At 41.5% G+C, this 57671-nt stretch carries 62 protein-coding genes and 1 pseudogene (1 of these 63 running past the window's edge); 24 read left to right on the top strand and 39 right to left on the bottom strand.

The window, feature by feature from the left end:
* From parC to nudF, 7 genes are all read right to left on the bottom strand, one after another.
* On the bottom strand, positions 1–172 hold the 5' portion of the coding sequence (gene parC, locus HNW13_RS20185; protein WP_192114202.1) for a DNA topoisomerase IV subunit A. It extends 2132 nt beyond the left edge of the window; the window shows 172 of its 2304 coding nt (coding positions 1–172); it begins with the start codon at positions 170–172; its stop codon lies beyond the left edge, outside the window.
* Positions 165–1265: a PQQ-dependent sugar dehydrogenase gene (locus tag HNW13_RS20180; RefSeq protein WP_242445087.1), complete on the bottom strand. Its 1101-nt coding sequence runs from the start codon at positions 1263–1265 to the stop codon at positions 165–167. The genes parC and HNW13_RS20180 overlap by 8 nt, the downstream gene beginning before the upstream one ends.
* A gap of 108 nt (positions 1266–1373) precedes the next feature.
* Entirely contained in the window at positions 1374–3260 is a 1887-nt protein-coding gene (gene parE / locus HNW13_RS20175; RefSeq protein WP_101085223.1) for a DNA topoisomerase IV subunit B, read from the bottom strand.
* 70 nt (positions 3261–3330) lie between these two features.
* Positions 3331–3903 (bottom strand): YqiA/YcfP family alpha/beta fold hydrolase, encoded by a 573-nt coding sequence (locus tag HNW13_RS20170; protein WP_162023876.1) that lies wholly within the window; start codon positions 3901–3903, stop codon positions 3331–3333.
* Positions 3904–3967: 64 nt separating this feature from the next.
* Positions 3968–4807, bottom strand: a complete 840-nt coding sequence (gene cpdA / locus HNW13_RS20165) for a 3',5'-cyclic-AMP phosphodiesterase (protein ID WP_101085221.1) — start codon at positions 4805–4807, stop codon at positions 3968–3970.
* 35 nt (positions 4808–4842) lie between these two features.
* Positions 4843–5280, bottom strand: coding sequence for a DUF1249 domain-containing protein (locus HNW13_RS20160; protein ID WP_162023877.1), 438 nt, complete (start codon positions 5278–5280; stop codon positions 4843–4845).
* A 39-nt stretch (positions 5281–5319) separates the two neighbouring features.
* The gene (gene nudF, locus HNW13_RS20155; RefSeq protein ID WP_101085219.1) at positions 5320–5946 is read right to left on the bottom strand and encodes an ADP-ribose diphosphatase; all 627 of its coding nucleotides are present in this window, start codon (positions 5944–5946) and stop codon (positions 5320–5322) included.
* A gap of 424 nt (positions 5947–6370) precedes the next feature.
* Here nudF and tolC point away from each other — a divergent pair, with 424 nt between their 5' ends.
* Positions 6371–7666: an outer membrane channel protein TolC gene (gene tolC, locus HNW13_RS20150; RefSeq protein WP_162023878.1), complete on the top strand. Its 1296-nt coding sequence runs from the start codon at positions 6371–6373 to the stop codon at positions 7664–7666.
* Positions 7667–7770: 104 nt separating this feature from the next.
* On the opposite strand, the gene HNW13_RS20145 is transcribed toward tolC, so the two are convergent.
* The 3 genes from HNW13_RS20145 to HNW13_RS20135 are packed head-to-tail and all read right to left on the bottom strand — an operon-like array spanning position 7771 to position 9980.
* Positions 7771–8505, bottom strand: a complete 735-nt coding sequence (locus tag HNW13_RS20145) for a TIGR04219 family outer membrane beta-barrel protein (protein ID WP_101085217.1) — start codon at positions 8503–8505, stop codon at positions 7771–7773.
* Positions 8506–8507: 2 nt separating this feature from the next.
* Positions 8508–9479 (bottom strand): DUF2333 family protein, encoded by a 972-nt coding sequence (locus tag HNW13_RS20140; RefSeq protein ID WP_101085216.1) that lies wholly within the window; start codon positions 9477–9479, stop codon positions 8508–8510.
* Positions 9480–9491: 12 nt separating this feature from the next.
* Positions 9492–9980, bottom strand: a complete 489-nt coding sequence (locus HNW13_RS20135; protein WP_182743155.1) for a copper chaperone PCu(A)C — start codon at positions 9978–9980, stop codon at positions 9492–9494.
* 35 nt (positions 9981–10015) lie between these two features.
* Between HNW13_RS20135 and HNW13_RS20130 the strand changes: the two genes are divergently transcribed.
* Positions 10016–10753, top strand: coding sequence for an enoyl-CoA hydratase-related protein (locus HNW13_RS20130; protein ID WP_182743153.1), 738 nt, complete (start codon positions 10016–10018; stop codon positions 10751–10753).
* A 72-nt stretch (positions 10754–10825) separates the two neighbouring features.
* Here HNW13_RS20130 and HNW13_RS20125 read toward each other — a convergent pair whose 3' ends face one another.
* The 4 genes from HNW13_RS20125 to HNW13_RS20110 all read right to left on the bottom strand — a co-directional run bounded on the left by HNW13_RS20125 (position 10826) and on the right by HNW13_RS20110 (position 14271).
* A complete protein-coding gene (locus HNW13_RS20125; protein WP_011638776.1) occupies positions 10826–11026 on the bottom strand; it encodes a PspC domain-containing protein in 201 nt (66 codons plus the stop codon).
* Between the two features lie 181 nt (positions 11027–11207).
* Positions 11208–11513: a hypothetical protein gene (locus tag HNW13_RS20120; protein ID WP_059744650.1), complete on the bottom strand. Its 306-nt coding sequence runs from the start codon at positions 11511–11513 to the stop codon at positions 11208–11210.
* A 733-nt stretch (positions 11514–12246) separates the two neighbouring features.
* The gene (gene dusA / locus HNW13_RS20115; RefSeq protein ID WP_192114201.1) at positions 12247–13296 is read right to left on the bottom strand and encodes a tRNA dihydrouridine(20/20a) synthase DusA; all 1050 of its coding nucleotides are present in this window, start codon (positions 13294–13296) and stop codon (positions 12247–12249) included.
* Between the two features lie 465 nt (positions 13297–13761).
* Complete coding sequence (locus HNW13_RS20110; protein ID WP_192114200.1) at positions 13762–14271, bottom strand: hypothetical protein; 510 nt, start codon at positions 14269–14271, stop codon at positions 13762–13764.
* A 49-nt stretch (positions 14272–14320) separates the two neighbouring features.
* On the opposite strand from HNW13_RS20110, the gene HNW13_RS20105 reads away from it, so the two are divergent.
* Positions 14321–14482, top strand: a complete 162-nt coding sequence (locus tag HNW13_RS20105) for a hypothetical protein (RefSeq protein ID WP_208062948.1) — start codon at positions 14321–14323, stop codon at positions 14480–14482.
* A 29-nt stretch (positions 14483–14511) separates the two neighbouring features.
* On the opposite strand, the gene HNW13_RS20100 is transcribed toward HNW13_RS20105, so the two are convergent.
* The gene (locus HNW13_RS20100) at positions 14512–14907 is read right to left on the bottom strand and encodes a cupin domain-containing protein (RefSeq protein WP_182743147.1); all 396 of its coding nucleotides are present in this window, start codon (positions 14905–14907) and stop codon (positions 14512–14514) included.
* 195 nt (positions 14908–15102) lie between these two features.
* Positions 15103–15264: a hypothetical protein gene (locus HNW13_RS20095; RefSeq protein ID WP_192114199.1), complete on the bottom strand. Its 162-nt coding sequence runs from the start codon at positions 15262–15264 to the stop codon at positions 15103–15105.
* A gap of 341 nt (positions 15265–15605) precedes the next feature.
* On the opposite strand from HNW13_RS20095, the gene HNW13_RS20090 reads away from it, so the two are divergent.
* On the top strand, positions 15606–16073 hold the full coding sequence (locus tag HNW13_RS20090; RefSeq protein WP_101085209.1) for a chemotaxis protein CheX: 468 nt from the start codon (positions 15606–15608) through the stop codon (positions 16071–16073).
* A gap of 7 nt (positions 16074–16080) precedes the next feature.
* Here the strand turns inward: HNW13_RS20090 and HNW13_RS20085 are convergent, their stop codons facing one another.
* The 3 genes from HNW13_RS20085 to dnaB all read right to left on the bottom strand — a co-directional run bounded on the left by HNW13_RS20085 (position 16081) and on the right by dnaB (position 18965).
* Positions 16081–16311 (bottom strand): hypothetical protein, encoded by a 231-nt coding sequence (locus tag HNW13_RS20085; RefSeq protein ID WP_192114198.1) that lies wholly within the window; start codon positions 16309–16311, stop codon positions 16081–16083.
* Positions 16295–17413, bottom strand: a complete 1119-nt coding sequence (gene alr / locus HNW13_RS20080) for an alanine racemase (protein WP_101085207.1) — start codon at positions 17411–17413, stop codon at positions 16295–16297. Before alr ends, HNW13_RS20085 begins: the two co-directional genes overlap by 17 nt.
* Before the next feature lie 145 nt (positions 17414–17558).
* Positions 17559–18965: a replicative DNA helicase gene (dnaB, locus tag HNW13_RS20075; protein ID WP_101085206.1), complete on the bottom strand. Its 1407-nt coding sequence runs from the start codon at positions 18963–18965 to the stop codon at positions 17559–17561.
* A 130-nt stretch (positions 18966–19095) separates the two neighbouring features.
* Here dnaB and HNW13_RS20070 point away from each other — a divergent pair.
* A pseudogene (locus HNW13_RS20070) lies at positions 19096–21279 on the top strand (S46 family peptidase); the annotation flags it as partial.
* Between the two features lie 847 nt (positions 21280–22126).
* On the opposite strand, the gene rplI reads toward HNW13_RS20070, so the two are convergent.
* Genes rplI through rpsF form a run of 4 tightly spaced genes read right to left on the bottom strand, consistent with a single transcriptional unit; the run spans position 22127 to position 23566 of the window.
* On the bottom strand, positions 22127–22579 hold the full coding sequence (rplI, locus tag HNW13_RS20065; protein ID WP_101085204.1) for a 50S ribosomal protein L9: 453 nt from the start codon (positions 22577–22579) through the stop codon (positions 22127–22129).
* Positions 22580–22624: 45 nt separating this feature from the next.
* Complete coding sequence (rpsR, locus tag HNW13_RS20060) at positions 22625–22852, bottom strand: 30S ribosomal protein S18 (protein ID WP_101085203.1); 228 nt, start codon at positions 22850–22852, stop codon at positions 22625–22627.
* 12 nt (positions 22853–22864) lie between these two features.
* Positions 22865–23152 carry a primosomal replication protein N gene (priB, locus tag HNW13_RS20055; RefSeq protein WP_011638788.1) on the bottom strand — a complete coding sequence of 96 codons (288 nt, stop codon included), beginning with the start codon at positions 23150–23152 and terminating at the stop codon, positions 22865–22867.
* A gap of 21 nt (positions 23153–23173) precedes the next feature.
* Entirely contained in the window at positions 23174–23566 is a 393-nt protein-coding gene (gene rpsF / locus HNW13_RS20050) for a 30S ribosomal protein S6 (protein ID WP_011638789.1), read from the bottom strand.
* A 216-nt stretch (positions 23567–23782) separates the two neighbouring features.
* Between rpsF and HNW13_RS20045 the strand changes: the two genes are divergently transcribed.
* The gene (locus tag HNW13_RS20045; protein WP_174839655.1) at positions 23783–24535 is read left to right on the top strand and encodes a DUF481 domain-containing protein; all 753 of its coding nucleotides are present in this window, start codon (positions 23783–23785) and stop codon (positions 24533–24535) included.
* Between the two features lie 81 nt (positions 24536–24616).
* Positions 24617–26041, top strand: a complete 1425-nt coding sequence (locus HNW13_RS20040; RefSeq protein WP_192114196.1) for an MFS transporter — start codon at positions 24617–24619, stop codon at positions 26039–26041.
* 216 nt (positions 26042–26257) lie between these two features.
* Here HNW13_RS20040 and rlmB read toward each other — a convergent pair whose 3' ends face one another.
* From rlmB to zapE, 8 genes are all read right to left on the bottom strand, one after another.
* Positions 26258–26998, bottom strand: a complete 741-nt coding sequence (rlmB, locus tag HNW13_RS20035; RefSeq protein WP_011638792.1) for a 23S rRNA (guanosine(2251)-2'-O)-methyltransferase RlmB — start codon at positions 26996–26998, stop codon at positions 26258–26260.
* 4 nt (positions 26999–27002) lie between these two features.
* Positions 27003–29522 carry a ribonuclease R gene (rnr, locus tag HNW13_RS20030; RefSeq protein ID WP_192114195.1) on the bottom strand — a complete coding sequence of 840 codons (2520 nt, stop codon included), beginning with the start codon at positions 29520–29522 and terminating at the stop codon, positions 27003–27005.
* 37 nt (positions 29523–29559) lie between these two features.
* Positions 29560–30201, bottom strand: a complete 642-nt coding sequence (locus HNW13_RS20025) for an SEL1-like repeat protein (RefSeq protein WP_101085198.1) — start codon at positions 30199–30201, stop codon at positions 29560–29562.
* A gap of 98 nt (positions 30202–30299) precedes the next feature.
* Positions 30300–31595, bottom strand: a complete 1296-nt coding sequence (locus HNW13_RS20020) for an adenylosuccinate synthase (protein ID WP_101085197.1) — start codon at positions 31593–31595, stop codon at positions 30300–30302.
* A gap of 69 nt (positions 31596–31664) precedes the next feature.
* The gene (locus HNW13_RS20015; RefSeq protein WP_011638796.1) at positions 31665–31853 is read right to left on the bottom strand and encodes a DUF2065 domain-containing protein; all 189 of its coding nucleotides are present in this window, start codon (positions 31851–31853) and stop codon (positions 31665–31667) included.
* Between the two features lie 392 nt (positions 31854–32245).
* The gene (gene rpsI / locus HNW13_RS20010; RefSeq protein ID WP_011494965.1) at positions 32246–32638 is read right to left on the bottom strand and encodes a 30S ribosomal protein S9; all 393 of its coding nucleotides are present in this window, start codon (positions 32636–32638) and stop codon (positions 32246–32248) included.
* Between the two features lie 17 nt (positions 32639–32655).
* Positions 32656–33084 carry a 50S ribosomal protein L13 gene (rplM, locus tag HNW13_RS20005; RefSeq protein WP_011638797.1) on the bottom strand — a complete coding sequence of 143 codons (429 nt, stop codon included), beginning with the start codon at positions 33082–33084 and terminating at the stop codon, positions 32656–32658.
* Between the two features lie 263 nt (positions 33085–33347).
* Positions 33348–34460, bottom strand: coding sequence for a cell division protein ZapE (zapE, locus tag HNW13_RS20000; protein WP_162023888.1), 1113 nt, complete (start codon positions 34458–34460; stop codon positions 33348–33350).
* Between the two features lie 322 nt (positions 34461–34782).
* On the opposite strand from zapE, the gene degQ reads away from it, so the two are divergent.
* Together degQ and degS are read left to right on the top strand one after the other, a co-directional pair.
* Positions 34783–36132, top strand: coding sequence for a Do family serine endopeptidase DegQ (gene degQ / locus HNW13_RS19995; protein ID WP_162023889.1), 1350 nt, complete (start codon positions 34783–34785; stop codon positions 36130–36132).
* Between the two features lie 156 nt (positions 36133–36288).
* Positions 36289–37368: an outer membrane-stress sensor serine endopeptidase DegS gene (gene degS / locus HNW13_RS19990; protein ID WP_182743140.1), complete on the top strand. Its 1080-nt coding sequence runs from the start codon at positions 36289–36291 to the stop codon at positions 37366–37368.
* Positions 37369–37495: 127 nt separating this feature from the next.
* Here degS and murA read toward each other — a convergent pair whose 3' ends face one another.
* The 7 genes from murA to HNW13_RS19955 are packed head-to-tail and all read right to left on the bottom strand — an operon-like array spanning position 37496 to position 42137.
* Positions 37496–38755: a UDP-N-acetylglucosamine 1-carboxyvinyltransferase gene (murA, locus tag HNW13_RS19985; RefSeq protein WP_192114194.1), complete on the bottom strand. Its 1260-nt coding sequence runs from the start codon at positions 38753–38755 to the stop codon at positions 37496–37498.
* Positions 38756–38770: 15 nt separating this feature from the next.
* Complete coding sequence (locus HNW13_RS19980) at positions 38771–39022, bottom strand: BolA family protein (protein WP_011638802.1); 252 nt, start codon at positions 39020–39022, stop codon at positions 38771–38773.
* Positions 39023–39026: 4 nt separating this feature from the next.
* Complete coding sequence (locus tag HNW13_RS19975; RefSeq protein WP_192114193.1) at positions 39027–39350, bottom strand: STAS domain-containing protein; 324 nt, start codon at positions 39348–39350, stop codon at positions 39027–39029.
* Positions 39347–40015: an ABC transporter substrate-binding protein gene (locus HNW13_RS19970; protein WP_194956034.1), complete on the bottom strand. Its 669-nt coding sequence runs from the start codon at positions 40013–40015 to the stop codon at positions 39347–39349. Before HNW13_RS19970 ends, HNW13_RS19975 begins: the two co-directional genes overlap by 4 nt.
* A gap of 10 nt (positions 40016–40025) precedes the next feature.
* Positions 40026–40499 carry an outer membrane lipid asymmetry maintenance protein MlaD gene (mlaD, locus tag HNW13_RS19965; protein ID WP_101085191.1) on the bottom strand — a complete coding sequence of 158 codons (474 nt, stop codon included), beginning with the start codon at positions 40497–40499 and terminating at the stop codon, positions 40026–40028.
* 41 nt (positions 40500–40540) lie between these two features.
* The gene (gene mlaE / locus HNW13_RS19960) at positions 40541–41326 is read right to left on the bottom strand and encodes a lipid asymmetry maintenance ABC transporter permease subunit MlaE (RefSeq protein ID WP_101085190.1); all 786 of its coding nucleotides are present in this window, start codon (positions 41324–41326) and stop codon (positions 40541–40543) included.
* Positions 41313–42137: an ATP-binding cassette domain-containing protein gene (locus tag HNW13_RS19955; RefSeq protein ID WP_192114192.1), complete on the bottom strand. Its 825-nt coding sequence runs from the start codon at positions 42135–42137 to the stop codon at positions 41313–41315. Before HNW13_RS19955 ends, mlaE begins: the two co-directional genes overlap by 14 nt.
* Before the next feature lie 188 nt (positions 42138–42325).
* On the opposite strand from HNW13_RS19955, the gene HNW13_RS19950 reads away from it, so the two are divergent.
* The 14 genes from HNW13_RS19950 to HNW13_RS19885 all read left to right on the top strand — a co-directional run bounded on the left by HNW13_RS19950 (position 42326) and on the right by HNW13_RS19885 (position 53094).
* The gene (locus HNW13_RS19950; protein WP_182743139.1) at positions 42326–43288 is read left to right on the top strand and encodes a calcium/sodium antiporter; all 963 of its coding nucleotides are present in this window, start codon (positions 42326–42328) and stop codon (positions 43286–43288) included.
* A 44-nt stretch (positions 43289–43332) separates the two neighbouring features.
* Complete coding sequence (locus HNW13_RS19945; protein ID WP_101085187.1) at positions 43333–44310, top strand: KpsF/GutQ family sugar-phosphate isomerase; 978 nt, start codon at positions 43333–43335, stop codon at positions 44308–44310.
* Positions 44311–44312: 2 nt separating this feature from the next.
* Entirely contained in the window at positions 44313–44879 is a 567-nt protein-coding gene (gene kdsC / locus HNW13_RS19940; protein ID WP_162023893.1) for a 3-deoxy-manno-octulosonate-8-phosphatase KdsC, read from the top strand.
* Positions 44876–45436 carry an LPS export ABC transporter periplasmic protein LptC gene (lptC, locus tag HNW13_RS19935; protein WP_101085185.1) on the top strand — a complete coding sequence of 187 codons (561 nt, stop codon included), beginning with the start codon at positions 44876–44878 and terminating at the stop codon, positions 45434–45436. The genes kdsC and lptC overlap by 4 nt, the downstream gene beginning before the upstream one ends.
* On the top strand, positions 45423–46004 hold the full coding sequence (gene lptA / locus HNW13_RS19930; protein ID WP_101085184.1) for a lipopolysaccharide transport periplasmic protein LptA: 582 nt from the start codon (positions 45423–45425) through the stop codon (positions 46002–46004). The genes lptC and lptA overlap by 14 nt, the downstream gene beginning before the upstream one ends.
* Positions 46001–46732 (top strand): LPS export ABC transporter ATP-binding protein, encoded by a 732-nt coding sequence (gene lptB / locus HNW13_RS19925; protein WP_011638813.1) that lies wholly within the window; start codon positions 46001–46003, stop codon positions 46730–46732. Before lptA ends, lptB begins: the two co-directional genes overlap by 4 nt.
* A 142-nt stretch (positions 46733–46874) precedes the next feature.
* Positions 46875–48359 (top strand): RNA polymerase factor sigma-54, encoded by a 1485-nt coding sequence (locus HNW13_RS19920; protein ID WP_192114191.1) that lies wholly within the window; start codon positions 46875–46877, stop codon positions 48357–48359.
* 25 nt (positions 48360–48384) lie between these two features.
* Positions 48385–48672 carry a ribosome hibernation promoting factor gene (hpf, locus tag HNW13_RS19915; RefSeq protein WP_101085183.1) on the top strand — a complete coding sequence of 96 codons (288 nt, stop codon included), beginning with the start codon at positions 48385–48387 and terminating at the stop codon, positions 48670–48672.
* A 2-nt stretch (positions 48673–48674) separates the two neighbouring features.
* Positions 48675–49118, top strand: coding sequence for a PTS IIA-like nitrogen regulatory protein PtsN (ptsN, locus tag HNW13_RS19910; protein WP_011638816.1), 444 nt, complete (start codon positions 48675–48677; stop codon positions 49116–49118).
* Positions 49115–49978: an RNase adapter RapZ gene (gene rapZ, locus HNW13_RS19905; RefSeq protein WP_101085182.1), complete on the top strand. Its 864-nt coding sequence runs from the start codon at positions 49115–49117 to the stop codon at positions 49976–49978. Before ptsN ends, rapZ begins: the two co-directional genes overlap by 4 nt.
* 20 nt (positions 49979–49998) lie before the next feature.
* A complete protein-coding gene (locus HNW13_RS19900) occupies positions 49999–50274 on the top strand; it encodes an HPr family phosphocarrier protein (protein WP_192114190.1) in 276 nt (91 codons plus the stop codon).
* 511 nt (positions 50275–50785) lie between these two features.
* Positions 50786–52150: a magnesium transporter gene (mgtE, locus tag HNW13_RS19895; RefSeq protein WP_182743134.1), complete on the top strand. Its 1365-nt coding sequence runs from the start codon at positions 50786–50788 to the stop codon at positions 52148–52150.
* Positions 52151–52670: 520 nt separating this feature from the next.
* Positions 52671–52823 (top strand): hypothetical protein, encoded by a 153-nt coding sequence (locus tag HNW13_RS19890; RefSeq protein WP_157822764.1) that lies wholly within the window; start codon positions 52671–52673, stop codon positions 52821–52823.
* A 19-nt stretch (positions 52824–52842) separates the two neighbouring features.
* The gene (locus HNW13_RS19885) at positions 52843–53094 is read left to right on the top strand and encodes a transposase (protein ID WP_101085179.1); all 252 of its coding nucleotides are present in this window, start codon (positions 52843–52845) and stop codon (positions 53092–53094) included.
* A 1419-nt stretch (positions 53095–54513) separates the two neighbouring features.
* Here HNW13_RS19885 and HNW13_RS19880 read toward each other — a convergent pair.
* Complete coding sequence (locus tag HNW13_RS19880; protein WP_192114189.1) at positions 54514–57003, bottom strand: EAL domain-containing protein; 2490 nt, start codon at positions 57001–57003, stop codon at positions 54514–54516.
* Between the two features lie 419 nt (positions 57004–57422).
* On the opposite strand from HNW13_RS19880, the gene HNW13_RS19875 reads away from it, so the two are divergent.
* The coding region (locus HNW13_RS19875; protein ID WP_208062947.1) for a hypothetical protein at positions 57423–57671 on the top strand (249 nt) is incomplete at its 3' end.

Here is a 57671-nt window from a genome sequence, read left to right as displayed (position 1 = left end):
CGCTCATTGCATAGATAATGCGGCGTTGGACAGGTTTTAGGCCATCACCAATGTGCGGTAGGGCGCGATCCATAATCACGTACATGGAATAATTTAAATAAGCCCCTTCGGTAAAGCGCCTCAGCGGCATTTGCTCTACACCATCAAGGCTTAATTCAATCGCATCACTCATTATTCGTTTCCTGTGATTGTTCGGGTGCATTATAAAACAAGCGGTAAATATTACCTTTTAGATCATCTGAAATATACATTGCACCATCAGGCGCATTAATCACATCAAATGGACGTGCTACCGGAAATTCTCCATCCAGAAAACTCACCACGGTTTCACGTTTAATAATTTTGTTATCTTCCATTTCAAGCATCACAATTTGATAACCGACTTTACTTGAACGGTTCCACGAACCGTTTTCAGCCACAAAAATCTGTTTGCGATAACGTTCAGGAAATTGCTCGCCTCGGTAAAAGCTTAATCCCGTTGCAGCAACATGGGCTGGTAATTCAAATTCGGGCAGGGTGATGTTTAAATTTTCCGGTTTATCATAGGCGGGTTCAATAACATCTTTACCGTGCAAATAAGGAAAGCCAAAATGGCTGCCTTTAACGTCTAAACGGTTTATCTCATCAGCGGGAATATTATCGCCCATCCAATCTCGGCCTAAATCAGCAAACCATAACTTGTTAGTATCGGGTGACCAATCAAAGCCAATAACACTGCGAAGCCCAGAAGCTACTTGCTCACTAGCACCGGTATCGACATTAATCGCTAATATACTGCCAAATGGCGAAGCAGCCTCGCACACATTACAAGGCGATCCGATGGCAATGTATAAACGTCCGTCGGGTCCAAAATGCATCGAACGCGAATACTTTTTGTCTAAGCTTGGTAAATTTGAATACACTTCACGCGCACGGCTAGGGCGACGCAAGCGAGACTCAATCTCTTCAAAACGGATAATGCGATCGTCTTCAGTGACGTATAATGAACCATCATGAAAGGCTAACGCTTCAGGATAATCGAGGCCTCTGGCAATAAGATAACGTTTATCAACTTGGCCATTTTGATCGCTATCAACTAGCGCATAAACAGTGCCACTTTTTTGAGAGCCTACAAAAAGAGTGCCCTCATCGCCTACAGTTAATTGCTTAATATCACCTAAATCGGAAGCATATAAACTTAATCCAAAACCTTTGGTAACGGTAATCATCACCGATTGCGCAGCAGAGGCTAAAATAGGCGTCAGGGCTAAAAACATAACCCCCATGAAGGCGAATTTACCGCCCAAATTTACGTAAGATCGTAATCTAATATATTGCATGCTAATTATCTTTTGCCTTATGTTATACATTATTATTGGCACTAAGAAACACGGCTAAAGTAACGCTAGGTCACCTTTGGTTTCTAACCAACTTTTACGATCCGGTGCACGCTTTTTGGCAAGTAACATATCCATTAATGCCACGGTCTCATCGGCATCATCAATGGTTAATTGCACTAAGCGTCTAGTATTGGGATCCATAGTGGTTTCACGTAGCTGCAACGGGTTCATTTCACCCAGACCTTTAAAACGAGTCACTTGCACTTTACCTTTTTTATTTTCTGCCGCTATACGGTCTAAAATACCGGTTTTTTCCGCTTCATCCAAAGCGTAAAAAACCTCTTTACCGATATCAATACGAAATAACGGTGGCATTGCAATATACACATGACCATTGTTAACTAATACACGATAATGCTTTAAAAACAACGCACACAACAATGTCGCAATATGCAGCCCATCAGAATCCGCATCGGCTAAGATACAAATTTTACCATAACGTAATTCTGAAATATCATCACTGTCAGGATCGCAACCAATCGCAATCGAAATATTATGTACCTCTTGCGACGCTAACACTTGTCCGGAATCAACTTCCCAGGTATTTAAAATCTTACCTCTTAGCGGCATAATCGCTTGAAACTCGCGGTCTCGTGCTTGTTTGGCGCTACCACCAGCAGAATCACCCTCTACTAAAAACAACTCTCCTCGCATTGGGTCTTGGCCGCTACAATCGGTTAACTTGCCCGGTAACGCAGGTCCAGAAGTGACTTTTTTACGCGCGACTTTTTTGGCTGCCTTTAAGCGCCGCAATGCATTGCCAATACACAATTCTGCCAACTGCTCTGCTAACTCAGTATTAGAATTTAACCACAACGAAAAGGCATCACGAGCAATACCAGAAACAAATGCAGAGCTTTGACGGCTCGATAATTTTTCTTTGGTTTGCCCAGCAAATTGTGGGTCTTGCATTTTTATCGATAAAATAAACGCCGCACGGTCCCAAATGTCTTCGGGCGACAACTTAATTCCCCGAGGAACAAGATTGCGAAATTCACAAAACTCACGCATAGACTCAAGCAAACCTTGTCTAAACCCATTCACATGAGTACCACCTAATGGTGTCGGAATTAAGTTAACGTAGCTTTCACTTAAACTTTCGCCACCTTCTGGTAACCATGTAATAGCCCACTCAGCAGCTTCTAATTTGCCTTTAAAGCTGCCGACAAAAGGCTCTTCAGGTAATAAAACCGAGTCTTTTATCGCTTCTTTGAGGTAATCAGTTAAGCCACTTTCATAAAACCATTCATGCACATCACCATTTTGTTTATTGGTGAATTTAATCCGCAAACCAGGGCACAATACCGCTTTAGCTCGCAGAATATAAATTAATTTACTGACCGAGAAATTAGGTGAATCAAAATAACTTACATCGGGCCAAAAATGCACTCGGGTCCCGGTATTGCGACGTCCACAAGTACCCGTCACCACCAACTCTTCGACCTTAAAACCATTCTCAAAGGCCATTTCGTATATTTGTGCATCACGGCGAACGCTGATTTCAACTCGGGTGGATAAGGCGTTAACAACAGAAATACCAACCCCGTGTAAACCGCCCGAAAATTGGTAGTTTTTATTGGAAAACTTACCGCCAGCGTGCAATTTAGTTAGGATCAGTTCAACCCCAGGAATGCCTTCTTCAGCGTGAATATCCACCGGCATACCGCGGCCATCATCGGTCACTTCAAGGGAATTATCAGTATGGAGTACAACTTCAATTTTAGTCGCATGTCCTGCCAGAGCTTCATCAACACTGTTATCAATGACTTCTTGCCCAAGATGATTTGGTCTAGAGGTGTCGGTATACATACCTGGACGGCGTTTTACCGGGTCAAGTCCATTAAGGACCTCAATAGCGTCAGAAGTATATTGGTTGCTCATAATCCACACATTTGGAGTTAAATAGAGCCAAAGTTAGCTCAAATTGATCGTTGTTTGTAACGGTAGAAAGTTACAACTGAATAAATTTACATATTTTGTCTAATTGTTGTTCATAGCCGACAAAACTGTGATCGCCATTAGGCTCTAAATGTAATTCACAGCTATGGTACTTATGTAATGCTTGTCGATAATCTAACACTTCGTCACCAGTTTGCAACAGCACCAGAAAACGATCCGGGTGCCGGATCACGTGAGTATTATACAGGGCGACATCATCTTGATGCTGCGGCAACACTTGATAATGCTCATTGGTATAAGGATTATATTGAGGCCCGATAAACTCTTCAAATAATTCGAACGGTTTTACCGCCGGATTAATCAAAACAGCTCTGCCACCATACGTTTCGGTTAAATAACTGGCAAAATAGCCACCTAACGACGAGCCAATAAAGCGCAATATCTGCCCTTGCCGTTTCGCTTGCTCAGCGATGTTGCACAATAAAGCCATAGCAGCAGAGGGTGATGAAGGTAATTGTGGTTGGTGAAAGTCGACTTGTGGATAATGTTGCTGAATATAGTGTGCGGTTTGAACGGCCTTATCCGACTGAGGAGAACTATTAAAACCATGTATATAAAGCAGCATATTCCCTCGCGAGACGGTTAATCAATACTTAACGTCCCTTAGTAACATAAGATGACGCACTAAACTAGTATCCGCTGGCCTCATTATCGGGTGCAAATCGATTTCCAGGCACGCGATACACATTAGTACGAATGCTACCATCGCCTGCCAACTCCAGCAAACGATAACCCGGTTGACGATGATCTAAGGCGAAATAGGAGGATAATGGTTTAAACTGAATACACGTCGATGGTGTCGCCATTAGTGGAATAGGACCATGCGGTCCACGATGAATATTATCGACTTGTTGGTGTACGTGCCCCCAAAGAACGCCTTTCACTTGCGGGTATCGACTTGTTCGTTGCAAAAAGTCTTCGCCATTCATCATGCAATGCTGATCTAACCAAGCGCACTGCATTAAAATAGGATTATGGTGCATCACTAATAACACATGTTTATCTGGTGTCGCCTTAATTGAAGCCTCGATCAATGCAAACTGCTGTTCGCCCATATAGCCACCAGGCTTACCACGAACAGTTGAATCAAGCATTAATATTAGCCAGTTACCAATAATTATCCGTTGTTGACCAAACACTTTTTCACCCTGCATACGCAGACTCATTAAGCGAGGATCATCGTGGTTTCCGGGTAAGTAATGACAAGGCAGATCTAACATCTCAATCTTCTGCACAAAGTGCTGATAAGACTCAGGTGAATAATCTTGGCTAATATCTCCCGTAGCCAATAAAATATTGGCGGGATATTGGGTTGCAATAAACGTATTCAACACGGCTTGAAGACTTTGTGCCGTATTAACACCAAGCAATTGACCTTCGGGATCAGCAAAAAGATGCGGATCCGTCACTTGTACTAATCGCACAGGCTCATTTTCAGCAACAGAATAATGCACTGCGTCTTTAAGCACAAAATATTCCTAACATGGTAAAAAGAAGAAAAAAGCTACGATTGGCAAGTCACTCTCAGAGACCCAATCTTCAACAGCTCCTCAAGGAATGCATTCACCTGAAATTTTTCATCGCTATGATGCATATGTATATTCGGGTAATCATACACTGGCTTTAAGCGATAAATCTGTTGGCTAGTTAACACTTCTGCTAATTGAGCATCATGATAGACACGAACAATTGCGTTTGGAGATTTAAAAAAATGTCCATTTGGTATAGGGCGCGATATTTCGATTAACTGAGTATATTTAGTATTCTCAAGAAGATTGATCGACAACTGGCCAAACTCACCTTCAACCTGCCAAGGCACATTGACCGTAATTTGATCGGGTAACCATTTTAAAATATGTGCATAATTTCGACCACATACCGCTAAAAACGCGCTGATATTGGGTTGATATTTTTGCTTGTTTCTCTGGTTAAACTCTGCCACTCAATCATTCCTATCTTGCTTATCACCATGTTCAATAAACTAAAGTGCGTCACGAATCTGTTGGTAGTTTAGCATCAACCATTGGATGCCTAATACCGTCGATGCATTGTCAATGCGACCATTATTAATCCACTCATAGGCTTGTTCACGGCTAACAACATGCACACGAATATCTTCATTTTCATGTTCAAGTCCGTGTATTCCGCCAGCTTTAGTCGTATCAACCTGCCCCCAAAACAAATGAAAACGCTCAGAAGTGCCACCAGGACTGACTAAATAACTGTTTATGCGTGTTAAACCTAATAGACTTAATCCAGCTTCTTCGGCCAATTCTCGCTCTGCAACTTGTTCTGGAAATTCGCCGGGCTCAATCATACCTGCCACTAACTCAAGAAGCCAGATTGATTTAGTAGTTGCTAATGCAGGTACCCTAATTTGTTCGATTAATACAATTTCATCACGAACCGGGTCATAAGGCAGTACAACCACCGCATTACCGCGCTCAAAAACCTCACGGGTAATCTCACCACTCCAGCCACCTTTAAACAACTTATGCTTAAAGGTGTATTCGTCCAACTGGAAGAAACCTTTATACAACACTTTTTTAGATATCAAACTAAAACCTGACTCTGCGTCAAAGGTTGTTAACACCGATTGCTCAGACATATTTATCCTTGTCTATCAAAACATAAACTAACGGGTCATTTTAACAGTTTAAATTAACATAATTAAGAACTAAGCATTTGAGCTTGAAAAAGCAAAAACGGGTCTAATTAAAATAAAATCTGTTACACTTCAAATTTGACTTGAAAATGAAAAAATCACTACTATTAAGTAGTGCACAATATGTAGTAATCGACATGACATAATCGATATATTGTGAGCAATATGTAATCAACGATGATATGTCGACATTGAACGACGCTATCATCTGTAAATTATTGTGCATATTCATTAAGCAAGTGAGTTAACACTGATTGCCGCGTTAAGATTAAATGATGATAAATCATTCAATTAACCAAGAGCATGACCAAATTATAAGTTAATCAACACCTCAAATTACCGAGGAATTGTCTAAAAAGGGCAGCAAATGAAATTCAAAATTGGTTCATTATACGCAGCATTAGCATTTGCTATTGCAGCACCAGCAGTACAAGCTGACGATTTACTTCAAATATATCAGCAAGCACTCACTAGCGACCCTATCGTTTTACAAGCCAAAGCACAACGTGATGCGTTATACGAGAGTATTCAAGAAAACCGTGCACCGTTATTGCCTACCATCAGTGCAAACGTTGGTTATGCCAAAGCGTGGAACGATCCTTTAGCAGACACCGACGGATTAACGGGTGGTGTTAGCTTAACTCAAGTTATATACGATCATAGTGCATGGGTTGGTTTAGATCTTGCTGAAATGGCAGCATCTCAAGCCGATTCAACTTATGCATCTTCATTACAATCGTTAATCACTCGCGTAACTAAAGCGTACTTTGACGTATTAACGGCTAAAGATAACTACGAGTTCCAAGGTGCAGAAAAAGCCGCCATTGAACGTCAGCTTGAACAAACTAAGCAACGTTTTGCAGTCGGCCTAACCGCAATTACTGATGTACATGAAGCTCAAGCACAATATGACTTAGCATCAGCATTAGAAATTTTGGCTCAAAATACCCTAGACAATAGCTACGAAACATTACGTGAAATTACTGGTATAGATCATAAATCAATTGATATTCTTGATACTAACCGTTTTTCAGCCGTTACACCTGCCCCAGCATCGTCTGCTGCTTGGTTAAAAATGGCCGAAACCAATAGTATCGATTTAATGACTCAACGTATCGCTAAAGATATCGCCAATGAAACCATTAAATTGTACAAAGCTGGCCATATGCCTTCATTGAACTTCAATGCTGGTTACAACAAAGGCGTTGATCAAACGCCTGGTCCAGATTATGACAACAGCAATGTTGGTATCACGTTAAGCATTCCAATTTTTGAAGGCTTTAAAGTCACCTCTCAAGTGAAGCAAGCGCAATTCCGATATGTGGAAGCTAGCGAGAAATTAGAGCAAACTCATCGTAGCGTTACCAAAAACGTGCGTAATAACTTTAACAACGTGAATGCGTCTATCAGTTCAATCAAAGCGTATGAGCAATCAGTTATTTCATCTGAAAGCGCGCTAAAAGCAACCCAAGCTGGTTTTGAAGTGGGTACGCGTACAATTGTTGATGTGCTAAACCGTACACGCGACTTATATGATTCAAAGCGTCAACTATCTGAAGCTCGTTATGGTTATATTAACTCTATATTAGCGCTTAAACAGGCTGCGGGTACGTTGAACGAAGATGATGTTATCTCGATTAACAGCGGACTTATTGCTCAATAAGCACTAAGCTTACACAAAAATAAGCTCCCACAAAAAAACCGCCAATTGGCGGTTTTTTTATAGGCATTACAATTATTTATATAATCGTTAAGCTCGATACCGAATTAGAAAACTAATTCAACACCAGCAAATGCACCACTAAAGTCAGTATTCTGAGAAACACCAGAGAAGTTGCTTACATCAAAATTGAACTCGCGGTAACCAACACGGATAGAAGTATCGACAGCTAATCCGTCAAACTGCCATCCTAAACCTGCACCGTAGTCATATACATTAGATTCATCTACACCGATCATTACATCAGCAAAGCCAAACAAACCTAAACCAATCATGCCGACTTGTGCACTGGCGTATCCCATCACGATACCGCTATCGATATCCACCTCTTCTGGGTGACCTGCATCAGCAACACGTAATGAACCACTCATTAACTTGTATGCCGCACCTAAATCAACAGACACTAAGTCGTTATCAAGAATTTCGTAATACAATACAAAGTCAGTATTACTTAAGTCATTAGTCACTGAGGTTTCGCCAGTAAAATTGTGACCGTTAAAGTTAAAGTCGGCATTAGCAAGACTCGTGCTCGACTCAAGACGGTTTTCACGAATTTTAACATTAGGCACAAACGGCAATGGATGCTCAACAGCAATCCACACACTACCTTGTGAAGAATCATCATTAAAGCTGTGAGCAACACCACTATCATCATTAAATGCATTTGTGGTGTCTGCCTGCCAATAATCGGCGCCTACTTTAAAACCCAATACAGTTGCCGCATGAGCCGATGACACACTTAAAAGGCCCACTACAGCTGTGGCAAGAAGAGTCTTTTTCATCATTATCCTTGTGAGAGTAAATTAGTTAAATCAATTACCGCGGCATTTGCACGCGAAATATAATTAGCCATCACCAACGAGTGATTAGCCACTAAACCAAAACCATTTCCATTAAGAACCAAAGGGCTCCAAACTGTTTGCTGAGTTGCTTCAAGTTCACGAATAATTTGACGTAAACTGACCTCAGCGTTTTTCTTTTCTAACACATCGGCAAAATCAACTTCAATAGCCCGCATAAAATTCAATAATGCCCAGGCTGAACCACGGCTTTCATAAAATACATCATCAATTTTCCACCAGCTGGTTTTAATTTCATTACTCGATAAACCCGGTGTAGATTGACGCGCAGACTTATCACCTGCTAAATCAGTATTTAAGCGTTCTTGGCCCACACTGGCAGATAAGTGTTGCGACATACTGCCTAAGCGTTTCTGAACTTCTTTCAACCATTCATTGAGATTATCTGCACGAGCATAAAACTGAGCATTATTGTTATCAGCGTCGTTGATTTTAGCACGGTAAAGTTTCAATAATTTGATCGCATCACGATACTCACCTTCAGCACTTGGCACTAACCAACTAGTATGACCAATGTTTAACTTCGAATGAGCGGCTAACAAATCAGTGTCCGCCGTCGACTGCGACTGCGAACGACTAAACTCTTTACGCATAGTCAGTGCTAAATCACGCACTTGCTCTAATGCACCAAATTCAAATGCAGGCATGTTATCCATCATTACCGACGGAGGCATAATATCATTAGATAGCCAACCACCTGGTTTATCCAGCAAGGTTTCCATGGTATCAATTAATGCAGTCGTTGTGGCATAACCCACAATTAACTTACCGTTATCGGTTTGCGACGAGACCGGCTTAATGGGATCCGGCTCAACGCTCCACCACACGCTAACAAAGTAAAGTACTAAACCCAGCACACCAACAACGGCTAAAATTTTATTCCTTGTTACTTGCATCAATATTGCTCCTTAATGATGGTGATGATGCTCGACATGTTCATCATGTTGAGCCGCGGTCTGTTTAAGCACTGTAAGCTCAATCATAAGATGTTGACCATCTTCAAAAATTAATTCTAAAGGCACTTTATCATCAATAACCAATGGCGCAGTTAACGACAACAACATCACATGGTCGCCAGTAGGTTGAAGTGTTAACGAACCGTGAGACGGTATAGTAAACCCTTCGACTTGACGCATTTTAACCATGCCATCTTCTTCTAAAATTGTATGTAACTGCGCTACTTTTGCCGCACTGGTCTTCACTTCAACTAACTTAACATCGCTGTTGTTATGATTTTCTAACGTAAAATAAGCGGCGGTATTAGGCACACTCGCTGGCATAGCTCTAACATGTCCATCGACCAGGACAACGTTAGCAGTGGCGGCGAATGATAATGATGATAACACTAAAAAGTTAAACAGATGTTTGAATATTGCTTTCAATGTCTTAAACTCCATGTAATCCCACTCGCGTTCACAACAGGAAGCTACGAATGAGTCATATTCAGGTAAGAGATGATCAAGGCGTGCGTATCATCAGTTTTAATCGTCCAGAAAAGCGCAATGCCTTTAATCTAGAAATGTATCAGCAATTCACAGAATACCTGATCCAAGGTGAAGCCGACAATGATATTCGTGCCTTTCTGTTCCATGGTACCGAAAACTGTTTTACCTCTGGCAATGATATCGTCGATTTTCTGCAAAGTGGTGCCTTAGATGACAATCATCCAACCGTTAAATTCTTGTTTTGTTTGTTAGATCTTAAAAAGCCTGTGGTTGCAGCGGTAACCGGAGCGGCTGTGGGAATAGGAACAACTCTACTATTGCATTGCGACTTAGTGTACGCCGACAATCAGGCTAAATTCCAAATGCCATTTGTCAATTTAGCGCTAGTACCAGAAGCAGCCTCAAGCATCTTGTTACCCTTAATTGTTGGCCAACAAAAAGCGGCTGAACTGATTTTACTGGGCGAAGCCTTTGATGCAGAGACGGCTGAAAAATTAACCATTATTAACCGCGTGGTTGCGCAAGACGAGCTCATTAGCTTCAGTCTAGCGCAAGCAAAAAAATTGGCAGCTCTGCCACCATTATCTATGCAAGCATCAAAACGGCTTTTACGTCATAACCAGGCAGAAGTTAAAGCTCAGATGAAATTAGAATTAGTTGAGTTTGCTGAACGCTTACAAAGTGACGAAGCAAAACAACGCTTCCAAGCTTTCTTAAAAAAATAACCACATACATCAATACATAACCTATCTGCGGGGTAATCAAACTTCCCCCGCTTACTCATTACTGGGCAAGCCTTAAAATCGAGATGTTTTTTGACTCATCACCACTGCAATCACAAAGTACGCAAGTAAACTAATACTTGGATTGGTTAGCACTAATCCTACTGTCACAATACGAGTCCAAAGTAATGACCAGCCATATTGTTTTGCTAACTTCGCAGATACGCCACATACAATTCGAGTTTCATCTTGTAATCTATTGATTAAACGGTTCATATTATCCTCTCGTACTTAATAAGGTTTATTCTAAAAGCAATGAGTTAAGATTAAGCTTGGTCATTAATGCTTGGCCAAAACAGCCAGCTGACTAACATCGCACACAATGCAAAACTGATAACTGGCAATAACAATAACGACATTAATGGCAGCACCAAGCCTATATTCATCGCCCCATCCATTACTTATTCTCAGCAGCTACAGCGGTACTCACTTGTGGTTGTTCAAAGCTAGCAAACTCTAAAGCTGAATTAATTTCAAAAACTTGTTCAGCAATTTGAGTTTGCAACGACAGCATTAACTCTTGCTTCACATTTGAAATCATCTCTTGGCTCGCTTGCGTCATATTCTGTTCTAGCGCAGCGACTGTATTAGATATTGAAATTTCATCTGCTTGTGCCGAAACACTGGCGGTAACCAATAATGCTGCAGCAATTGATAGTTGAACACTACGGCGAATCACGTTGGTTGAAGTTAATGTAGACATAATGGCATCCTTTCTTGTGTTGGTTAATGGCAACTAAACACCCGTCTAGTTGATTACACAATAGGTATTACAAGCTGCGTGCCAACTTTCAAAAACCACTCTAACCACTTAATTTGTAAACCAAATAAATTAATTATAGTTTATATAACTGAACTAAAGTCGTGAGCAAAAAACCAACAGGTAGTAAAATTAACCATATAGTTAGTGAAAATGACCAGTGATTTTTATTAAGCATCTTAGCAAGACTAAAACGTCGTCAGAAATAGCCCAATATTACCACCCACCGAAAAGCTACAGCGAAGTAAGTGCTTAGATGAGTGGCTGAAGTAGAGGTTAAATTAACGGCGAGATTAATAGTTGATGAATGTGATGGTTACGCTGGCAGAGTTAATGATTGAGATAATGGATGTGTTAATAATTGAGAAAATGATTGCGTGAGTGACAGGTTTAGTAACTGGATTCGTGACAATAGTTACTGACAATAGTCAGTGACGGTCTAGTCTTTCTAGGTCTTATCATAGGTAATTGTCTTGGCCACTTTTGTCTAGCAGGCTTTATGGATTCTCGAGCTGATTTTACAAGCGAGTTAAAAATCAAAAAGCGCCTAATAAAAGACGCTTTTGATATGCTAACGGCTATTGTTAATATAACCGTCTGGGCGTTTATTTGACAACGTATTTAATTGAAATACCTCGAGATATAACTTCTCGATATAACCTATTAATATAAAGTGTTATATCAAAGTCGATTCGTCACTGGCCAATGCTTCGGCATCAACAAACTCAGCGGCTTTAAGCACTACCCCAATATCAGCATTAGGCTTATGAGCATTCTCACTTAAATGACGACGCCAGCCACGTGAACCCGGCAATCCTTGAAATAAACCAATCATATGACGAGTAATGTGGTTTAACCGACCGCCTTGGGCTAAATGAGCCTCAATATACGGCAACATTTGCTCAATCACTTGCTGACGAGTAATCACCACTGTATCGAGTCCACACAATTGCTGATCAACTTGCGCCAATATATAGGGGTTTTGATAAGCTTCACGCCCCACCATCACTCCATCTAGCTGGGTTAGATGCAGCTTAGATTCTTCAAGGGTTTTAATGCCACCGTTAATGCTAATGTTCAAGTGTGGATAGTCACGCTTTAACTGGTAAACCCGATCATAATCTAGCGGCGGAATTTCACGGTTTTCTTTCGGGCTTAACCCTTGTAACCAGGCTTTACGCGCATGAATAGTAAATGCACTACAACCTTGAGCGCTCACGGTTTCAATAAAATCCGTTAAAAACTGATAACTGTCTTGCTCATCAATCCCAATACGGGTTTTTACCGTGATCGGAATATCGGTTACCTGCTTCATCGCATCAACACATTGCGCTACTAACGCAGGTTCAGCCATTAAACACGCACCAAAGCGACCGTTCTGCACTCTATCAGACGGACACCCTACATTGAGGTTCACTTCATCATAACCGCGCTCAGCAGCCAATTTGGCACACGCCGCTAAATCCACAGCGTTAGAGCCACCCAACTGTAACGCTACAGGATGCTCTTGCTCGTTATAAGCTAAATAGTCGCCCTTACCTTGTAATATAGCACCCGTGGTGATCATCTCGGTATACAACAAGGCTTTGCTCGACATAAGGCGTGCAAAGTAACGATAGTGGCGGTCAGTCCAATCCAGCATCGGCGCTATGGAAAAGGTGCGATCAAGCGTATCTGTTGGTATGACTAGCTTTGGTGTTGTATTCACTGAATTCTTTATACTCATAATTTGCGGTATTGATGCACCTTTTTAGCTGCATTTTGGGTAATCGTTGTTGCACAAGGAGCCAGTAAAAAAGTCATAAATTAGGCTAAAACAACTGGGCTGCGCTAAGTAATGGCTAATTATATCATTAACCCATCATCGAGAAGCAAGTGTCTACTGATTTAGGGAAAGATCACGGTGCGATAGAGTGTATACGTTGGTATGGCTAGCTTTGACGTTGTATTCACTGAATTAACACCTCTCACGTTTTTGAGTTTTTCACACATTTTAAGACGTTTTTACACGTTTTTAGAGGCCAGGGGAACCATAATGCATTGGGCAAATGAAAGTGGGGAACCCAAATTATGGTGTCTTATAGCATTCATAAACGTGATAAAGCTGATAATACACGTCAGTAGCGTTACTTAATTCGCGTAAAGAGAGACTCGCTATTGGCAGCCACGGTTATTGATTAGTTTGTTTGGTTTACAGTTGTTTTAATTCAGACCTAAGTGCAGATATTTGACGATCAATTGATTCGACTTCTGTACTTCCCTGTTGCATAACTGCAGTCATTTCTTGCGCTAGACTTTGCTGCCAAGTTGCACCCGCTAAATTATTGTTAGCTCGCTTACCAGTGGTACGCAATTGATCGATTTTATCATCACGATCTTTGAACGCTTTTTTCCGTTCTTTTTCGAGGTTTCTAATGTCACGTTCAATTTTTTGTTTACGTAAGTATTGAGCGATTTCAGCTTTTTTATCACGCGCATTAACAGCACTACCCAGCTGCCTTGCATCTATGGTCTCGTTAGTTAGGCTTTCAGGGTAACCTCTCGATGGTGCAACCACGCTGCCTACATTACTTAAATCTAACAGTTCGCTTTGGTCGTCGCACGGGTCTGCTTGATACTTACCATCTGCACACTTATAGACTTCTGCAGAAGCTGAAGCTGACACCATTATTAAAATAACGATTAATGATTTTCCATCCATAGAACACCTCTTATTTAGTTATTTTTATTGTACAACGATATGATTTCTCATGAAATTAAAAACCATAAAACCTAAGCCACAACAAGAACTTAAGGTTGCAAAAACGCAGAGTAATCCAAGGTTTATCTTCTTACTACCTTTCACAACGGCACATTTCACGACAGCATTTTTGCTTAACCGAATCGGGCTGCTCGCGCTAATGGGTACTTAATACGGCTTCAGCCGACCTATCGTTATTTGTTATGTTCCGTTTGGCTTCTCGATACTATGCTCTGTTGGTTGCGGTGTTATTGTCATAATTTTAACACCTTCTGGTGATTCAAAACGGTGCCAAACATCTTGGGGGATAACCAACATTTGCCCCGTCGATAAAGGGTAACGTTGCTCTACGTTATCAACTAGAAGGACTAATGTCGTTTCTCCACCTAAAATCTGAACGAACTCATCACCTTTTGGGTGTTTCTCCCACTCACTAAAACCGGAATAATGAGCGATATATATTCCACCGTCTCTATATTCAGATAATAGCGCAAAAGCATTTTTTGCTTGTTCATTAGTGGTTTCTGGCGTTCTATGTTTCAGAAAATCAACTCGTGAAAATTGATCATTTATTGTGATTGCTACAGATTTCGACACTTGCTCGATCCTTGTGGTACATGACGTTTAGTCATTGCGTTATTGATTTATCCTACATTTGCCATCTTATTGATGTAAAGCGATTAAATCATCTTAGCTTTTCAGGTAACCAACACAGCGTTAAAAACATGAACTAGCTAATAGAAATTCCAAACTGAATCATTACAATTACAGTCAGCGACTTAACATAATGAACTATCCAACATCGGTATAATGGAAAAGAAGCGCACGAGCATAGCTATTGCTGTGCTTATCCGTTGGTGAGCCTCGCTTTGATGTGGCATTAACCGAATTTATCATCATTGGATAATCAACGTTTGCAGTCTTCGCTGTCGCGCTAATTACTTTTAAGTGCATGGGTAATCAATATTAGCTCCAACTAGAAACCACCTTAGTCAGTAGCGCAATCAATTGATGCTCAGCTCAGCCCTTGTAGCGTTAGACCGACCATAGTAAATTAATGGCTCATTCTAGATTTTTGTTACATGAATTAACTGTATAAAAATATTTTTACCGTTAATGCCACTATCAATTTCCTTTTTGTGCTCTAAGCTTAAACCTGTATTTTACTTTGCTGATATAGTCAGTATTTGTGTTAGTCAGCTACTATAATGATAGGGCCGTGTAGCGTTACGCACTCTTTATGCCCTCTCTATATACTATGCCACCCTTTAAAATGTAGAAGGATTGCTTTGCCTATGAACGTTGAATTCATCAACCCATTTCTTGTGTCTTTAATCAATGTAATCTCTACCATGGCAACAATGGATCTTAAGCCTGGTAAACCTCAATTAAAAAACCATGACCTTGCAAAAGGTGACGTATCTGGCTTGATTGGTATGGTGGGTCCTAAAACTCGCGGTTCGCTGTCGATTACTTTTGAGCAATCACTTATCCTTGAAATTATGAATAAAATGCTTGGTGAAAAACCGGGGGTTATTAATGATGAAGTAACTGATTTAGTGGGTGAAATAACTAACATGGTGACTGGCGGTGCCAAAAACTTACTCAGCGAAAAAGGTTACGACTTTGATATGGCAACACCGGCTGTGGTGTCTGGTAAAAACCATACTATTTCTCATAAAGCGCGCGGTAAAAAAATCATGATGCCTTTTAGCCACGAATTCGGTAACGCTTTTATTGAAATTTGCTTTGAGGATTCTTAATCAAACATTAGAAGTTAACGCCAAAGTGAAAAACTGAATCTAACGCTGGCACCCAATTCTTAAAAAAACAGAGCCTCAAAACTACAGCACCTAAAACAACAGTATCTAAAACTACAGCACCTAAAAAAGTATCTAAAACTACAGCACCTAAAAAAGTATCTAAAACAACAATGCCCAACACGTTATCTACGTATTGGGCATTGTTTATATCAATCTCATGCTCAATCGAGCAGTTCAACCAACACTCGTGGCGTAAGCTTAGTGACTAATTCATAAGCAATGGTACCAATGTGTTCGGCCACTTCTTCTACTGCAAGCGCTTTACCCCACAGCTGAACACTATCGCCGACGTTATCTTGTGCATCGGCACCTAGGTCTACGGTTAACATGTCCATAGACACTCGACCAACTATCGGTACTCGGCGGCCGTTAATCCATACCGGTGTGCCTTCTGGGGCATTACGTGGGTAACCATCACCATAACCAATGGCAACAACCCCTAAGCGAGTGTCTTTTTTAGCGGTCCAAGTTGCACCGTAGCCGACACTATCGCCGGCTTTATGTTCGCGCACAGCTATCAGATTGGATACTAATTCCATCGCCGGAATTAATCGATGATTAACGCCCCTATCACCTACTACCGGAGATACACCATAAAGCGCAATGCCGGGTCTTATCCAGTCGGCTTGGCTTGTTGGCCAAAATAAGGTACCTGCAGAATTTGCTAAGGTGCGATCGCCTTCTAAGCCACTAATCAATTGCTCAAAGGCATTCATTTGCGTTTGAGTAAGGATATTATCGGGTTCGTCGGCGCAGGCAAAGTGAGTCATTAAATGAATCGGCTTAGCCACTTGCGGACAAGCCAGCAAACGCTGATAAATACTGTCGAACTGCTCAAGACTAAAGCCAATACGATGCATGCCAGTATCAATTTTTATCCATACGGTGACAGGCTTATCTAGCGTGATAGTTTCAAGCATTTGCAATTGCGATTCATGATGAACCACAGTATCGATATTATGACTAACTAGTGTGGGTAAATCTGACTGACGGAAAAAACCCTCTAATAATAAAAGCTTACCTTTTACGCCGCCTTCTCTGAGTTGCAATGCTTCTTCAAGCCTTGCCAAACCAAACCCATCTGCGCCGCCATGATACTTGCCGACACTTTCTACATAATTTAATAAGCCGACACTTTCAGCCACATTTAATAACCCATGGCCATAACCATTGGCTTTAACCACTGCCATAATTTTGCTATTGGGCGCAATAAGGCGCAATTGTGCCAAGTTACTTTGCAATGCGTAACGACTGATTTCTGCACGAGGAAAAGGTTTCAATAGGTTGCCTTAATTAACAATAAATAACATGGCGCGGCTTGCTGTCTGTTAAGAGGTTTAGGGCCATGAATGCAACCTCATTAACAGAGATAAACTAATATCATAAATAACGATACTAAAAACACAAATACAGTCTAATCAATGATTAATCTTCTTCAAATTGCGGCCCAGCATAGTTATCAAAGCGAGAGAATTGACCTTGGAATACCAGACGAATACGCCCAATAGGTCCGTTACGTTGCTTACCGATAATGATTTCTGCGGTGCCTTTATCTTCGGAGCTGTCGTTATACACTTCGTCGCGATAGATGAACATAATTAAATCGGCATCCTGCTCAATCGCACCCGATTCACGTAAGTCAGAGTTAATTGGGCGTTTATCGGCTCGTTGCTCTAGCGAGCGGTTAAGCTGCGACAATGCAATAACAGGTACTTCTAATTCTTTGGCTAAGGCTTTTAATGAACGAGAGATCTCTGAAATTTCTAAGGTACGATTATCTTTTAACGACGGTACCTGCATTAATTGCAGGTAATCGATCATGATCATTGATAACCCGCCATGCTCACGCGCAATACGTCTGGCACGACTGCGCACTTCGGTTGGGGTTAACCCTGAGCCATCATCGATGTACATTTTACCTTGTTCAAGCATGATACCCATGGTTGAAGACACGCGCGCCCAATCTTCATCGTCTAATTGACCTGTACGAATTTTGGTTTGGTCTACACGGCCAAGCGAGGCTAACATACGCATCATAATCTGTTCTGACGGCATCTCGAGACTGAAAATAAGCACTGGCTTGTCTTCATTCATGGCGGCTTGTTCACACAAGTTCATCGCGAAGGTGGTTTTACCCATAGAAGGACGCGCGGCTACAATAATTAAGTCGCCAGACTGAAAACCTGCGGTCATTTTATCTAAATCATTAAAACCACTTGAAACACCTGTCACACCGTTATGGGGATTGTTATAAAGCTGCTCAATTCTATCGACGGTTTTTTCAAGAATGCTTTTAATGTTTTCCGGGCCTTCATTGGCATTGGTACGCATTTCTGCGATTTTAAAGACTTTGGTTTCAGCCAAGTCTAATAATGCACTTGAATCACGGCCTTCTGGGTTATAACCCGCATCGGCAATTTCGTGGGCAACGGCAATCATGTCACGTACTACGGCACGTTCACGCACAATGTCTGCGTAAGATAAAATATTACCGGCGCTGGGGGTATTTTTGGCAATTTCGCCTAAGTAAGCAAAGCCGCCAGCATCGTCTAATTGATCTTCAATTTCGAGCTGTTCGGATACGGTAATTAAATCCAGCGGTTGGCCCGATTCCATTAAACGTTGCATAGCCGTGAAAATCATTCGATGAGAACGAGAATAAAAATCTTCTGGCACAACCGCTTCAGAAACACGATCCCACGCTTCAGCATCTAGCATCAATCCACCTAAAACGGATTGTTCTGCTTCTATTGAATGAGGAGGCAATTTTAATGCATTAACTTCTACATCTCTTTGCCTGTTTCTTGCTTTAAAAGCACCTTGCTGTGACATTAACACTCCCAATTTCCAACGTCTTTATAAAATATGGTATAACACCGTGGTCTAGCTTAATTTGCCGTCATGACCGATTAGAATAACAGCTCCGTCAAACGGAAATAAAATAATTATTTAAGGAAAATACATGCGTATAGCACTTGTTGCAGCACTTGTGCTGACATCTGGTTTTGCCTTTGCCGATGAAGGCCAGTGGCAACCGTATCAAATGCCATCCATTGCCGACAAACTCCTGCAACGTGGTATTGATATTCCCGCATCACAACTGGCAGATTTGGGACAGTACCCAATGAATGCTGTCGTCAGTTTGGGGTATTGTACCGCCAGTTTTGTATCCCCCCAAGGCCTAGTTGTCACAAACCATCATTGTGCTTATCGCGGCATACAATATAACAGCAAAAAAGAACATAATTACCTCGCAGATGGCTTTTTAGCAAACACCCAAGCGGAAGAACCTTCTGCTGGGCCAAACGAACGCTTATACATTACCGAGGAAGTTACCAACGTGACCGATAGCGTTATGGCTAACTTAAGCACCGAACCTTTGGTACGCTTTGAAGATATCCAAGCGAATAAAAAAGCATTAATTAAAATCTGCGAATCAGATGACAACTACCGTTGCTCAGTTAACAGTTTTCACCACGGCTTAGAATATTATCTGACGAAACAGTTAATCATTCGAGATGTACGCTTGGTGTATGCGCCACCTAAAAGTATTGGCGGCTTTGGCGGCGATATCGACAATTATGAATACCCTCGTCATTCTGGCGATTTTACCTTTTTACGCGCCTATGTGGGTAAAGACGGTAAGCCTGCAACGTTTAAGAAAGGCAATGTGCCATATCAGCCTAAAAGCTACTTAAAAGTGAACGCAGACGGTGTAAAAGCAGGCGATGGTATTTTTGTGGCCGGTTATCCAGGCTCTACCAGCCGTTACAACTTAACCAGTGAGTTACAGTTTGCCAGTGATTGGATATATCCAACCTACGCAAAACGCTACCAGTTGCAAATTGATACCATTACCTTAATGGGCGATGTAGATAAAGATATCGCGCTTAAATATGCCGGCACTATGGCCTCAATGGCTAACCGGATGAAAAAGCTTAATGGCTTATTAGATGGCTTTAACGCCACTGATATTGTTGGTATTAAACAGCAACGTGAGAATGACTTTCTCGCTTGGCTTAAAAAAGATCCTGGTGCTAACCAAAATCTCATCAGTGATCTTGAAGCACTACTTGCTGAAAAACATCAGCAAATGCAAACCAATTATTTCTTTAAAAATGCCCAATCAAGCGAAATGCTTCAGGCTGCTAGCAAACTGTACCGTTTAGCTAAAGAAAGGAAGAAACCCAATGACCAACGTGAGTCAGGGTTTCAGCTGCGTGATATGAAAATGTTTAAAGCAGCACTTAAACGTATCGATAGCAGCTTCGATCCCGTGGTCGATAAAATTTTATGGTTACAAGACTTACAAGCCTATGTAAGACAACCGTTAAAAACTGAAGTGTTTGATAACGCCTTAAGCAGCTCAGACAATTTTGAACAGCTAGAGTCTAAAGTGGAAGGTTTGTATGCATTAACAGAGCTCACCGACCAAACTAAACGCCTAGCGTGGATGAGTAAAAGAGCTGAAGATTTTGAGATTAGCGATGACCCATTTATTCGTTTAGCGGTGGCCATTCATGACACCAATATGGCATTGGAAAAGAGCGAAAAGCTACTTGCAGGTAAATTGTCATCTGTTCGTCCTGAATATATGAAGGCGATTATTGATTATTACAAATCAAATAACTGGCCTGTATACCCTGATGCTAACCGCACATTACGTATTACCTACGGTATGGTTGATGGCTATCAATCTAAAGATGCATTATACAAGCAGCCATTTACTCGCTTAGCTGGCATCCTAGCCAAAAACACCGGTGAAGCACCGTATAATGCTCCCGCGAAACTGTTAGCGGCAATTAAAGCTGACGACTTAGGTAAACATCGCGTCACATCGGTATATAAGCAGCAAAGCAGTTGTCAATTTATGTCTTGTTTAGACAAGCCCGCCGATTTTAACTCTGTACCGGTTAACTTTTTATCAAGTGCTGACACTACTGGTGGTAACTCAGGCTCACCAGTGTTAAATGGTAAAGGTGAGTTAGTTGGTCTTAACTTCGACTCAACTTATGAAGCCATCACTAAAGACTGGTTCTTTAACCCAACGATTACCCGTGCCGTACATGTCGATATTCGCTACATTTTGTGGATGATGGACAAGGTCGATCACGCTGATAATTTGATAAAAGAGTTAACCTTAGTGACCAAGACTGAAGGAGAAGCAAAGGTAGCAACTGAAGTTACTGCCATAGCAACAACCGAAATATTGCCTGAAATTGCAACTGAAGCAGTAACAGTCGTCACACCCGAAGTGGCAACTGAGACACCAGCCAAAGTGGCAACTGAGACACCAGCCAAAGTGGCAACTGAGGCACCAGCCAAAGCGGTAACTGAAGTAGCGCCTGATGTTGCAATAGAAACTGCAACTGAAATACCTGCAGAAGCGGCAATTGAAGTTGCACCCGATGTTGCACCCGATGTTGCAATAAAAGCAGCGACTGAAGTTCCTACCAATGCAGTGGTTGCAGTAACACCAGAAGCATCTGCCGAAGTTACAACCAAAGCATCTGCTAAAGCCGGAGTTGTAGTCGTACCAGAAGCCGCTGCAGAAGTTACAACCAAAGTACAAGCCAAAGCGGCCGTTGTAGTAGCCCCTGAAGCAGCTGCCGAAGTTGCAACCAAAGCATCTGCTAAAGCCGGAGTTGTAGTCGTACCAGAAGCCACTGCAGAAGTTACAACCAAAGTACAAGCCAAAACGGCAGTTGTAGTAGCCCCTGAAGCAGCTGCCGGAGTTGCAACCAAAGCACCGGCCAAAGCGACTGTTGTAGTAGCGCCTGAAGCAGCGGCTAAAAAAGAACCAAACTAGCCCTGGTAAACAATATTCCAGTGACCATCAAATAGAGGTTCACTGGAATATTCTCTGGCATTGAAAGATCCTAAACAGCTGGCCATGCGGCCTAAACAGATGGTGTTAACAAGGCTAGTGATTAAATCGCAGACATAAAAAAACACCGCCCGGAGGCGGTGTTTTTTATGGAGCTAAACAGTAATTAAGCTTCTGCTACAATAGCAATCTTAACTACAGCTTTAACTTCAGCGTGTACTTGAACTTCAATTTCGAAGCTACCAGTAGTGCGTAAAGCACCTAAAGGTAAACGAACTTCAGATTTAGCAAGTGTTACGCCAGCTGCAGTAACTGCATCAGCGATATCACGGTTGCCAATTGATCCGAATAATTTACCTTCATCACCTGCTTTAGAAGCAATAACAACAGCTTCTAATGCAGTTAATTTATCAGCACGAGCTGTCGCAGTAGCTAATTCAGCAGCTAATTTAGCTTCTAATTCAGCACGACGAGCTTCAAATACTTCAGTGTTTGCTGTGTTTGCTACAACTGCTTTACCATAAGGTAAAAGGAAGTTACGAGCATAACCAGCTTTAACAGAAACTTGGTCGCCTAAGCTACCTAAGTTTGCAACTTTATCTAGCAAAATAACGTTCATTATCAAATCCTCAATATTCTGTTAGGAATAATTAATACTGCAATATTACTGATGTAAATCAGTATATGGCAGTAGAGAAAGATAACGAGCACGCTTGATAGCGCGAGCTAGTTGGCGTTGATATCTAGCACTGGTACCAGTGATACGGCTAGGAACAATCTTGCCGCTTTCAGTGATGTAGTTCTTTAAAGTAACGATATCTTTGTAATCAATCTCGACAACACCTTCAGCGGTGAAGCGACAGAACTTGCGACGACGGAAATAACGTGCCATTTTGACAGTCTCCTAAGTTTTCAATTCGACATTTTCAGCATGCAAGACTAAACGGTTTTGTCCATTTCGCCCTTGTTGTAGTGAAAGAAACCCTTCAACATCAACTTGCACACCTGCTTGTAATTTATTTGCTACGCTATCAAAGCGCGGACCACTTAATACCACTTGAATCAAACAGTAGACGTTTCTCAACATTTCTACTTCTTGTCGTTGTGATTTATGCTCTACCGTTATGACCACATGGGCTATACCGCTAGGGCTATCTAATCGTCTTGAACGAGTTATCGTTCCAGACAACATTAAGTGATTATTCACAAAAAATTATTCAGCGTTTTCTTCAGCGCTTTCTTCTACATTACGGTCATCAGAAGGTGAACGACGTGAATCACGTTCGTCTCTTGCTTTTGCCATAGGAGAAGCTTCAGTAACTGCAGCTTTAGTGCGCATTACCATGTTACGCAGAACAGCGTCGTTGAAACGGAAAGCTGTTTCTAGTTCTTCGATAGACTCTGCAGATGCTTCTACGTTCAAAAGAACATAGTGAGCTTTATGTAGGTCTTGGATCGGGTAAGCCAATTGACGACGGCCCCAATCTTCTAAACGGTGGACTGTACCATTAGCAGCGGTGATAACACCGGTGTAACGCTCAATCATACCAGGGACTTGTTCACTTTGATCTGGGTGAACCATAAATACGATTTCATAATGACGCATTTATTGCTCCTTACGGTTAAGTAGCCTCTTTTCTGGCTCAGTCAGACCAATGTGGAGGCAAGGAACGAATTAAAGTGACTGATTTGAGCGCGCGATGATACATAAAGTGCGCTATAAACTCAAGCACTAACTCACTCTTTTCAGCAATCTTGAATACAGGTATGATGGCGACAGTCCAAAATACCGCGTTTACGCCGTCAAGAATAAAACAGTCTAATGATAACCATGAAAAACATAGTCACAACATGCTGCCTCTTTTTATTGTCTGCTCCGGCATGGGCGTTAGTACCACCAGATTATCAAGAACCGCCTAGTAATTTTAATGCTGAAGTTGAAGCTGGTTTACAGCTAAACAGTGGTAACAACGAAACTAAAAACTTTAACGGCCGTACTTATTTAACTTACGACTCGCCAAGCACCAAACAAGAAGCGACATTAAAGGCTTATTATGCCTCTGATGGAAATGAGTCTACTGCGGAAAAGTACGAATTGTTTTTACAGTCTAACTATAAATTAGAGCGTGGTTATGTATTTGGTCGTGGTGAATTTACCTGGAACGAGTTTGGTTCTTATACCCGTATTTCTACTATTTCTACTGGTTACGGTTTTGACTTAATTAAAAACTATAAAACCAAATTGAGCCTTGAAGCCGGCCCAGGTTATCGTTACGACCAACCGCAAGCCAGTATTGCTGAGCCAAACCCTGATGAAAATCGTGATGTAATATTACGTTCAGCGGCTAAATATACGGTAAAATTGCAAGAATATACTAGCTTCAACGCCGACGTAACAGCCGAAACAGGTTTAGACAACAACACGTTAACCCTTGATATGAGTTATAAAAATACATTTATTCAAGATTGGGCATTTAAAATCGGTATGAACATCAAGTACACTGAAGTGGTGCCTGATGAAAGTAAAAACACTGATACAGTCACCACATTCAACTTGTTGTACACGTTTCAATAATTATTGATCGTAAATGAAGCGTAACAAGACAATCAATCAGTAGGGCTAACGTAGCCTTACTGAACCAATAAAGGCGCAGTTATGGACAGCCCGCTTCGCAGTTTTGCATCCTTATATAGCACCACTTTTTTAATGGTACTTGCTGCAGGTCTACTGACAACCTACCTGGGCTTAAGCCTGACCACCATGCAAGTGCCACAAATATGGATTGGTGGCATGATGTCTGCCTACTATATTGGTCTTGTGTGCGGTTCCAAAGTTGGCCATAAACTTATCGCTCAAGTTGGCCATATTCGTGCTTTTGTTGCCTGTGCTGGAATCGTCACCGCATCAGCACTGGGTCATGCCCTCATCGACAACTTAACCATATGGTTAGTATTGCGCCTTGCCGTTGGTATGGGAATGATGTGCCAATATATGGTGTTAGAAAGCTGGCTCAATGAACAGGCCGAAAATAATCAACGCGGCACCGTATTTGCCAGTTACATGATTGTATCTTATTTAGGGTTAATGGCTGGCCAGGGAGCCATTAGCTTATATCCTGATTTGGGCATAGAACCACTGCTGTTAATCGCCATATGTTTTGCATTATGCATTGTGCCTATTTCAATCACTCGAAGAATTCACCCAGAACCGTTAACGCCGGCACCATTACAAATGGGTCTGTATTGGAAACGAGCCCCTCAAGCCTTAACGACAATAGCGTTAGGAAGCATGATTGTAGGTTGTTTTTATGGTTTAGCGCCATCTTATGCGACTGCCAAAGGTATTGATCCTGAACATGTTGCACTCTACATGTCTTGTACCATTTTTGCCGGGTTGTTAGCCCAATGGCCAATGGGTAAATTATCTGACATTATTTCTCGTAGCTTATTAATTCGCATTAACTGTACGTTATTGGGGGTTATTGTATTAATTATTACTGTCGTTCCATTCCATTCAGTGTATTCATTAATATTAACCAGTTTATTTGGTATTTTAGCGTTCACCTTATACCCATTAGCAACTGCCTTAGCAAACTCACGCGTAGACCAACACGAACGAGTTGGACTGTCTGCCACTATATTAGTGACCTTCGGTATCGGAGCAAGTATTGGCCCCTTAGTTGCTTCTGGTTTAATGCAGGTCTTAGGTGACCAAATGCTGTATGGGTTTATGGCAATCTGTTCGTTTACCTTATTAGTAAGACTACTGTGGATTAATTTACGCCAAAAAGCCGAACAGACTGCCACTGGAGATTACATAATGGCAGGTGGTGATTTAGTCAGCTCGCCGTTGGCAGCATCATTCGATCCACGTGTGGATATAGAAATGGTCAACGAGCAAATGATCAATCCTGCCGAGGATGCATTTGATAGCGTGCCAGATTCAACCGACGATGAGCTTGAAGATGCCGATGAGCAAGCCGGTTATAATACTGCTTATGCTAGCGTAGTAAACGATGATAGTTTGGGGCATGAGGAATTGGATGACGAAGATGTCGATAATGAGATCGGTAGACGTTAATTGATGTCATAAATTGCATATATAAAGTGTATTTATTTAAAGTGCACTTGTTTAAACTGAGCGCATTAGCCGTTTTGAATTAATAAAAACGTTAAAGCAGTATGTAAAACACTCAATATCCTGAGCTCGAGATAATAAAAAACGGCGATTAATATCGCCGTTTTTTGATCGTATTCTTTGCTATTTTCGCTAGCAACAACGCTAATGGATAGGTGATTAACCTAAACGCTGTCTAACCGCTTCAAATAAGCAAACACCAGTGGCAACAGACACGTTGAGACTCGACACGCTTCCAGACATTGGAATCGATACAAGTGAATCACAACCTTCGCGTGATAAACGACGTAAACCTTTATCTTCCGCGCCCATAGCAATCGCTAGCGGCCCTTTGAGGTCTGCTTGGTATACATTACCTTCGGCTTCGCCTGCAGTACCTACAATCCAAACACCTTTATCTTGCAAGTGACGCATAGTACGAGCAAGGTTAGTCACTTGAAATAACGGTATGGTTTCTGCTGCGCCACAAGCAACTTTGCTTACGGTTGAGGTTAACCCTACTGAGTTATCTTTTGGTACGATAACCGCATGTACCCCAGCAGCATCAGCATTACGTAAACATGCGCCAAGGTTATGTGGATCAGTTACACCGTCTAAAATTAATAAGAAAGGCACTGCAGTTTTATCAAGTAACTCATCTAAATCTTTTTCAGTCAACGGCTTAACAGCCTTAACGCGAGCCACAATACCTTGGTGTTGTGAGCTACCCGCTTTATCATCTAACACTTTACGTGCTGCACGTTGTAGTGTTGTACCAAAGGTTGACGCTAGATTAATTAACGGGGTTAAGCGTTCGTCATCACGGCCTTGTAGTAGCCAAAGTTCAATGACACGTTCAGGGCTGTTATCTAACAAAGCTTGAACGGCGTGAATGCCAAAAATGGTATCTTGTTTTTTCATTTAATTACTTTCTCTTGCTGCGCTTGGCAGGGTTTTTCTTAACGCTAGAATCTGGTTTTGCTGCATCCGTTTTTTGTGCAACTGCAGAAGATTTTTTCACCGCCGCTGGTTTTGCTGCTGGAGATGAAGCTTTTCCGCTTGAACGACGCTTGCTGGCTTTAGGCTTATCAGACTTTGGTTTGTCAGACTTTGATTTATCAGACTTAGGCTTATCTGATTTAGGTTTGTCAGACTTTGCAGATGACTTACCTCGTGCTGACTTAGCGCCTTCAGCATTCACTCGTTGGCGCGCTGTTGTTGGCTTACTGCCTTTACGCGCTGTTTTACCCGCACCTTTAGTGTTGTCACCCACCATCAATAAATCAATTTGACGATCATCAAGATTCACCGCCGCAACTTTAACCGTCACAGGATCGCCTACTTGATATACTTGGCGAGAATTTTCACCAATTAACCGTTGGCGCATTGGATCAAATTGATAATAGTCACTGGCAAGACTTGAAATATGTACCAGCCCATCAATAAATAATTCGTTTAATCTGACAAATAACCCAAAGCTAGTGACTGAGGCAATAACCGCATCGAAAGTGTCGCCGACGTGATCTTGCATATATTCACATTTAAGCCAATCACTCACATCACGAGTTGCTTCATCTGCACGACGCTCAGTGGTGGAACATTCTTCACCTAATGCATCTAACTCTTCAATCTGGTAGAGATAACCACCATCTTGAGTCCATTTATCGTTAACATTGTCCTGCTCTTTTGCGAGTAAATATTTAATCACTCGATGCAAAACTAAGTCAGGATAACGACGAATTGGCGACGTAAAATGCGAATAAGCTTCTAATGCCAAACCAAAGTGACCTTCGTTGTCTGGGCTGTAAACGGCCTGGCGCATTGAGCGCAATAACATCACCTGAATTAACTCAAAGTCAGGACGGTCAGCAATTTTTAACATCAGATTTTGATAGTCAGTCGGGGTCGGCTCTAATCCGCCATCCATGCTTAAACCACGCTCAGCAAGAAACTCTTTAAAATTAGCCAGTTTTTGCTCTGATGGTGCTTCGTGAACACGATATAGCACTTCACCTTTGTGCTTTTTAACAAATTTCGCCGACGCCACGTTGGCTAAAATCATACATTCTTCAATGATTTTATGCGCTTGATTGCGACCTCTAGGGACAATTTTATCAATTTTACGTTGTTCATTAAAAATGAATTGCGTTTCTAGCGTTTCAAAAGCAATCGCCCCACGCTCTGCACGGCGCTCATCTAAGATCAGATATAACGACTGCAAACACAATAAATGCGGGAATAATGCTTCATGCTCAGGGGCAATTGCACCACCTTCTAGCATGTCGGCAACTTGGGTGTAGGTAAAACGTGCATGAGAGTGCATTACCGCGGGATAAAACTTAGTACCCGATAACTTACCCGCTGCAGAAATGGTCATTTCAGCAACCATACATAAACGGTCGACTTTTGGCTTTAATGAACACAAGCCATTAGATATTTTCTCAGGCAACATTGGGATAACTTGCGATGGGAAATATACCGAGTTACCACGTGAGCGCGCTTCAGTATCTAATGCTGAATCAGTGCGTACATAATGACTCACATCAGCAATTGCTACCCATAAACGCCAGCCACCACTTGGTTTTGCTTCAGCATACACCGCGTCATCAAAATCACGGGCATCTTCGCCATCAATAGTGACTAACGGTAAATGACGTAAATCGACGCGACCTAATTTATCTTCTTCGGTGACTTCGTCAGGAATACGTTTGAGTTTTTTCTCAATAATCGCTGACCAAGTATGTGGTAAATCATAATTACGTAACGCAATTTCAATTTCCATACCCGGTGCCATTGTCTTACCCAAGACTTCGGTCACTTTCGCTGCCGCTTTAACAAAACGACCAGGGCGACGGGTTAACTCAACCACGACAACATCACCGGCGCGCGCGCCTAGTGTATCTTCGCTGGCAATTAATATTTCTTGGGTGATGCGTCTGTCATCAGCAATAACAAAACCCATGCCGCCGTCGACGTGATAACGGCCAACTAATGCAGCTGTTCGCTCATGAACTAAGCGCACAATTCGTGCTTCGCGACGACCACGACGATCAGTACCTGCTTTTTGAGCAAGCACTTTATCGCCATGGAAATACATCAGCATATCGCGATTATTAATAAATAAATCGTCACCGCCTTCATCTGGCTTAAAAAAGCCGAATCCATCGCGATGGCCTAAAACGGTACCAGACAATAAATCCATCCGTTCAGGTAAGCCATAGCTTTGTCCGCGGGTAAAGACTAGCTGGCCATCACGCTCCATTGCACGTAAACGACGGCGGAGGGCTTCTAATGGCACTTCATCTGTAATGGATAATGCTTCAGCTATTTTATCGCGGGAAACAGGAGACTTTTGGGCGCGCAAGTATTCTAAAATATACTCACGGCTAGGAATAGGATTGTCGTACTTGTCTTGTTCTCTCTCAAAATGAGGATCGTTGATCATTCAATTTCCAAATAATTCGCTCCATATTTTGGAGCCTTTAACGTGTGTACAGCTGAGGCTGCTGTGCCCTGGCCACAATACTGGCGGGCATTTTTGCAGCGAGCATCTGCAGTAAAGACGAGGCCTTTTTCTGTTGGGCGTCGTCATCAAATATACTGTTATATAACCAATGATAGCCCAGTTCATAATCGGCAGGACTTCCGTAGCCTTCACCAAATAAATGAACCAGTGTCATTCTTGCGGTTAAATCCCCATTAGCTGCCGCAGGCAATACATATTGCACTGCACGATTGGGATCTTTAACCACTAGTTTACCGCGATAATAATAATCTGCCAATTTTACCATCGCTTCAGCGCTACCCTGCTCAGCAGAGGTTTGCAGCAGCGCCATGCCGCGAGAAGGATGAGCCTTGACACAAACACCGTTATTAAGCATTTCAGCCCATAAAAATTGGTACATGGGTTGCTGTAATACTTCAGCACGGGCTTCAATGTCTTGAACCAGCTGACAGTCGTCTGCTTTTACGCGTTGTAAATATTGATTTGAGCGGATGAGCGAAATCAATTGTTGATCGCTATAGATATCGACGGCTTCTGTCACCGCAAATACATTGATCGAAACCACACTCAACAACAATAAACAGATACGCAACATAAGGATTCTCAATGGCACTTTCATGACTTATCCATCGGCAGTATAGCGTATTTCTTGAATAGAAACTGTTACAACCGTTAATAGCATCCATTAAAAAGGCCGCTTATCGCGGCCTTTTTGGTTTACTTGAACGGACTCACCAAAATCATGGTTTCATTTCTGTCCGGCCCTGTAGAGATAATATCAATAGGCGTTTCTAATAACTCTTCGATACGCTTGATATAATTTATTGCCGCTGGAGGCAATTGCTCGATTGTTGTGGCACCAAAAGTGGTTTCACTCCAACCAGGCATGGTTTCGTATATTGGGGTAACTAAATCATAACCTTCTGCAGCCAAAGGCGTAACCTTTGAAACTGTTCCATCAGCATATTGATAGCCAACACAAATTTTAACTTCTTTTAGGCCGTCTAAAACGTCTAATTTAGTTAAACAAAAACCACTAACACTGTTGATTTGAACTGCGCGGCGCATTGCCACAGCATCTAACCAACCTGGACGACGCTTACGACCAGTTGTTGCACCAAACTCTTGGCCTTTCTCACCAATATAATCACCAATTTCATTGGCTAATTCTGTTGGGAAAGGACCAGCACCGACACGAGTCGTATAAGCTTTCATGATGCCTAAAACATAGTCTAAATGACGAGGACCAAAACCTGAACCGGTCGCAACACCACCAGCTGTCGTGTTTGATGAAGTCACAAATGGATAAGTACCGTGGTCGATATCCAATAATGTGCCTTGAGCGCCTTCAAAAAGAATTGGCTCACCCGCTTTACGAGCAACATCAAGCATTTCGCTAACATCAGTACACATGCTTTTTAGATAATCAGCAATCGCTAATGCATCATCAAGTGTTTGCTGGTAATCAACGGCTTCAACTTTGTAGTACTCAGTTAGCATGAAGTTATGATATTTCATCACTTCTTGTAACTTAGTCGCAAAAAGTTCTGCATTAAACAAATCACCGATGCGTAAACCGCGACGAGAAACTTTGTCTTCATATGCAGGACCAATACCACGACCAGTTGTACCAATGGCTTTATTACCGCGAGCTTTCTCGCGAGCAACATCCAATGCACAATGGAATGGAAGGATAAGCGGACATGCTTCAGAAATTAATAAACGCTCTTCGACAGGTACGCCGCGTCCTTTTAGCATGTTGATTTCTTTCATCAACGCATCAGGAGCAACAACCACACCATTACCGATAATACATTTTACGTTATCACGTAAAATGCCTGACGGAATAAGATGAAGAACGGTTTTTTCACCATCAATTACCAAAGTATGACCAGCATTATGACCGCCTTGGTAACGAACTACGTATTTTGCCTGTTCTGTTAAAAGGTCGACAATCTTACCTTTGCCTTCGTCACCCCATTGAGTGCCGAGTACGACTACATTTTTGCCCATTATTAGCTGCAACGTCTTGTGGTATAAAATAGAATTTTAACAGATTTTAGGGGGTTATAGGCAAGTGTTTTATTGAAAAATGATCAATAAAACAATTCCTGCAGTAACTAAACATCCACCTAAGCGTCTGAGAACATTTTGCTTTTGTGTAGAAAGCTCTAATAAATATTTTTGCCACTTGTTAGGAAAAAGTAACGGACCAAGCCCTTCAATAATTAAAACTAAGCCAAATGCGGTCATTAACAATGGTAAATTCATGTTTTAGCCTCTTTTTAACTGATACCAATTCCATTAATTATGTAACCTCAACTCGGCATATAAATGAGGTTACATCATTATAAAAATTAAAGCTTAGTCATTAGCCACTATCAAACTTGTCATTTATTTTACTAACAAGGCAAATTGACGCGTCAATAGCTGGCCTATTGCAAGCCTGCTTGTATAAAGAATAACGCAGTTAGCAAGACAAAGGACTGCTTGCGAGGCGTTTGTTATCTCAAGTTCAGGCTATGTACCTTTCAGCCGATGTTTCTGGCCTATTCACATTGATGCTATACAACATCATTAACCCACACTGCACATTTTACACGATAAATTTTAGACAATAAAAAACCCAGCAAATGCTGGGTTTTTTGAATCCAAAAAACGAATTAACGCTTAGAGAACTGTGGCTTACGACGTGCTTTACGTAGACCAACTTTCTTACGTTCAACTTTACGTGCATCACGGGTAACAAAACCAGCGCTACGTAGAGTAGGACGTAAAGCTTCATCTAGTTGCAATAATGCACGGGTAATACCGTGACGAATTGCACCAGCTTGGCCAGTAGTACCACCGCCCTTTACAGTTACATAGATGTCTAACTTATCAGTCATTTCAACTAATTCTAATGGTTGACGAACAACCATACGAGCAGTTTCACGACCAAAATATACATCCAAAGGACGTTGGTTTACAACGATATTGCCACTACCTGCTTTAGCGAAAACGCGAGCTGTAGATGTTTTGCGACGGCCAGTGCCGTAGTACTGAGTTGCAGACATTTGCTTACTCCTCCCGTTTAGATATCAAGAACTTGTGGTTGTTGTGCAGCGTGGTTATGTTCTGTGCCAGCGTAAACTTTAAGCTTACGGAACATGGCACGGCCCAAAGGACCTTTTGGTAACATACCCTTAACTGCTTTCTCGATGATCATTTCAGGCTTATGAGCTTGAAGCTTCTCAAAGCTGATTTGCTTAATGCCACCAATGAAGCCTGAATGAGAGTAGTAAATCTTACCAGCAGCTTTATTACCAGTTACAGTCACTTTTTCAGCATTGATAACGATGATATAATCACCAGTGTCAACGTGTGGAGTGTATTCTGGCTTATGCTTGCCACGTAAGCGAGTTGCGATTTCAGTTGCGATACGGCCTAAAGTTTTGCCTTCAGCGTCAACAACAAACCAGTCACGAGTTACAGTTTCTGGTGTAGCAGTAAAAGTCTTCATTATTACAAAAACCCAAAGTTAATTTTCTGTCTCACATGCTGACTGCAGGTTGCAATCAACACAAAATTACCGATTCTTGCCCCTTCGAACATGAATATTGGCTTACAACTTCCGCCCAAATTGGCGGATTAACGCGGGCAGGTCGCAGATTATACGCAAAGCCACAGCAAAGATCACCTGCTTTCTGATAATATTTCAAATAAACTACTCAATGAGTGCTGAACAAAATATGCCCGAGTTTTCAAAAAGTACCGTTTGCAGGCTTAAGGTAAATGTTCCAGCGCCAGATACTCTCTTGATTGCATTTCAATCAGCCTTGAACGACAGCGTCTGAACTCAAAATTTAGCTGGCCATCGGTATAAATATGTTCCAATTCGACTTGGGCTGAAATAATCAATTTGACATTTCTTTCGTAGAATTCATCGACCATGGCTAAGAAGCGTCTGGCAATATCATCACCCGTTTGCTGCGATCCCATTTGCTCTAAACCACTCACCAGCACGGTATGATAGAGGCAAGCCATTTCCATGTAGTCACGTTGCGAGCGAGGCCCATCACATAAATCACGGAAGTTTATTAATAGTACTCCTTGTGACTGTTGACGAATACGAATTGCACGCCCATCAACTTCTATAGAAGTGGTAAGCTTTTCAGATTCCGGCGCAAGTTGGTCAAAATAATGTATTAGATTGATGTCAGCTTGTTCATCGAGGGGATAATGATAAATCTCCGCCTGCTCTAAAGTTCGCAAACGGTAATCAATTCCAGAATCGACATTTAAGACTTCACAGTGCTGATTAATCAAGGCAATGGCAGGTAAAAAACGCACTCGTTGTAAGCCATTTTTATATAATTCATCAGGAATGATGTTTGAGGTGGCCACGAGGGCAACCCCTTCTTTAAATAATGCTTGAAATAACGTCCCTAACAGCATGGCATCGGTGATATCTGACACAAAGAATTCATCGAAACAGATGATTTGATATTGTGACGCCATCTTTTTAGCGATAGTAAGCAGAGGATCTTGTACGCCTTTGAGTTCACCTAAGTCATGGTGAATTTGATGCATGAATCGATGGAAATGAGCGCGTAATTTTAGCTCTGTAGGCAATGCATCAAAAAAGGTGTCCATTAGATAGGTTTTACCCCGGCCAACCCCCCCCCAAAGATACAAACCTTTTACTGGTGGAGGTGTAGACTTAATCCCTATTGCGCTAAACAATTTACTGACGCCAGATGCGGGTTTAGCAGCGACAATCAATTCATCATAGACTCGCTGTAGTGACTTAACCGCTTGTTCTTGTGCGGCATCATGTGAAAAATCATCTCGGGTAAGGTCTTGCTGATAATGCTGCCAAGGGGTTAACTGCGACACGATTACGACTCTCTTGCATCAAATAATTGCTGCGAATAATAACATTAAATAATAAATACGAGTAATGGCTTCAACGGATCAAATTAACCTTTGTTAATAAAAATGGAACTAACACGATGATCGTTACTCTGATTGATTAACGTAAATTTGCTAATTGTTTGCTTATCATTGTGCTGACTTGCTCGCCATTGTAGAACATCATTAAACAAGCTCACGACAACACACTAACAAAAATGATTAACGATATTTAACTTTGAAATCATGCCATCAAGCCACATATTTTATGTTATCAAGCTTGAATGCATACAGGAGCTATCCATAGATGAAAACCAAATTAAGCTTACTTTCTGCCGCGTTATTAACTGCATCGTTAGCCATGACACCCACGCTATCATTTGCTGCCATTCCACAAGCTGTCGACGGGCAAGCCATTCCTAGCTTAGCACCAATGTTAGAACGGACAACGCCAGCTGTTGTGTCGGTAGCAGTATCGGGTACCCAAGTTTCCAAGCAACGCGTACCAGATGTGTTTCGTTACTTCTTCGGTCCAAATGCACCACAAGAACAAGTTCAGGAACGTCCTTTTAGAGGTTTAGGTTCAGGGGTTATTATTGATGCCGACAAAGGCTACATCATAACCAATAATCATGTCATTAATGGCGCTGACGACATTCAAATAGGCTTACACGACGGTCGTGAAGTTACAGCTAAGCTAATCGGTGCAGATAAAGAATCAGACATTGCCCTGCTTCAAATTGAAGCAAAAAACTTAATTGCTATTAAACAAACTGATTCTGACGAAATTCGCGTCGGTGATTTTGCTGTGGCCATTGGTAACCCATTTGGTCTTGGACAAACCGTCACGTCAGGGATAGTCAGCGCGCTAGGCCGCAGTGGTTTAGGCATTGAAATGCTAGAAAACTTTATCCAAACCGATGCCGCTATAAATAGTGGTAACTCGGGCGGTGCATTAGTTAACTTAAAAGGTGAACTCATCGGAATTAACACCGCAATCGTGGCCCCTAATGGTGGTAACGTCGGTATTGGTTTCGCGATTCCTGCCAATATGGTTAATAACCTTGTTGATCAAATTATTGAACACGGTGAAGTAAGACGTGGCGTACTCGGAGTATCAGGACGAGACCTTGACAATGAACTTGCTAAAGCCTTTGGTTTAGACACTCAGCATGGTGGCTTTGTGAATGAAGTTATGCCAAAAAGTTCAGCTGACAAAGCCGGACTAAAAGCGGGTGACATTATTACCAGCCTGAATGGCCGCAGCATTAAGACTTTCCAAGAACTGCGCGCAAAAGTTGCCACTATGGGCGCGGGTGCAGAAGTAGAGTTTGGGATTATTCGTGACGGTGATAAAAAGACCATCAAAGCAACTTTAGGTGAAGCGGATAAAGTCGAGGCAGAAGCGGGTAACGTACACCCTATGTTACAAGGCGCAACCTTAGAAGACAGCAAGAAAGGCATCCAGATCACTGAGATTGCTCAAGGCTCACCAGCTGCAATGAGCGGTTTGCAAAAAGGAGACTTAATTGTGGGACTTAACCGCAACAAAGTGACCAGTCTTAAAACATTAAAAGAAATGTTGAAAGACAATCAAAGCTCTGTAGCGCTAAAAATATTACGTGACAATAACTTGCTCTACCTAGTTTTACGTTAATATTGTCAAACCACTAGAATCGCACTCGATAACAACCATGAGTTTATTGAGTGTGACTTCAGTTAAGGAATTAAGCATCGACAACCGTTTGGTCGATGCTTAATTTTTTGAGCTATGTTAATATAACAGCCATTTTTTTTAACAATTATTCATGCCATGAACCTAAAAGACACTTGCATCTATATAACTAAAGCTGTGGTATTTGGTCTGATCATGGCAGCAGTTTTTTTAGCCATAACCTCCTTGCTCCAAAACTCCTCGCTCAACCATAGCTTAACGAATGTCAGCAATAATGGCTCAGAATTATCTTTTGCTAAAGCGGTCCGCCGTGCAGCCCCTGCTGTTGCTAATATTTATAGCCTTAGTATTGATCAACATAATCCGCTCAATTCAAGTTCACTTCAAGGTCTCGGCTCTGGAGTAATAATGAGTAAAGAAGGTTACGTATTAACCAATTACCATGTGATAAAAAAAGCCGATGAGATTGTGATTGCGCTGCAAGATGGGCGTAAATTTACCGCCGAAGTGGTTGGTTCTGATCCCGAAACTGATTTAGCAGTACTCAAAATTGAAGGTGACACTTTACCTATCGTACCGATTAATCTTAATAAGCTCGCCCAAGTAGGCGATGTGGTATTGGCCATTGGCAATCCTTATAATATTGGCCAAACCATTACCCAAGGGATTATCAGTGCAACAGGACGTAACGGCTTAAGTTCAGGTTACTTAGACTTCCTACAAACTGATGCCGCCATCAATGCTGGCAATTCTGGTGGAGCATTAATCGACACCAGTGGTGAATTAATTGGTATCAATACTGCCGCATTCCAAGTGGGTGGTGATAATGGGGGTAATGGGATTAGTTTCGCGATTCCGATAAAGTTAGCTCACAGTATCATGGACAAATTGATTAAGCATGGTCGAGTTATCCGCGGTGCATTAGGTATTTCTGGTGAACCACTTAATCCCGTAATGGCCCAGATACTCAACTTACCTGATTTAAAAGGTGTGTTGGTTACAGGTATTGATCCTGGCGGACCAGCAGCACGTGCACGTTTATCTCCTAGAGATGTTATTACTCAATATAATGACGAAGATGTTCCAGGTGTTGAAATGTTAATGGACAGAATTGCAGAAACTACCCCGGGTACTAAAGTCAACATGACCATTATTCGTGAAGGTAAAAAGCAAACACTACCGGTGATTATTTCAGAAAAGATCACTGCAGCAGAGTAGCAGACGCAAATATTCACAATGTATTTCGACAAAAAAACCATTCAAATGAATGGTTTTTTTTATGCGTCAGCAGTAATGTTTATGACGACTGCACTTGATCTATTTCACACCAGCTATTTCACACCAGCTATTTAACCCTGACGACTTCAGCACCTAAGCCTTGGAACTTAGCTTCAATGTGCTCGTAACCACGATCTAAATGGTAGATACGATCTACTGTTGTCGTTCCTTCAGCCATTAAGCCTGCAATGACTAAGCTGGCAGATGCACGTAAATCTGTCGCCATAACTTGGGCGCCATTTAACCGTTCAATACCATGAATAATGCAAGTGTTGCCTTCAAGCTCTAGATTAGCACCCATGCGGCTCAGCTCTGGTACATGCATAAAACGATTCTCGAAAATCGTCTCTGTAACACGGCCAGTGCCTTCAGCAAGAGCATTCAACACACAAAATTGCGCTTGCATATCGGTTGGAAACGCAGGATAAGGTGCAGTTTTAATATTGACTGATTTTGGACGTTGGCCTTTCATATCAAGCTCAATCCAGTCCTCGCCGGTCGTGATCTCAGCACCGGCATCTTCAAGCTTTGATAATACCGCTTCTAATGCACTAGGGTCTGCAGATACACAGCGAATTTTGCCACGTGTTACAGCTGCGGCAACCAGGAAGGAACCGGTCTCGATGCGATCAGGCATAACACGATATTCGCAACCCGATAAACGCTCAACCCCTTCAATCTTTAAGGTCGCAGTGCCTACACCAGTAATCTTTGCACCCATAGCAATTAAGCAATGTGCTAAATCAGTGACTTCAGGCTCACGGGCAGCATTTTCAATCACTGTGGTGCCATCAGCTAACGCAGCGGCCATAAGCAAGTTTTCAGTTGCGCCGACACTGACCATATCCATAAAGATATGTGCGCCTTTTAAACGACCATCTACGCGCGCTTTGATGTAGCCTTCTTTGACTTCAATCTTAGCTCCCATTAACTCTAAACCATGTAAATGCAGATTCACCGGACGTGCGCCAATAGCACAACCGCCAGGCAAAGAAACATCTGCAGTACCATAACGGGCAAGCAATGGACCTAAAATAAGAATAGAAGCGCGCATTGTTTTGACTAAATCATAAGGGGCGCAGTATTCATTTAAATTGGTGGTTGAAATACGAATGCGGCTACCGCCTAAGTCTTCAACCTCTGCACCTAAACAGCGTAGTAGTTCACAGCTGGTGATCACGTCACGTAAGTTAGGCACATTTGAGACAATAAAATCTGTTTCAGCTAATACGCCAGCCATTAAAATTGGCAATGCTGCGTTTTTTGCACCAGAGATCACGACTTCGCCAGCTAAAGGGTTGCTGGCTTTAATAGTTAATTTATCCACTGTGAGTCTCAGTTGTTACATATTGAAAAGTTTTTCACGCTTCCACTGGGTAGGCGTAAAAGTTTTAATCGTTAACGCGTGCAATTCACCACTGGCAATTTGCTCAGCTAAAGGAGTATAAATCGCCTGCTGCTGTTTTACACGGCTCATGCCTTCAAAGCATTCACCCACGGCGACCACTTTGTAATGGCTGCCATCAGAGGTCACATGTGCTTCTGTTAGCGACAACGCCTCTGTTAAAATCTGTTCAATAACCTTGCATTCCATGAAATCAATTACCTTTACTATTTGAGACTATATTTGGCTGAAAAAAAGCATCTAAATCATAAAGCTCAATCATTTTCTTGAGCTGATCACTTGGATTAACCAATTGACGTGACACACTTGTTTCTTGGCTACTTGAAGCATGTAGTTTGATAAACGCTAATAACAATGCAACACCTGCACTGTCGACGTATTCCAATGCTGATAAGTCTACCACTTGAGTAGATGCAGTAAACAATTCATGGCGTTTAGGCCACAATTGTTTTACATCATCTTGTGTTAACCGACCGCTGACAATGCAACGTTGCTCTTGTTGATTAAAGGTAATCACGCAGCGGCTGCTTCTTTTGCTGGTTGGCGATCAATATTCTGTTGGGTTTTATCATTCAACATTGTAATCACCGCTTCAATACCTTGCTGACGGATTAAGTTTGAAATTTCAGACTGTTTAGAGGCGAGTAAACTCACCCCTTCTGCCACTAAATCAAATGCTTTCCAAGTGTTATCTTTCAGACGACGCGCCTTAAATTGAATTTTAATCGGTGGACGACCTTTTTCGATAATCTGCACGTTCACTTCAACTATTTTTTCGTCGCTAAAATCACTCGGCGGATCAAAGGCCACTTTTTGATCGGTATATTCTGTTAATGCTTGAGCATAAGTTGCGACCAAATAGCCTTCGAAAGCCTCAACAAAACGGTTACGTTGATCTACGGTGGTATCACTTAAATACTGCCCCATGACTTTATATGCAGCGTATTTATAATCGACGTAAGGCATAAGCTCTTCACGTACAATCACTTTTAAATGACTTAAATCGGCATTAATTAATTCTTTATCTGATTTAAACCGATCAAAGGTCATATTGGCTACTTGTTTGATCATCTCATAAGGATCACTAGTATTCACCTCATCATTAGCAGCCGTAGCACCTTGGCTGATAACAGCGCTACCCACTAGGCATAAAGCTATAACACGACTAAAAAACGTTTTCATAATAGGGATCCTATTTATCTTTAGATGACATGCTGTATAACAGCTGACCAATTAAATCTTCTAAAATCAATGCACCACGCGTGTCATGTACTTTATCGCCATCGGCAAGCATCGAAATATCATCGTCCATAAATCCAGGTGTTAGACCAATGAACTGCTCCCCAAGTAACCCTGAAGTCAAAATGGCCAAACTGCTGGTTTCGGGGAATTTATCAAAGCGCTTATCCATTGTTAACGTCACAACAGGCACTAATTTATGGCTATCAAGGGTAACATCAGTCACGCGTCCGACAACGACTCCGCCAACTTTTACCGGCGAACGTACTTTTAGGCCACCGATATTATTAAACTCAGCCACCAAGGTATAAGTCTGGGCATTGGATTTTACTTTCACATTAGCAACGTTGAATACTAATACGCAAAATGCCAACAAACCTGACAATAAAAATACACCTACTAATAACTCTATTTTCCGTGTCAACATACTATTAAACCACTTAAATTAATCTAAACAATGAAAAAATCTTAATTTCCAAACATGATTGCCGTAAGCAAAAAGTCCAGCGCTAAAACAGCTAAGCTTGCCTGCACAACCGTTGAGGTTGTCGCACGACTGATGCCTTCTGGATTGGGTTGAACTTCATAACCTCGGTACAAGGCTATCCATGTCACCACCACACCAAAAATAGCACTTTTTATCAAACAGTTAACAATATCTTGTCGCCACTCAACCGATGCTTGAAGAATAGACCAAAACGCACCACTATCAATGCCCTTCCATTCAACACCGACTAAGTGCCCACCTAAAATACCCACTAGACTAAACATTAACGCCAGTAATGGCATGCTAATGACACCCGCCCAAAAACGCGGTGCGATGATTTGCCTTAATGGGTCTATCGCCATCATCTCTAAACTCGACAATTGCTCTGTCGATTTCATTAAGCCTATTTCGGCGGTTAACGCAGAACCTGCTCGTCCGGCAAATAATAATGCAGCAACGACAGGCCCAAGTTCGCGTAATAAGCTTAACGCTACCATTGGGCCTAAGCTTTCTTCAGTGCCAAACCCAACTAAAATATTATATCCCTGCAGAGCCAATACCATGCCAATAAACAAACCGGACACTAAAATGATGACCATTGAACGAACACCAAGCACATAAACTTGCTTAATCAGTAATGGCGTGCCTTTTTTGATGTTAGGAAAATGCGCAATTGCGCGCCATAACATGATGCCCGCTCGACCATAACCCTGCACCAATCTCAGTGCATATTTGCCGGTGTCGGCAATATAATCAATTACGCCCACGAAGTAGCTCCTCTTGATAATCCTCTGCAGGATAATGGAATGGCACAGGGCCATCTGGCGCGCCTTTGATAAACTGGACCAGTTGTGGATTGTCAGATTGACGTAATTGCTCTGGTGTTCCATGTGCAATGACTTTTTTATCGGCTATCACATAGACATAATCTGCAATACCTAATACTTCATCTACATCATGAGAAACCACTACTGAAGTGAGTTTTAATGAATCCGACAACTCACGAATAAGTTTTACTAGCATGCCCATTGAAATAGGATCTTGTCCGGCAAAGGGCTCATCGTACAGCACCATCTCAGGTTCAAGTGCAATCGCTCGCGCCAATGCTGCTCGACGCTGCATACCACCAGATAACTCATTAGGCATCATATATGCGGCACCGCGAAGTCCGACAGCTTGAAGTTTCATCAATACAATGGTGCGAATAATCTCTTCAGGTAATCCAGAATGCTCTCTTAATGCAAACGCGACATTATCGAAAACATTAAGGTCAGTAAACATTGCACCACTTTGAAATAGCATACTCATGCGCTTACGCAATTCAAACAGATCTTTGCGTTTAAGCTTATGTATATCATGGCCATCGAATAAAACTTGCCCACTGTTGGGGGTTAACTGTCCGCCAATCAATTTTAATAGGGTGGTTTTACCGATACCGCTGGGACCCATGATAGCGGTTACTTTACCTTTGGGAATCGACAAAGAAATATCTTCATAAATCACATGTGAACCATGGCTAAACGCTAAATGGTTAACTTCGACCAAAGGTTTATTACTTGATTTGCTCATATCAGACATTGGCGTTGAGGAGATAACAGCCTTCCTTGCTTTAAGTTGAAGCGCAAATTGTACTGTAATTGTCGATTAAGCGACAACTATATCCATATCAACACGCTTCATTACCGGAGCAATTACTGTGCAATGCTTTCAATTTGATAAAAATCCAGCGAAAATAGTCGTTAATTAAATACTACTATCGGAATCACATGCTAGTTAATATCCTAATGTTAGTTGTTGGCCTTGCTGTTTTAGTTTGGAGTGCGGATAGATTTGTCTATGGAGCGGCGGCATTTGCCCGCAACTTAGGCTTACCTCCGATGTTAATTGGACTCACCATTGTTGCTATGGGTAGCTCTGCACCTGAAATGTTTGTTGCGGCCACCGCATCAATGGATGGCATGCGTGATACCGCCATTGGTAACGTATTGGGCTCAAACATTGCTAACATTACCTTAATTTTAGGATTAACAGCCTTACTAGGTGCCATTAGCTTAGATTCGAAGACCTTAAAACGCGAAATACCTATCATGCTTGCTGCTACGGTATTTGCCGGTTACACCTTGCATGATAATGTGTTGACACAAACAGAAGGTATCATGCTTATTGCATTACTTTTGTTGTTGATGGGATATTTCATTTGGCAAGCTACTCATGACAAAACCCCAGACAGCTTAGATGATAAACTTGAATCTGAGATCCCTAAAAATGTGCCAACCTTTCATGCTATCATTTGGCTGGTTGTCGGTATTATATTGCTCCCCCTATCAGCAAGTTGGATGGTCGATGGCGCTGTAGGTATTGCAACGTTTTATGGGTTGTCAGATCTGGTGATTGGCTTAACCATTATCGCAGTAGGAACCAGCCTACCAGAATTAGCGGCCTGTATTGCTGGAGTATTAAAAAAAGAACACGACCTTGTCATTGGTAACATTGTTGGGTCTAACTTGTTTAACATTCTTGCGGTACTGGCACTACCAGGATTGATCTCCCCTGGTGAAATAGATGCTTCAGCCAGTGGAAGAGACTTCTATATGGTATTAGGCACCAGTGCAGCATTAGCCGTTTTAGTATTATCCAGTGGCGCTAAGCAACAACTTACTCGCTGGCATGGCGCACTATTATTAATCACCTTTATTGCGTACCAAATTGTTGTCTTTCAGTCGCATTAGATTGGAGCATGAAGGTAAAGTATTAAGCTAACAGAGAGAGTCGTATGGTAAATCACACTCAATTTCGTCAATGGGGTCGTAAAGTCATTGATATAGAAAAAGCTGCCTTAGATAATTTATATCAATATGTAGACTCGGTTGAGTTTGACCAAGCATGTCAATTGATCATGCAGTGTAAAGGTAAAGTGATTGTCATGGGGATGGGCAAATCAGGTCATATTGGTAACAAAATATCCGCGACCTTTGCCAGTACCGGCACACCGGCATTTTTTGTTCACCCTGGTGAAGCCAGTCATGGTGATTTGGGCGCATTAGCCAAAAATGACATTGTACTCGCCATTTCCAACTCTGGTGAATCAAGCGAAATACTGACATTAATGCCTGTTATCCAACGTATGGGTGTACCAGTGATTGCGGTGACCGGTAAACCAGACTCTAATATGGCGCGTTTATCCAAAATCCATTTATGCATTCAAGTGCAAGAAGAAGCATGTCCATTAGGATTAGCACCCACTTCCAGCACCACTGCAACACTTGCTATGGGCGATGCATTAGCCATTGCTTTATTACAAGCAAAAGGTTTTACTCGTGATGACTTTGCCTTATCACACCCAGGTGGCTCTCTTGGAAGAAAATTACTTCTAAAAGTCGACGATGTCATGCATAAAGACGATGATTTACCGATCGTCAATGATGATATTTGTATTACTGAGGCACTTTATGAAATATCTAAAAAGGGCCTTGGCATGACGGCAGTAGTCGACCATGCCAATAAACTTGTGGGCATTTTTACCGATGGTGATTTACGCCGGGTTATCGATGCAGACGTGAATCTTCGAATCACTCCTATTGCCCAGGTTATGACCGAAAATTGTGTGACCTGCCCTGCGGGGATTTTAGCCGCACAAGCACTGCAAATCATGGATGAAAAGAGCATCAACGGACTGATTGTCGTTAATGAAAAACATCAACCGATCGGAGCATTAAACATGCTCGATATGGTTAAAGCTGGAGTCATTTAATCATGTCAGAATCAACCTCGTTTCACCAAGGATTTTACGGCCCTGTCAGCAATGATATTTGGCAACGAGCTCAAAAAATCAAACTGTTAATCTGTGATGTCGATGGAGTATTTTCAGATGGACGTATTTACCTCAGTAATGCAGGTGAAGAACTCAAAGCGTTCCACACTCGTGACGGTTATGGTGTGCGTTCTTTGCTTACCAGTGGTATCCATGTTGCCGTGATAACAGGACGTAAATCCAAGATTGTTGAAAACCGCATGACGGCATTAGGTGTAACACATATTTATCAAGGTATTGATAATAAATTTGAGCCTTTTGAGCAATTATTGTCGCTCTATAATGTGACTGCTGATGAAGTGGCTTACATTGGCGATGACATGGTAGACCTACCTGTAATGAAAGCCGTAGGACTAGCCGTTTGTGTCGGTGATGGTCATCCGTTTGTCAAACAACAGTGCCATATGACAACCACCCTCAATGGTGGCCACGGCGCACTGCGTGAACTCACCGATTTATTACTATTAAGCCAAGATAAATTTGCCAGTGCTCATGGTATGAGTATATGAGTAGAGTCACGCTAGGTATTATTGCTTTTTTTGGGCTTGCTTTTATATTGTACTGGCAAGCACAAGTAAAACGCAGTGAAATGGACGCGGTACAAATACGCGGTATTGAGCGCCCAGATTTTGTTGCAGATAACCTACGCACTACAGAATTCAACCAACTAGGTTTCGTCGAAAGTCGAGTCAGCGCCGAACACATGGAGCATTACGCCTCAAGTGACATCACTCACTTTACCAAACCTATTTACCTCATTTACCCTGAAAACGGTAAAGCACAATGGCAATTAAGTGCAGACCGTGGGCAATTGAATAAAAATACCAGCAAAGTCACATTAGAAAATAATGTTATTATTGATGCCATTGATATAGAAGAACCCCTGCAGTCACTGAGTACCCAAGCTATTACGGTGGATTTAACCACTATGATAGGATCCTCACAAGAGATGGTGTACATCAAAGGTAAAGGGTTTATTATTCAAGGTTTAGGCCTACATGCTGACTTGAATTCGCAAAAATTATCGCTACTAAGCCAGGTAGAAGGAACATATGAGCCACATTAATCGTCTCCACACTCGCGCCAATGTTATGTTATTAAGTAGCATACTTTGTATATTGAGTTTGCCTGCCATAGCGAAACAAGGGGATCTGAAACAAGAATTGAAAATCGCTTCAGTCAGTCAGTCTGCCGACATTAAGAATAATCAAATTGTTTTTAATGGTCCGGTAACGATTGTCCAAGGCACGATTAATATCAATGCAGATCAGTTACGGGCGTTTACCCCTGAAAACACCACCAGTAAGAGATTAATTGCTACTGGCACCCCGGCTACATTTTCACAAGAATTAGATGACGGTAAAATTGGTACCGCAAGTGCTAACGAAATTAGCTATGACCTTGCCACCACTACACTCACATTGACTGGCAACGCCAAATTGGATCAATCAGGTAGCCAGGTTACCGGTAATAAAATCAAGTACAACATCAGTGCTCAAGAGCTGATTGCCGAAAGTACTGGTACAGGGCAAGATCGGGTAATCACCATCATTCAACCAGAGAATTTCCAAGACGAGTCGGCGCCAAAGCAAAAACTCCCTGAAATTCCTGTTAACAAGCAGATCAAACCATGACCCAAATTACCTTAACCGCTGAAAATCTAGCTAAAAGCTATAAAGCTCGTCAAGTTGTTAAAGATGTGAGTTTAACGGTTAAAACAGGCCAAATTGTCGGTCTTTTAGGCCCCAATGGTGCAGGTAAAACCACCACCTTTTATATGGTTGTCGGCTTAGTAAAAAGCGATAAAGGCCGAATATTGATTGACGATGACGACCTTACTGCCGATCCAATGCATTTGCGCGCCCGCAAAGGTATAGGTTACTTACCACAAGAAGCCAGTATTTTCCGCAAGCTTACCGTTTACGACAACATAATGGCCGTACTGCAAACTCGCAAAGAGCTCAGCACAGACCAACGTATTGAACAGCTTGAGCATCTACTCGAAGAGTTCCACATTACTCACATACGCGACAGCCAAGGCATGTCGTTATCGGGTGGTGAACGTCGTCGTGTTGAAATTGCGCGCGCTTTAGCTGCTAATCCAAAATTTATTTTGCTTGATGAGCCCTTTGCTGGTGTTGATCCTATTTCGGTCATCGACATTAAAAAAATCATCCAACAACTTAAAAATCGCGGTTTAGGGGTATTAATTACCGACCATAACGTACGTGAAACGCTAGACGTTTGTGAGCGAGCCTATATCGTCAGCCAGGGTAATTTAATTGCCGAAGGCACACCTGATGAGATATTAAGTAATCAACAAGTTCGAGCTGTGTACTTAGGTGAACAATTCAAGCTATAGTTACTTTACTGGCCTTTTAGTCTAGCTAACTCATTTCATTGAACGATACCTAAACAACGTTAAATGTCATTGATGTTTATGGCAATCCATTACAGTTCGAGATTGTCATTTTTATGGAAAATCATCTAGGGATAAGCGGTAAATGAAAGCGTCACTCCAACTTAAAATGGGTCAACACTTAACCATGACCCCACAATTGCAGCAAGCCATTCGCTTACTGCAATTATCGTCATTGGAGCTACAGCAGGAAATCCAACAAGCATTAGATTCAAATCCATTGCTTGAAATAGAAGATGAGTTTTCTGAAGCAAAAAACTCCTTAAAAGAAAACCGCGACCAAGCGGATACCGACTTTAGTGACAACAGTATTGTTAATGTCGAAAAAGACACTTCCACCGTCGACATAGCAGAATCCATGACCAAAGAAACCATGGATGATTTAGCCATGGATACCACATGGGATGAAGTATACACAGCCTCACCTATGTCAGGTTCGGGCAGTGCAAGCATGCGCGATGACGACATGCCCTTTCAAGGTGAAACTACTGAAGGTTTGTACGAACACTTAGAATGGCAAAAAAATCTCACTCCATTTTCAGACACAGATCTCGCCATTGCCACCGCCATTATTGATGCCATTGATGAACGCGGTTATTTAACCCAAAGTACCGAAGATATTCTCGAAGCCATGGGTGATGAAAATGTGGAACTCGATGAGGTTGAAGCGGTATTAAAACGCGTTCAACACTTTGACCCTGTGGGTGTTGCAGCACGTGATTTAAGCGAATGCCTATTTATTCAATTAGCGCAATACTCTAACGACACACCCCATATCGATAATGCACGATTGTTAATCAAAGGCTATTTAGAGTTAATTGCTGGCCGTGATTTCAGATTATTGATGCGTAAAACAAAACTAAAAGAAAATGAGTTACGTGACGCAATCACTTTAATCCAGACACTCAATCCTCGTCCGGGCTTATTAATTACCCCCATGGATGATGAATACGTGATTCCCGATGTCACAGTATTAAAGAAAAATGGCCGTTGGGTAGTAGAGTTAAACCCAGACAACATGCCTAAAATTGGTGTTAATCAGCAATATGCAGCCATGGCTAGAGGCAGTAAAAACCCGTCGGATAGTCAATTTATTCGAGGCCATCTGCAAGAGGCTAAATGGTTTATTAAAAGTATTGAAAGCCGTAATGATACTTTACTTAAAGTGGCAAATTGCATTGTGCAATTTCAGCAAGGCTTTTTTGAATATGGCGAAGAAGCCATGAAGCCTATGGTGCTCAATGATATCGCTGAAGCTGTAGAAATGCATGAATCGACCATTTCACGAGTCACCACACAAAAATATATGCACACCCCTCGGGGCTTATTTGAACTAAAATACTTCTTCTCTAGCCATGTCAGTACTGACGATGGCGGGGAATGCTCATCAACGGCCATTCGTGCTTTTATCAAAAAGCTGGTTGCCGCAGAAAACCAGAAAAAACCACTGAGTGACAGTAAAATGGCTCAGCTTCTGGCAGAACAGGGCATAAACGTTGCTCGTCGTACGATAGCAAAATACCGTGAAGCAATGATGATCCCGCCCTCAAACCAACGTAAGAGTTTATAACCTACTAGGCAATGGAGGATTTTTTATGCAAATAAGTCTGACTGGGCGTCATGTCGAAATAACAGAATCTTTACGTGAATACATCCACAGTAAATTTTCAAAGCTTGAACGACACTTCGATCAGATCCATAATGTACACGTTGTGCTCAATGTAGAAAAATTACAACAAAAAGCAGAAGCCAAAATCAACATTAATGGCGCAGAAATTTTTGCAATGTCAGAAAGTACTGATATGTATGCTGCAATAGACGCCCTGATCGATAAACTCGACCGTCAGGTAATTAAACACAAAGAGAAGAATACAAAACACTAACGATGGAACTTTGTACCATTCTGCAGCCGGAATGCACTACCTGTGCCACACCGGGCAGTAAGAAAAAAGTACTGGAACTCATCAGCAATTTAGTCGCTGCCCAGTACCCAACCCTGTCTTCGCAAGAGGTTTTTGAAAGCCTGTTAGCGAGAGAGAAAATGGGTAGCACAGGTATAGGAAATGGCATTGCGATACCTCATGGTAGATTAACGACCATCGATCACCCTATCGCGATATTTATTAAATGTGAAGAAGCCATTGCCTTTGATGCAATCGATAAGCAACCCGTGGATCTTTTATTTGCTTTGTTAGTCCCTGCAGACCAGTGCCAACAACATTTAGGCACGTTATCGAGCATGGCCCAAAAGTTAAGCGATAAGCAAATATTGAAACAGCTTCGTAAAACTCACGACGCAACAGAACTTTATCAGGTTATTACTGCATGAAACTAGTTATAGTATCGGGACGTTCAGGCTCAGGGAAATCCGTTGCCCTGAGAGTATTAGAAGACCTAGGATATTATTGTGTTGATAATTTGCCTTTACCACTCATTGGCACATTATTAGCCCAGCTTAAAGGCAGTAATGATTTGGTTGCGATTAGCGTTGATGTTCGTAACATTGCAGAACAAGGTAAAGTGCTTCAAGACCAATTGGCACTACTTCAAAATGACACTGAAATTATCAGTTTCTTTTTAAATTCCAATGACAAAGTATTGCTTAAACGTTACAGCGAAACACGTCGATTACACCCGTTATCTAAAAATCATATTTCACTGCAAGAAGCGATAAAACTAGAAGGCCGTTTACTTGAGCCTATCGCAAAAATTGTTGATCACTATATCGACACTTCTGCGCTAAACATCTACGAATTAAGCGACCAAGTTAGGCAAATATTATTAGGCAGTGTTGATAAAGAGTTAGTGATTAACTTTGAATCTTTTGGCTTTAAACACGGCATGCCGACAGAAGCAGATTTTATGTTTGATGTACGCTTTTTACCCAACCCACATTGGGAAATAGAACTGCGTCCATTTACGGGTTTAGACGAGCCCGTACAAGAATTTTTAGGTCGTCAGCCATTAGTTAATAAATTTATTTGGCAAATTGAAAACCTATTTGAAACTTGGATGCCGCATTTAGAACGTAACAATCGCAGTTACCTTACCATCGCGATTGGTTGTACTGGTGGTCAGCACCGTTCGGTATATATTGCAGATCAATTAGCAAAACGATTTCGACAAGGCAGTAAACACACGGTTAATGCTCGCCACAGAGAATTAAATATCAGTGATACTAATAACTAAGTGAGCATAGGATCGCGTCAATGATCAAACTTGAACGCCAAGTGACCATTTCAAATAAATTGGGGTTACACGCCCGTGCCGCCACAAAACTCGCGATGTTAGCGGCGGATTTTGATGCTAACATCACCTTAACTCAAGGCGAAAAAAACGCCAGCGCAGCTAGCGTACTTGGGCTATTAATGCTTGAAAGTGGTATCGGTAAAATGATTAGGGTGACAGCTCAAGGCCCAGATGCTGAAGTAGCATTAAACGCAGTGTGTGATCTCATTAATGCTAAATTTGATGAATCTTGTTAATTTTTTAATCGCATTAAATTTATAAATAGCCTGTAATGTGTGAATAGCTGCAAGTTACTCATGCTTTAAGCCACCGTCATCCTTATTTTATGCGGCCTCTAAATGACTAGGCCATACTAACCAAACTGTCACGACATTGATGATCACCAGTAGACATCAGTCCCTCAAAAATATTAGCCCTTAGGTTTATCTCTCGCAGTTGATACCAATCTCATTAGTATCAGTTCATTCTGCGGGAGTTAGCGTTTAACATGATAAAGACATTACCGCTTCTAGCAACGGATCCAGTGCAACTCTGTTTCCGTGACGTGGTACGTCTATAGTATGTAAAGCAGCATTGGCTGCTGCAGAATTTCACCGCAGAAGTCATTTAAGTATTTTATTTCTGCATTTCATTGTCTTACGTAAAGACAGCTATTTCTGCATTTATACGCCTTGAACTGTACAACCTGAGAAACCCAGAATAATGACATACTGAATAATATAAGTATGACGAATAGGAAGTAGATATATGGGTAAAGAGTACCTAGACAATGAGATAACAGAACAACGTCTCAATCAACTCGTTCAAGCACTAGACAGTGGTCTGTTTGTCCATGCCCGTAACATGCTACATACCATGTCACCTAACGATGTCGCCCTTATTCTCGAATCATCACCGCCCAAAAATCGTCAGGTGTTATGGCAACTCATTGACCAACAATATGCTGGGGAAATTCTTGACGAATTAGGTGAAGAACTTAAAGATTCACTTATTAGCAGCATGACACCAGAGAAGCTTGCCCAGGCCACAATAGGCATGGATACAGATGACATGGCCTATATTCTTCGCAGTTTACCCGATAATGTTTACAAGAAAGTGCTCAAATCAATGCGAAGCCAAGACCGGGATAGAGTAGAGCAAGCATTGCGTTACCCAGATGATACTGCCGGCAGTATCATGAATACTGATACCGTCACCCTAAGACCAGATGTCAATATCGAAGTGGTATTACGCTATTTACGTCAACGGGGAAATTTACCTGATACGACTGATACTTTATATGTTGTGGATCGCCATGATCATGTTTTAGGCGGAGTAAGATTAGCTGATTTACTCACATGCGATCCAAGTGTAACGGTCCGCAGTATTATGGACACAGAATTAGAAAGTATTCCTGTAGAGATGTCCGATAAAGATGTGGCGCAAAAATTTGAACGGATGGATTGGATATCTGCCCCAGTCGTCGACAGCCAAGCAAAATTGCTTGGTCGAATTACTATCGATGACGTTATTGATGTCATCCGCGAGGATGCCGAACATTCAATGATGGGAATGGCAGGGATGGATGATGATGAAGATACCTTTGGCCCTGTGCTTAAAAGCACTCTGAGACGCTCTCTATGGCTAACCATCAATCTATTTGCAGCATTACTAGCCTCATCTGTCAGTAACATGTTTGAAGGTACCTTAGAGCAATTCGCCACCATCGCAATTTTAATGACCATTGTACCGAGTATGGGAGGCGTTGCGGGTAATCAAACCCTAGCACTCGTCATCCGCGGGATTGCACTTGGGCATATTGGCCAAAGTAACTCACGCTGGTTAATTGGTAAGGAATTAAGCATCGGATTATTGAACGGTTTAATGTGGTCTGTATTGGTCTTTTTTGCGGTATGGCTTTGGAAAGACGACATCGCATTAGGTGGATTAATTGGCAGTGCCATGCTGATTAATATGACGGTAGCAGGCTTTGCTGGCGCCACTATCCCCATAATGTTAAAAAAGCTAAATATCGATCCTGCGTTGGCGGGGGGTATGGTGTTAACGACGGTAACAGATGTCGTTGGCTTATTTGCATTTTTGGGCCTAGCTACATTATTTTTAATGCACTAAATCATTGATTTAAATCGTACATATCATGTCGTCCAACGAAATTGCACTATCTAGTGCAATTTTACGGACGTCGGCGGCGTCTCTATACACATAAGTCTTTTTCACACATAAGCTCATTTACCAAGCGCTTAGTACTCTGATCACTTTTGCAGCTATGTCTGCAGCCTCACTTTGTTAACGTTTTTCAAACCATCAACTGGCAACAACTCATTCGGTGAAAACCTTGCCTTCATCTTGTCATTAAGGTGACCTTTTTTTGCCATATTTGTCATCCATACTGCGCTACGACAATCACAACCGTAATGTGTTGCCGGCAGCACATGCTCACCACATTAGTGCAATTGCACCAATCTGGTTGGCGACGCAAAAATAACAAAACTACAGGTAACAGGTAATATACTGATAAATAACAACTAAAAATATTTATCAAAGTTGGCACAAGCTTTCCATATAAGAAATATGCACCTACTAAGTAGTAGTTTATTTTTTAAGCAGTCCATTGTAATTGTAGGAGATAGCGATGAATAAAATAACCGTAACACGTAGCATTATATCGATAAATGTCATGGTCAATAATGTCATTGCACAATGCCGCCAAAACATTTTTTTCTTAGCACATCTCGGTTGCAGTCAGTGGGATGAAGTTGAAACTCGCTCAGGTAAACATAGATAAATCGGAAGGAAATTATTTGATGAATATGTCAAATGCAAGACAGTATCCAATCGACTTACAAAGACAAGTGATTAATGAAGTCAAAAACCATAATCGATTATTATCCGACGTAGCAAAACAATATGGCGTGTCGGCTAAAACGGTTTATCAATGGGTGAGAAGTAACGATAGTCGCCAAACTGAAAGCAAGGGCGCGATCGTATCAGAAATAGCCTATTTACAACAAAAGATTGCCCAGTTAAGTCAACAATTACAAACAATGGCAAGTTAGTAACATTAACTGTTTTGGCAAGGATGTTTGATCGTATTAACAACTCGTCCCCCAGCAAGTTGATAACACAGCAACAAACATTCTAATAAAAAATAAGCGCAAACTATCTTGCATCCTTGCCGCTTTATAGCTCTACCGTTAGCCGTTAAGGAAGGCAGCTAACATAACAGTTCAGGCGTTATTGGGTCCCCAGACTCTATGAATCTAATAACGTCATTTTTATTAAGGTGTTTTACAGATCTAAATATCAAAACCGTTTTGGCAAGGATGTTTGACCGTGTTAACAACTCGTCCCCCAGCAAGTTGATAACACAGCAACAAACATTCTAATAAAAAATAAGCGCAAACTATCTTGCATCCTTGCCGCTTTATCGCTCTACCGTTAGCCGTTAAGGAAGGCAGCTAACATAACAGTTCAGGCGTTATTGGGTCCCCAGACTCTATAATCCAATAACGTCATTTTTATTAAGGTGTTTTACGGATCTAAATATCAAAACCGTTTTGGCAAGGATGTTTGACCGTGTTAACAACTCGTCCCCCAGCAAGTTGATAACGCACAGCAACAAACATTCTAATAAAAATAAGCGCAAACTATCTTGCATCCTTGTCGCTTTATCGCTCTACCGTTAGCCGTTAAGGAAGGCAGCTAACATAACAGTTCAGGCGTTATTGGGTCCCCAGACTCTATTAATCTAATAACGTCATTTTTATTAAGGTGTTTTACAGATCTAAATATCAAAACCGTTTTGGCAAGGATGTTTGACCGTGTTAACAACTCGTCCCCCAGCAAGTTGATAACGCACAGCAACAAACATTCTAATAATAATAAGCGCAAACTATCTTGCATCCTTGCCGCTTTATCGCTCTACCGTTAGCCGTTAAGGAAGGCAGCTAACACAACAGTTCAGGCGTTATTGGGTCCCCAGACTCTATAATCCAATAACGTCATTTTTATTAAGGTGTTTTACGGATCTAAATATCAAAACCGTTTTGGCAAGGATGTTTGACCATGTTATCAACGCGTCCCCAAGCAAGTTGATAACGTACAGCAACAAACATTCTAATAATAAGCGCAAAATATCTTGCATCCTTGCCGCTTTATCGCTCTACCGTTAGTAGTCAAGAAGACAGCTAACATAACAGTTCAGGCGTTATTGGGTCCCCAGACTCTATAATCCAATAACGTCATTTTTATTCCAGCCTCTGGCTGACAAGCTCAAAACAATAATAATCACGAGCTTGATAACACTCTGGAGCATCAATGGGTACAGGTTGATCGCATTGGAGTGTTGGATACCCCAGTGGCATAAATATAACCACAGACAATGCAAACAAAAGCCCCAACGCAAAGGATGCAATGGGGCTTTTTCATTTCTATTAACTCAAAAACAGCTTAAGCTTAACTGAATAAGCCACCGCTTATTCATCGACGGAATTTACACCTTTAAGATATTTACTGCTCTGCGATATGAAGGCTTCAAAATCAGTGCTATTGAGTGGGCGACTAAACAAATAACCTTGACCCATAAAACATCCTAATTCAACTAATGCGTGGCTTTGCGCTTCAGTTTCAACACCTTCGGCAATTAGCACTAACCCCATCGACTTACCCAACGAAATAATCGTCTTCACAATTTCATAATCATGTTTATTGTTGAGCATATCTTTCACAAACGACATATCAATTTTCATTACATCAACATTAAACTTTTTCAAATAGGCCAAGCTGGAATAACCAGTACCAAAATCGTCAATAGCAATCTTAATCCCTAATGATATTAACTCACTCAACTTGTTTTGCATGTCCGCTGCATCAATCATCAATGCAGTTTCGGTAATTTCCAATTCAAGTAAATGTGCCGGTAAATTATGCTCCAATAGTGCTTTCTTGATCATATCGGCTAAGTCGGGATCAGCAAACTGTGCCGCAGCCACATTTACCGAAATAGGAATCGTATAGCCCATTTCTAACCAACGTTTAGCTTCAGCACAGGCCTTATTAAGCACTTGTTTACCTAGCATAATAATTAAACCGGACTCTTCCGCTAATGGAATAAACTCTGCGGGAGAGATAAGCTCACCCTCATCATTGGCCAGTCTAACAAGAGCCTCAGCACCAATAATAATGTTTGTCTGTAAATCAATTTTAGGTTGATAATGCACAAAAAGTTCATCATTAATTAATGCTTTTCTTAAACGAGTCTCTAAATGATGGCGCTCCATAAGCGAACTTTCTAAATCATGCGAGAAAAAGCAGAAGCGATTTCGGCCTTCCTGTTTGGCACGGTACATTGCCACGTCCGCATGTCTCATTAATTCCTCGGCATCTAAAGCATCATTTGGGAACACACTAACACCAATACTTATCGACACATTAAACTTCTGATTATCAAGAATAAAAGGTTCATGCATCGCTTCAACTAATGTAGATGCTAATTGCGAAGAGGCCTCAACAGAGCGAGTCTCGCTCATTAAAATCACAAATTCGTCACCACCTAATCTCGCTAATGTATACGATGCAGGTATTAACGAGCGTATTCGTCTTGCCATCATACAAATGAGCTCATCACCATATTGGTGGCCTAAGGAATCATTAAGGTATTTAAAATGATCAATATCGATTAATAGTGCAGCTGCTTTGGTGCCATAAGATCTTGCTGTAGAACACGCTACGCTCAGTCTGTCCTGGAGTAATATCCTGTTTGGTAAATCAGTTAACTGATCATGGTTGGCTAAATGGCTCATTTTCATCGCCATCGCCATCGCTTCACTCACATCATGAAACACCATAATGGCGCCAATCATTTCACCATTTTCATTACGGATTGGCGCGGCTGAATCCTCCACATAAAAAACATGCCCTCCACGTGACGTAAGTAGGCTGTTTAGCGCCATTGCCACAATGCGCTGCTCGCGAAGAGCTAAATATAACGGGTTCAATAATGGCTGCTGAGTATCAGAATCTTTCAAATGCATCACATTTTCAATTTTTTGATGTAATGCCTCTTTTAACCGCCAACCCGTCATGCGCTCCGCAATTGGGTTCATAAAAGTAATAAGCCCTCTTGTGTCAGTCGCAATAACAGCATCACCAATAGAATTGAGTGTTACTCGAAGACGCTCCTTTTCAGAGTACAGCGCTTGCTTAGCATGCTTTACTTCAGAGACGTCAACAACAGTAACCAAGTAACCATCGACTCCAGCACTTGATTTCATTTTGGACTGAAAGACTTCATAAAAGCTCATACCGTCACGGTTAGGGACTGTGACAATGTACTTTAATGCATCTGAGGTAATATGACGGTGATGATTTAAAATTGCATTACTGAGCGCTTCAGGAAAAATAGTCGAAATATGCTTGTTTTTAACATCACCGACCAAGCTATCAAACCACAAACCAGTGTTGTCATTACTAAATAAATTCTGACCTAAATCATCCCAATAGGTAATAAGCATTGGGACTTGATTAACTAATTGTTGTAGCTCTTCTTTAGCTTTAATAATTAATTGGTTTTGCTGCCTAAATTTAAGTTGTGTATGGACTCGTAAACAACAAATAGAAGCGTTAAAAGGTTTAGTAATAAAATCGACCCCACCACTTTCTAGCGCCAACCTTTCAAATTCAGGCTCGGTGTGGCCGGTAATAAAAATAATTGGAATATCGCTAAATAATGGATTAGCTTTGAGTGCACGACACACTTCCCATCCATCCATGTCAGGCATCTCAATATCGAGTAAAATGACATCAGGCTTAATTTTATCCACTAACGCGAGTGCATTAGTGCCAGACTCTGAAAAAAAGATATTACCAAGAGGCGACAAAATATCTTCCAGCATAAATATATTTTGAATATTATCGTCAATAATCAGAATTTTATAAACAGTATTGGATAAACCCGATAACAACATAGAAAAATAACTCCCTTATTTTCAGCTAGATAACATCCATTTAATCTTAAGGTTATCTGTAACCAACATACATTTATAATAGCTTAATTTTTTTACGTCTATCAATAATAGGCAGCAACGTAACCCACTACCTTAATTTAATGAAAACAACACCTACATAATAAGTACATTATGTTAACTTAGTCGATACCAAATGTGCTTGATCATAAAAGATATGAATACGCGAAAACGACATAAACACAAAAATGGTACACAGTTTCGTTAAGTAATATATTTGCACAGCATGTATCCAACGTGCATCTTAATATCTGCCTACATACTAGCGCGACCATATTCAGATAGACAATTGAGTTATCGTTATTGAGAGGCTGTTGAAACACTCATAGGCAATACAGGTAGACTAATTAGATGAGTTTGAAATGAACATGAGTAATACTGAACGACGTATCACGCTATTTTGCGCAGAACATCAGCTTGAATATCATCAGGCTGTTAATCGTTTTAGCGGCAATAAAGCCACCTATTTTAAGTCTGTTCAGCTGTTGATTAATGACTTAACCTTGTATATCCAACAAACCATGGCTTCACCGAACATTCCGGCAGACTTTGCACCTATGCTGCATACACTAAAAAGTTCTGCTGCTACTTTAGGTTTCACCGAATTAGCC

The sequence above is a fragment of the Shewanella sp. BF02_Schw genome (genome assembly GCF_014596695.2).
GTDB lineage: Bacteria > Pseudomonadota > Gammaproteobacteria > Enterobacterales > Shewanellaceae > Shewanella.
This window is presented reverse-complemented; position numbering and strand designations above follow the sequence as displayed.

What these genes read in the sequence shown, in the direction of transcription:
- HNW13_RS20180 (WP_242445087.1), bottom strand. Translation starts at nt 1,265, where the DNA reads ATGGGGGTTATGTTTTTAGCCCTGACGCCTATTTTAGCCTCTGCTGCG.
- dnaB (WP_101085206.1), bottom strand. Translation starts at nt 18,965, where the DNA reads ATGTCACAGCAAGGTGCTTTTAAAGCAAGAAACAGGCAAAGAGATGTA.
- HNW13_RS20140 (WP_101085216.1), bottom strand. Translation starts at nt 9,479, where the DNA reads ATGCAAGTAACAAGGAATAAAATTTTAGCCGTTGTTGGTGTGCTGGGT.
- HNW13_RS19885 (WP_101085179.1), top strand. Translation starts at nt 52,843, where the DNA reads ATGAATATGTCAAATGCAAGACAGTATCCAATCGACTTACAAAGACAA.
- rapZ (WP_101085182.1), top strand. Translation starts at nt 49,115, where the DNA reads ATGAAACTAGTTATAGTATCGGGACGTTCAGGCTCAGGGAAATCCGTT.
- HNW13_RS19980 (WP_011638802.1), bottom strand. Translation starts at nt 39,022, where the DNA reads ATGGAATGCAAGGTTATTGAACAGATTTTAACAGAGGCGTTGTCGCTA.
- HNW13_RS20090 (WP_101085209.1), top strand. Translation starts at nt 15,606, where the DNA reads ATGAACGTTGAATTCATCAACCCATTTCTTGTGTCTTTAATCAATGTA.
- HNW13_RS20015 (WP_011638796.1), bottom strand. Translation starts at nt 31,853, where the DNA reads ATGAATTTACCATTGTTAATGACCGCATTTGGCTTAGTTTTAATTATT.
- rplM (WP_011638797.1), bottom strand. Translation starts at nt 33,084, where the DNA reads ATGAAGACTTTTACTGCTACACCAGAAACTGTAACTCGTGACTGGTTT.
- HNW13_RS19950 (WP_182743139.1), top strand. Translation starts at nt 42,326, where the DNA reads ATGCTAGTTAATATCCTAATGTTAGTTGTTGGCCTTGCTGTTTTAGTT.
- HNW13_RS20105 (WP_208062948.1), top strand. Translation starts at nt 14,321, where the DNA reads ATGAAATTAAAAACCATAAAACCTAAGCCACAACAAGAACTTAAGGTT.
- HNW13_RS19920 (WP_192114191.1), top strand. Translation starts at nt 46,875, where the DNA reads ATGAAAGCGTCACTCCAACTTAAAATGGGTCAACACTTAACCATGACC.
- nudF (WP_101085219.1), bottom strand. Translation starts at nt 5,946, where the DNA reads ATGTCTGAGCAATCGGTGTTAACAACCTTTGACGCAGAGTCAGGTTTT.
- rlmB (WP_011638792.1), bottom strand. Translation starts at nt 26,998, where the DNA reads ATGAAAAAACAAGATACCATTTTTGGCATTCACGCCGTTCAAGCTTTG.
- HNW13_RS20145 (WP_101085217.1), bottom strand. Translation starts at nt 8,505, where the DNA reads ATGAAAAAGACTCTTCTTGCCACAGCTGTAGTGGGCCTTTTAAGTGTG.
- parE (WP_101085223.1), bottom strand. Translation starts at nt 3,260, where the DNA reads ATGAGCAACCAATATACTTCTGACGCTATTGAGGTCCTTAATGGACTT.
- priB (WP_011638788.1), bottom strand. Translation starts at nt 23,152, where the DNA reads ATGTTGTCTGGAACGATAACTCGTTCAAGACGATTAGATAGCCCTAGC.
- kdsC (WP_162023893.1), top strand. Translation starts at nt 44,313, where the DNA reads ATGTCAGAATCAACCTCGTTTCACCAAGGATTTTACGGCCCTGTCAGC.
- degQ (WP_162023889.1), top strand. Translation starts at nt 34,783, where the DNA reads ATGAAAACCAAATTAAGCTTACTTTCTGCCGCGTTATTAACTGCATCG.
- mgtE (WP_182743134.1), top strand. Translation starts at nt 50,786, where the DNA reads ATGGGTAAAGAGTACCTAGACAATGAGATAACAGAACAACGTCTCAAT.
- HNW13_RS20040 (WP_192114196.1), top strand. Translation starts at nt 24,617, where the DNA reads ATGGACAGCCCGCTTCGCAGTTTTGCATCCTTATATAGCACCACTTTT.
- lptA (WP_101085184.1), top strand. Translation starts at nt 45,423, where the DNA reads ATGAGCCACATTAATCGTCTCCACACTCGCGCCAATGTTATGTTATTA.
- HNW13_RS20125 (WP_011638776.1), bottom strand. Translation starts at nt 11,026, where the DNA reads ATGAACCGTTTAATCAATAGATTACAAGATGAAACTCGAATTGTATGT.
- rnr (WP_192114195.1), bottom strand. Translation starts at nt 29,522, where the DNA reads ATGATCAACGATCCTCATTTTGAGAGAGAACAAGACAAGTACGACAAT.
- ptsN (WP_011638816.1), top strand. Translation starts at nt 48,675, where the DNA reads ATGGAACTTTGTACCATTCTGCAGCCGGAATGCACTACCTGTGCCACA.
- mlaD (WP_101085191.1), bottom strand. Translation starts at nt 40,499, where the DNA reads ATGTTGACACGGAAAATAGAGTTATTAGTAGGTGTATTTTTATTGTCA.
- dusA (WP_192114201.1), bottom strand. Translation starts at nt 13,296, where the DNA reads ATGAGTATAAAGAATTCAGTGAATACAACACCAAAGCTAGTCATACCA.
- rpsR (WP_101085203.1), bottom strand. Translation starts at nt 22,852, where the DNA reads ATGGCACGTTATTTCCGTCGTCGCAAGTTCTGTCGCTTCACCGCTGAA.
- HNW13_RS19955 (WP_192114192.1), bottom strand. Translation starts at nt 42,137, where the DNA reads ATGTCTGATATGAGCAAATCAAGTAATAAACCTTTGGTCGAAGTTAAC.
- HNW13_RS19900 (WP_192114190.1), top strand. Translation starts at nt 49,999, where the DNA reads ATGATCAAACTTGAACGCCAAGTGACCATTTCAAATAAATTGGGGTTA.
- rpsI (WP_011494965.1), bottom strand. Translation starts at nt 32,638, where the DNA reads ATGTCTGCAACTCAGTACTACGGCACTGGCCGTCGCAAAACATCTACA.
- HNW13_RS20025 (WP_101085198.1), bottom strand. Translation starts at nt 30,201, where the DNA reads ATGAAAGTGCCATTGAGAATCCTTATGTTGCGTATCTGTTTATTGTTG.
- HNW13_RS20170 (WP_162023876.1), bottom strand. Translation starts at nt 3,903, where the DNA reads ATGCTGCTTTATATACATGGTTTTAATAGTTCTCCTCAGTCGGATAAG.
- hpf (WP_101085183.1), top strand. Translation starts at nt 48,385, where the DNA reads ATGCAAATAAGTCTGACTGGGCGTCATGTCGAAATAACAGAATCTTTA.
- degS (WP_182743140.1), top strand. Translation starts at nt 36,289, where the DNA reads ATGAACCTAAAAGACACTTGCATCTATATAACTAAAGCTGTGGTATTT.
- HNW13_RS20020 (WP_101085197.1), bottom strand. Translation starts at nt 31,595, where the DNA reads ATGGGCAAAAATGTAGTCGTACTCGGCACTCAATGGGGTGACGAAGGC.
- HNW13_RS20135 (WP_182743155.1), bottom strand. Translation starts at nt 9,980, where the DNA reads ATGGAGTTTAAGACATTGAAAGCAATATTCAAACATCTGTTTAACTTT.
- HNW13_RS19945 (WP_101085187.1), top strand. Translation starts at nt 43,333, where the DNA reads ATGGTAAATCACACTCAATTTCGTCAATGGGGTCGTAAAGTCATTGAT.
- HNW13_RS19880 (WP_192114189.1), bottom strand. Translation starts at nt 57,003, where the DNA reads ATGTTGTTATCGGGTTTATCCAATACTGTTTATAAAATTCTGATTATT.
- rplI (WP_101085204.1), bottom strand. Translation starts at nt 22,579, where the DNA reads ATGAACGTTATTTTGCTAGATAAAGTTGCAAACTTAGGTAGCTTAGGC.
- HNW13_RS20045 (WP_174839655.1), top strand. Translation starts at nt 23,783, where the DNA reads ATGATAACCATGAAAAACATAGTCACAACATGCTGCCTCTTTTTATTG.
- HNW13_RS20110 (WP_192114200.1), bottom strand. Translation starts at nt 14,271, where the DNA reads ATGGATGGAAAATCATTAATCGTTATTTTAATAATGGTGTCAGCTTCA.
- rpsF (WP_011638789.1), bottom strand. Translation starts at nt 23,566, where the DNA reads ATGCGTCATTATGAAATCGTATTTATGGTTCACCCAGATCAAAGTGAA.
- HNW13_RS20120 (WP_059744650.1), bottom strand. Translation starts at nt 11,513, where the DNA reads ATGTCTACATTAACTTCAACCAACGTGATTCGCCGTAGTGTTCAACTA.
- HNW13_RS19890 (WP_157822764.1), top strand. Translation starts at nt 52,671, where the DNA reads ATGAATAAAATAACCGTAACACGTAGCATTATATCGATAAATGTCATG.
- tolC (WP_162023878.1), top strand. Translation starts at nt 6,371, where the DNA reads ATGAAATTCAAAATTGGTTCATTATACGCAGCATTAGCATTTGCTATT.
- HNW13_RS19970 (WP_194956034.1), bottom strand. Translation starts at nt 40,015, where the DNA reads ATGAAAACGTTTTTTAGTCGTGTTATAGCTTTATGCCTAGTGGGTAGC.
- lptB (WP_011638813.1), top strand. Translation starts at nt 46,001, where the DNA reads ATGACCCAAATTACCTTAACCGCTGAAAATCTAGCTAAAAGCTATAAA.
- HNW13_RS20130 (WP_182743153.1), top strand. Translation starts at nt 10,016, where the DNA reads ATGAGTCATATTCAGGTAAGAGATGATCAAGGCGTGCGTATCATCAGT.
- HNW13_RS20095 (WP_192114199.1), bottom strand. Translation starts at nt 15,264, where the DNA reads ATGCACTTAAAAGTAATTAGCGCGACAGCGAAGACTGCAAACGTTGAT.
- lptC (WP_101085185.1), top strand. Translation starts at nt 44,876, where the DNA reads ATGAGTAGAGTCACGCTAGGTATTATTGCTTTTTTTGGGCTTGCTTTT.